Origin of the sequence: Paraburkholderia sp. Ac-20347, assembly GCF_017104805.1 — a bacterium.
GTDB classification, from domain to species: Bacteria; Pseudomonadota; Gammaproteobacteria; order Burkholderiales; family Burkholderiaceae; genus Paraburkholderia; species Paraburkholderia tropica.
Genome location: NZ_JAAGPN010000044.1, coordinates 1 through 45,757 on the forward strand (window position 1 = coordinate 1; position 45,757 = coordinate 45,757).

Below are 45,757 nucleotides of genomic sequence, written 5' to 3' on the forward strand. Positions count from 1 at the left end.
GACCGTGTCCAACGTGCTGCGCGGACGCGGCCGCGTGGGCGAGGCCACGCGCGAACGCGTGCTGGCGGCGATCGCGGCGCTCGGCTACCGTCCGCATCTGCCCGCGCGTGCGCTCGCGGAGGGACGCGCGCCCACGATGGCGCTGATGGTGCCGAGCATCGCCAATCCGTTTTATCCCGAGTTCGCGCTCGCGGTGGAAAATGCGCTGCGCAATACCGGGCAATTCCTCATCATCTGCAATACCGACGGCGATCCGGTGACGGGCCGCGCGTATCTGGAGCAGATCGCGGGCACGCTCTCTGAAGGCGTGCTCGTGACCAATGCGAACCTCGATTTCGACGATCTGCGCCGCACCGAATCGCGCGGCGCGCCGGTCGTGCTGTGCATGTGGGAACGTCCGCTCGAACCGCCGGGCCTGCCGTGCGTGGCCGTCGATTTCCGGCTCGCGGGCGAACTCGCGGCGCGACATCTGATCGAGCTGGGGCATCGGCGCGTGGGCGCGATCGTCGGCAGCAAGGCGACGGGCATTCATGCGGCGCGCTACGAAGGTTTTCTCGATGCGATGCGCGCGGCGGGGCTCGACGGCGCGGCCGCGCCGACCATCTTCACGCCCGACACCACGCAGGGCGGCTACGCGGCGGCGCGCGAACTGCTCGGCCGCCACCCCGATCTCACCGCGCTGTTCACGACCAACGATCTGCCCGCGCTGGGCGCGATGCAGGCCGCCGCCGATCTGGGCTTCGACGTGCCGCGTCAGTTGTCGGTGGTCGGCATCACCGACATTCAGCTGGCAAGCGAATCGCGGCCCGCGCTGAGCACGGTCGCGGTGCCCACGGCGGAAGCGGCGGGGCTGGCGGTGAAGCTGCTGCGCGAGCTGATCGCGCGAACGGGGCGAGCGGCGAAAGAGCGCAAGGCGCCGCGCGAGGCGACGGTGTGCGTGACCTCGGCGCCGCGGCTCGTGGTGCGGGCCTCGACGGCGCGCGCGCCTACGGCTTGAGGAGCGTCATGCGCTCGATCTGGCGCACGACTTCGTCGCGCAGTTCGGGCGACATGTCCTGATAGCCGAGCAGGTCGGAGATCCACAGACCGTCCGCCGCGAGACGGCAGATCATGAGACGCGCGGCCTGATCGAGCGGCAGCGGATCGGGCCGCGTCCACTTGCGCATCGGCGCGGAATAGCGCTCGCGAATCTCGGGGTCCGTCATCATCGCGGCGACCAGCACGCGCAGCACGTTGGTGCTGGCGGCCGGACTCGTTTCGTTGATGGTGGTGTGCAGATAGGCGCGCGACGCTGCGCCGCGCGCATCCTTGCGGTCGGCGGCGAGGCGCGTTTCCATCTGATCCTCGAAACGTTCGAGCGTCTGCTCGAACAAGGCGTCGAGGAGTCCTTGCTTGTTGACGAAGTGATATTGCAACGCGCCCTTGGTCACACCGGCGCGCTCCGCGACGGCTTCGAGCGTGACGGCCTGCACGCCGTGATCGGTGGCGATATCGGACGCGGCCTGCAGCAATTGCGCACGCACCTGCGCCGGGGCCTTCTTGCGACGCGTGCCGGAAGCGGGGGCCTCGGATTTCGTGGCGGGCTTTGATGCGGGCTTCGGAGCGGTTTTCCGGGCGGAGTCCGCTGTGGATTTCGCCGTGGATTTCGCGGCGCTTTGTCCAGGGGTTTTGGGCGCCGGCGTCTTGCGGGTGGCGCGCGGCTTCGTAGCGCTTTCGGCGCGTCCGGCAGCGCGCGCCGGTGCGTTGACGTTGAGATTCTTCATGGTTCGATCTTACCATTGCCGACGGCGGCGCAAAACATTCCGTACGGATGGTATTATTCGCGCCATGAAAAAATCCGACCTGCCATTCGCGGCGCTGCTCGACGCCGCCATCGTGCGCGGACGCGACGCGCTCGCGCGCCGCCAGGCGCCCGACGGAAGCTGGTGCTTCGAGCTGGAATCCGACGCCACGATCACCGCCGAATACATCCTCATGATGCATTTCATGGGCAAGATCGACACCGTGCGCCAGGAGAAAATGGCGCGCTATCTGCGTGCGATCCAGCGTCTCGAAACGCATGGCGCGTGGGATCTCTACGTCGACGGCGCACCCGACGTTTCGGCCAGCGTAAAGGCTTATTTCGCACTGAAAGCCGCCGGCGACGCGCCCGACGCGCCGCACATGAAGCGCGCGCGCGACGCCATTCTCAAGCTCGGCGGCGCGGCGAAGTCGAACGTCTTCACGCGCATCCTGCTCGCCACCTTCGGCCAGGTGCCGTGGCGCGCCACGCCGTTCATGCCGATCGAGTTCGTGTTGTTCCCGAAGTGGGTGCCGATCTCGATGTACAAGGTCGCGTACTGGGCGCGCACGACCATGGTGCCGCTGCTCGTGCTCTGTTCGCTGAAGGCGCGCGCGCGCAATCCGCACGCGGTCTCGATCGCCGAACTGTTCGTCACGCCGCCGGACGAGGAGCGCGACTACTTTCCGCCCGGCAAGGGCGTGCGCAAGCTGTTTCTCGCGCTCGACCGCACGATACGCCATATCGAACCGCTGATTCCGGGCGCGCTGCGCAAGCGCGCGATTCGTCACGCCGAAGCGTGGTGCGCCGAACGCATGAACGGCGAAGACGGCATGGGCGGCATCTTTCCGCCGATCGTCTACAGCTACCAGATGATGGACGTGCTCGGCTATCCCGAGGACCATGCGCTGCGCCGCGACTGCGAAAACGCACTCGAAAAATTGCTGATCGAGCGCCCGGACGGCAGCGTGTATTGCCAGCCGTGTCTCTCGCCGGTCTGGGATACCGCGTGGAGCACGATGGCGCTGGAGCAGGCGCTCGCGGTGCCTGCGGAAGAAGCCGTCGAAGCGTCGGAATCGACGGGCGAAACGCGCGCGGCCTCCACGCCGGTCGCGCTGCTCGACCAGCAGATCGCGCGCGCTTACGACTGGCTCGCCGAGCGTCAGGTCGACGACCTCAAGGGCGACTGGATCGAGAACGTGCAACCCGACGTTCCGCCCGGCGGCTGGGCGTTCCAGTACGAGAATCCGTACTATCCGGATATCGACGACAGTGCCGTGGTGGCGGCCATGCTGCATCGTCGCGGTCGTGCCGAAGCGCGTAAGACGGGACGCGATCCGTACGCGGCGCGCGTGTCGCTCGCGCTCGACTGGATGCGCGGTCTGCAGTCGCGCAACGGCGGCTTCGCGGCCTTCGACGCCGATTGCGACCGCCTGTATCTGAACGCGATTCCGTTCGCCGATCACGGCGCGCTGCTCGATCCGCCGACCGAAGACGTGTCGGGCCGCGTGCTGCTGTGTTTCGGCGTGACGGGCCGCGAAGAGGAGCGCGCCTCGCTCGCGCGTTGCATCGACTACATCAAGACGACGCAGCGCGAGGACGGCAGCTGGTGGGGCCGCTGGGGCACGAACTACATTTACGGTACGTGGAGCGTGCTGGCGGGTCTCGCGCTCGCGGGCCAGGATCCGCGCCAGCCGTATATCGCGCGCGCGCTGTCATGGCTCAAGGCGCGTCAGCATGCGGACGGCGGCTGGGGCGAAACCAACGACAGCTATATCGACGCGAAACTCGCGGGCACGAATGGCGGCGAAAGCGCGTCGAATTTCACGGCGTGGGCGTTGCTCGCGCAAATGGCATTCGGCGACTACGAGTCGGAGTCGGTGCAGCGCGGTATTGCGTATCTGCTGTCGGTGCAGGACAGCGACGGTTTCTGGTGGCATCGCTCGCATAACGCGCCGGGTTTCCCGCGCATTTATTACCTGAAGTATCACGGCTATACCGCGTATTTCCCGCTCTGGGCGCTGGCGCGTTATCGCCGTCTCGTGGAAGCGGGGCGCGCGAAAACCGCGTGATTTCAGCAGCCAGAAAACGCCACTCGAACGAGTGGCGTTTTTTTTCGTGTAATCCGTCTGGAAGCGGAATCGAATTATTTAATATCGAATATTCGAATTGCCTTTCGCGACCTTCAATTATCCTTTTGAAAGAATGAATTCGTCTGCAGAATAGCCCTGAAAAAAGCCTCTAAAACAGCCTAATTGTTCGCCGCGAAATGTCGTTATAGCGCTGGAATGCGCCGACTTCCGGTGCATCGTTGCCGGACAAGGGCGAGGACATGAACGGTTTGCTGCAGACGGTACGTTTCAAGATCATCGCGGCGATGGCCACCTGCGTGGTCATCATCGCGCTCATCGGTGCTTATAGCGCCCTGACCATTTCGCGTCTCAATCAGACTGTACTCGACGAATATTCCGGCACGGTCGTGCCAATTCGCGATCTGGGCGATGTGCGTTCGGCGGCCATCGAGGCGCGCCTGCAACTCACGCGCATTCCGCTGCGCCGCGATGCGGAGCAGACGCGCACGTCCGCCGAAGCCGTCGATCGCGATCTCACGCAAATGGCGAAAGCCTGGGGCGATTATTATCCGTCGCGTGTGAGCGGCGACGCCGAGCGCGCCATCGCCGACAAGATCGACGCGGCCATGGCGCCGTTCCGCGATACGGCCAATCAGAGCCTGCAGCGCTACAACGCGGGCGACTACGACGGCGGCCTGCAGATCGAAACGGCGCAGAAGGCGCAGGTGCAGGGTCTGCTCGACAACCTGGACAGCGACATCGCGATGAACGACGACGAGGCGAAAGACTTCGCCGCGCGCGCGGACAGCCACGCACATACGGCGCTGCTGGTGGCGGTCGTGCTGGTGATCGCGGGGCTCGCGGTGGCGGCGAGCGCCTCGGTGTTCCTGCTGCGCGTCATTATGCGTCCGCTCAACGGCGCGATTGCGGTGGCCAACACGATTGCGGGCGGTCGCCTCGAAAGCGAGATCGACGCGAGCGTGGGCGGCGAATTCGGCGAACTGCTCGGCGCACTCAAGCGCATGGACGGCCAGCTCGCGGGCATCGTGCGCGGCATTCAGGATTCGACGGAATCGGTGGCGCTGGCGGCGCGCGAAATCGCCGCGGGCAATCTGGATCTTTCGGCGCGGACCGAGGAACAGGCCGCGTCGCTCGAAGAGACGGCCGCGAGCATGACCGAAATTACCGAAACCGTGAAGCAGAACGCCGACAACGCGCGCCAGGCGAACGGCCTCGCGAGCAACGCGAACGACCTCGCGCACGGCGGCGACACGGTCGTGCAGGAAATGGTCGGCACGATTCAGGAGATCAGCGGCAGCTCGCACAAGATTTCGGAGATCACGGGCGTGATCGAAGGCATCGCGTTCCAGACGAATATTCTCGCGCTCAACGCGGCCGTCGAGGCGGCGCGCGCGGGCGAGCAGGGCCGCGGCTTCGCGGTCGTCGCGAGCGAAGTGCGCAGCCTCGCGCAGCGCTCGGCCACGGCGGCGCGCGAAATCAAGGAGCTGATCACGTCGTCGGTGACGATGATCGAGGGCGGCGCGCAGCAGGCGGGCCGTGTCAGCGACACGATGGGCCAGGTGCGCGACGCAATCCGCCGCGTGTCCGATATCGTCGCCGAGATTTCGGCGGCGTCCGAGGAGCAGAGCCGCGGCATCGAACAGGTCAATCAGGCCGTCACGCAGATGGACGAGGTGACCCAGCAGAACGCCGCGCTGGTGGAAGAAGCCGCCGCGTCCGCGCAATCGCTCGAACAGCAGGCGGCCACGCTCAAGCAGGCCGTTTCGGTGTTCCGTTTCGCGGAAGGCGGCCAGCGCGCGCACACGGCGCCGGTCCGCGCGGGCCACGGCATGTCCGGCCAGCCGAGCTTCGGCTGAATTTCGGCTGAATTTCGGCTGAATTCGGGCCGCACCAAAGCGCGTGCGCCGTGCGCGCCGGATCGGCTTGAGCGATCCGGCGCGATTTCTCGCGGCGGGCGAACGCGCCGCCGTGTTCAAGCTTCGCGGCGCGCTGCCGATATCCCGCATAGAGGGTCGTGCAGAGCGGGGGCCGCGGTTCAGGCATCCGGCGAGCGCCAGACGATACGACGCAGAAACGACGCAGAACCGACGCAATTCCTTAGATAAATTCCATGAAGACGATCCAGCCAGGCGTCGACGAACGCACCACGCTCACCAGCAACAACCGCTTAGAACTCCTGCTGTTTCGCCTCGGCGAAGCACGTCCGGGCGCCGGGCGCGGACTCTACGGCATCAACGTGTTCAAGATCCGCGAAATCGTGACGATGCCGGAAGTCACGCCGATCGCCGGTTCGCCCGCGCATCTGGTGGGCGCGGTCGACATTCGCGGCCAGATCATTCCGGTGATCGACATTGCGTCGCTGATCGGTTCGGCGTCGGACAAGCCGCCCGCGATTCTGCTCATCACCGAATTCTCGCGCGGCACCCAGGCGTTCGCGGTGGAAGAGGTCGAGGACATCATCCGCCTCGAATGGAAGGACGTGCTGAGCGCCGAATCGAGCGGCACCTCGGGCTACGTGACCGGGATCGCGCGCATCGATGCGGGCAACGGACAGACGCGTCTCGCGCAGGTGCTCGACGTCGAGCAGGTGATGCGCGACGTGTTCCCTGAACAGCACGAAGACGTGAAGCCCGAAGCGGTGGGCGACGCGCTGCGCACGGCGGGCGGCCGCATTCTCGCCGCCGACGATTCGGGCTTCGCGCGCGCGCTGATCGGTCAGGCGCTCACAGCGCTCGAAGCGCCGCACGTGATCGCGTCGAACGGCGAAATGGCGTGGCAGATGCTGCTGAAGATCGCGGACGAAGCCGCGCAGGAGAAGGTGCCGGTGCGCGAGAAGGTATCGCTCGTGATCACCGATCTGGAAATGCCCGAGATGGACGGCTTCATGCTCACGCGCAAGATCAAGGCCGACGATCGCCTCAAGCATATTCCGGTGATCATCCACTCGTCGCTCACGGGCGCGGCGAACGAAGCGCACGCGCGCAACGCGGGCGCGAACGGCTACATCACGAAGTTCGCCCCGGCCGAATTGTCCGCGGCGATCCGCAAGGCGCTTGCCGCGTGAACGCGGAACAGGCCTCGCTGCAACGAACCCCCTGTAACACATAACAACGCTTCTCTCTGGTTCCGGGCGCCGACGACAAAGCCCCGGAACCGCTCCGTGCCGACCTTCGGGTCGGCTTTTTTTTTGCGTTGTGCGGAGCGGGAGGATGGTGCGTTAGAGCGCGTGTTGCACCGTGCGCGCCGAGTCGGTGATGTCCTGGCCGAAGCCGGCAATCGTATTGCAGGCCGAAAGGCCGAGCGTCGTGGCGGCGACCAGAAGAGTCGCCAGAATGCGAATGTACATATAAACCCCGCGTGGTAATCGAACGCCGGCCGTGCGCTTTATTGCGTTCTGTGAACCGGCGTGAACGGGAGTTTATCAGCACTCGATGCGCGCGCACCTTACATTAACTTGCGGGTCGCGCGCGCGAGGTCTGGAATCAGTGCACGCGATCCGCGTGGGCATTCACGTCGATGGCCGGCACGGCATTCGCATCGTCGCGCGAGGCCGAGTGTGTGCGCCCGGTGCTCGCGGTGCGCTTCGCGCGCCAGCGTGCATAAGCAGCCGTCATCAACGGCGCGAGCAGCGACGTGACGATCGTCGAGGCCGCGATTTGAGGCGTCGCCACGGAAACGAGCGCGCCGAGTCGCGGATCGACGGCGGCGATCGCGGTCGGCGTGGCCACCGCGTTGCCGGCCGTGGTCGAGGCCGCCATGCCGCCGACGCCCGAGCCGCCCATCAGGCGCGACGCCAGCACGTTGAACACCGCGCCTGCCGCGAGCGTGATCAGGCCGAGCACGATGCCGGACAGACCCGCGCCGAGAATCGCATGCAGATTGATCTGCGCGCCGAGCCCGAACGCGAAAAACGGAATCAGCAGATCGCCGCCCGACTTGAGGAATTTGCGCATGTCGGCGTCGAGATTGCCGAGCACCATGCCGATGACGATCGGCAGGATCGTCGCCACGAGATCGAGCACGGGAATCTTCGCGAGACCGGATAGCCCGAGCGCGACCATCGTGATGAACGGGCCTTCGAGGATCGACAGCACCGCGAGCGCGCCGCGATCCATTTCGTCGCCGAATTGCCGCGTCAGTGCGGCGTAGAGTCCCATGTTCGCATTGGTGACGGCCGCGATGATCGCCATGCCGGACAAACCGAGAAACCCTTGCGCGCCAAAGAATTTGCTGACCACGAGCCCGATCAGCACGCCGCTGACGAGTTTCGCAATCGTGATCGCCGCGCCGTTTCGCAAGGCGCGCGGCGCGGTGCGAAACTGAATTTCGGCGCCCATGCAGACGAAGAACACCGCGAGAATCGGCAGCGCGCCATGCGCGAGCTGCGTCGAGAAACTGCCGATGCCGAGCACGCGCGGCGCGAACGTATTGAGTACGCTGCCCCAGAGCAGAGGGATGACCATCATCCCTCCAGGAAAGCGTTCGATGGCCTGTTTGATTTTCACCTTGAGTCTCCTGCTTATTCTGGCGCGCACGCATGCGGGCGTGCGGCCGGTTTTCATTCTTCAAAGGTCATGCGAGGCGAGGGCGCGGCAGGCAGCGAAGCGCACGGCATGCCGCGCGCGGCGTTACATCTGCGCGCCGATCATCCACGGCACGAATTCCTCGTTGCCGATACCGAGCGCTTCGCTCTTGCTCTTGCCGCCCGACGCCACCTCGACGATCATGCGGAAAATCTCTTCGCCCTTTTGCTCGACGCTCGCGGTGCCGTCCATGATGTCGCCGCAATTGATGTCCATGTCGTCGGCCATGCGGCGGTACATCGGCGAATTGGTCGCGAGCTTGATCGACGGCGCGGGCTTGGCGCCGAAGCACGAACCGCGTCCCGTCGTGAAGACCACGAGATTCGCCCCGCTGGCGATCTGGCCGGTCGCGCCCATCGGGTCGTAGCCCGGCGCATCCATGAAGACGAGGCCGTGCGTATCGACCGGTTCGGCGTAGCGATACACGCCCATCAGCGGCGAGGAACCGCTTTTGGCCACCGCGCCCAGCGACTTTTCGAGGATCGTCGTGAGACCGCCGGCCTTGTTGCCGGGCGTCGGATTATTGTCGATGCTGCCTTTCTCGCGTTCCGCGTAGGCTTCCCACCAGTGAATGCGCTCGACGATTTTTTCGCCGACTTCCTGGCTGATCGCGCGGCGCGTCAACAGATGTTCCGCACCGTAAATCTCGGGCGTTTCGGAGAGAATCGCGGTGCCGCCGTGACGCACGAGCAGATCGACAGCCGCGCCCAGCGCCGGGTTCGCCGTGATGCCCGAATAACCATCGGAGCCACCGCATTGCAGCGCGATATTGATGTGCGAAACCGGCAGCGGCTCGCGCACCGATTGATTCGCGATCGGCAGCATGGTTTTGACGGCGGCGATCGCGGCGTCCACGGTCTTTTGCGTGCCGCCTTCTTCCTGCATCACGAGCGGCACGAGCAGCGGGCCGGGCTCGACGCCCTCGGCGATAAACATCGCGCCCATCTGATTCGCTTCGCAACCGAGACCGATGATAACCACGCCCGCGAAATTCGGGTGCTTCACATAGCCGCCGATCGTGCGACGCAGTTGCGCGATGCCTTCGCCATGATGGTCGATGCAGCAGCCGAAGCTGTGCGTGATCGGCACGATGCCGTCGACGTTCGGATACGCATCGAGCGCGCCCGGCGCGCTGAAGTGCTGCGAAACCAGCTTCGTGACGGTCGCCGAGCAGTTGACCGTGCTGATCACGCCGATATAGTTGCGCGTGGCCACGCGGCCGTCGGCGCGGCGAAAGCCGTTGAAGGTCAGCGGCGCGCTCGCGGGCTCGACGGTCTTGAGGTCTTCGCCGAAAGCGTAATCGCGGTCGAATTCGCCGATCGAGAGATTGTGGACATGCACGTGGTCGCCGACGCGAATCGGCTGCGTGGCGAAGCCGATGATCTGGCCGTAGCGGCGCACCGGCGCGCCTTGCGCGACGTCGCGGCAGGCGACCTTGTGGGCGGCGGGAATGTCGGCGGCGCAAACAATATCGTCGAAATCGGCGAGAATCGTACCGGCGGCGAGTGCGCCGCGTGCGATCAGCACGTCGTCGAGGTCGTGCAGTTTGATGGCGAGCGTAGCCTGGCTCATGGTGCCTCCTGATTGTGGGGTCGGGGTGCCGGGCGTGGCTCGTCGTAGTGGCTCGCGAGCGTTGGCGACCGGCGTGAGCACATGATCGGGCGGGCGGGAGACAGGCGCAAATTGGTCAGGCCACTTCGGAGACCACGGCGTCACGCGGCATTTTTCCGCGCCATTCAGGCATAGCGAACAGAGAGTCGAAGGTGGAAAGTCGTTCGAAAAACACAGGCGCGCTGGCCCAGACGGTCCGGCGCATCGAGACAGGTATTCAGGAAGGACGCTGGCAGGCCGATGAGCGCCTGCCTTCCGAGCGCGCGCTCGCGGAGTCGTATGGCGTCTCGCGGGCGACGGTGCGTGAGGCAATTGGCCGCCTCGCGAGCAAAGGCGTGCTCGAAACGCGGCGCGGCAGCGGCGTCTATCTGCTGCGTGCGAAACCCACGGGGCTCGCGGCGCCGTGGCTGCAATTGATCGCGGATACGCCGCCCTTGCGTTCGGAAACGCTCGAATTCCGCCTGGTATTCGAATGCGCGGCGGCGCGCTTTGCGGCGCTACGCTCGTCCGCGCATGAACTCGAACGCTTCGAGACCATACTCGAACGCATGCGCGACGCGGTGACTCATGCCGACGTGGACGCCGAAGCGGCCACCGACGGCGAATTCCACACGGCGCTCACCGCGGCCTCGCACAATCGTCTTCTCGATCAGTTTTACGCGAGCGTCATCGCGATGCTGCGCGATCATATTGCGAGCAATACCTACGACGCGACGGTCAATAACGCCAACGCGGCGATGCAGGCGCGCAATCGCCTCGATCAGCACGAATCGATTTATCACGCCATTCGCGACCGCAATCCCGACGCGGCGCAGCAGGCGATGTACGTGCACATCGATTACGTGGGCAAACAGTTCAACGTCTGAGCGGCGCTGAAGCGGCATATTGGCAGTTATTACCGGTAATTCACGAGATTGATCACGTCGTTGAGGAACCACGGGGGGCTTTATTAACTATTGCGGTGGGTTGGCTCAAGCCTTTGATCCCTAGGGTTTTTGGCTGTTTTTTTTGGGGGAGGCGCATTGTGCCATCCGCAGCGGCACTCGTCCTTTCGCGTCGCGATAACGTTAGATCATCTGCCTTAGTTCGGCCATGAGCCGCCGGTCGAGATCGTCCTCCAGTTTGAATAGCCAAGGTCTCGCCCGCGCTCCCTCAATGGCTGGTTTCCGGCGAGCAAATTGCTTGTGGGGTGCTGCCTCAACCCGGCCATAAATCGCCGTTCACATACGCCTCCAGTGGGCCGCTCTGGCGTCAGCTTTGCCGTGTAACCAGCCATCCGATTCTCGACGGAGAGCCGCTATCGAGAGAGCACAGACTAGGACGGCCGCCGTGAGGCTGGAGCGCGATACCAATGGCGTCAACAATGCGCCACATTGCTGACGAAGAATCCTATCTGCGCAATTGTCGACTCACCGCTAATCTGTCATCTGAACGCTTTGGACTTCACTGTTCCTGAGGCCGAATGGCTTGCTCACGTTCGGCAAAGTCGTTGATTGACGCCTTCCCGGCGACCCGTGAGTTGAGCACATCGGTCATGGTTCGCTCGAAGGCGTCGACAACCTTGGTCGGCGTTTCGGCAAGAGTGTGTTCGAACAACAGCGCGTCGTGCATGGGCAAGACCACAGTCACGTCACCGATGGAAGCGACCGCCAACAGCGCCCGCTTAAATATCAGGGATGCCGTTCCTTGGACTACTTGGCTGACGGCCGAACGCTGTTCTTTGCCTGTGAGCGGCCCCCCGCTGGCCCGTCGGTAGTGGTTACCGAAGAATGTGGATACGCGACCGGAGCTCTGAAACTCGGCCCATACGGATTTTTTCCAATCCTCATAGCGCTGAAATAGCCGGAATGCCTCCTTCGCCTTCTGTCGGTCTACTCCGAGCGAGGAGGCCGCGTCGACTAGAGCCTGCCGATTCATTCCGTAGGCGTAGGAAAGGAACAGTTGTTTGGCGGCCTTCCGGTTGTCGACGAGACCCAAACGCGTGTTCGCAAAGAGATCGTACATATCGCCTGCAGCGTACAGTCGCTTAAGCTCCTCGTCGCCGGAGAGGGCCGCCATTATGCCGACCTCGAACTGATCAAAGTCGACGTAGCTAAGTTGGGCACCAGCGCGCGCGCGGATGATAGAGCGGTACCGTTTCGGGATATTCTGGAGACTGGGGCTGCGCAATTGGACGCGCGACGTGCGCGAGCCGAACACATCCACTACTGGTCGAGTGCTGTTGGTGTTCAACGTCAGAGAGCCGAGTACGCGCCGCGCCGTCTCGAGAGCAAGGAGTGCCTTGGTGTCCCCGCCGAAGTCGCGATCGTGTGGCACGAAGTCGAGAAGGTAATCGACCGAGACTTCGTCCAGTTCAAAGCCTTCCAAGAGCAACTTATTCTCGATGGCGCGCCTGCTCGGCGTCTCGAGTGGCATGTCGTGCTTCGCGGAATAGTTCTTGAGCATCAGGAAGTAGTCGTGCTCTGCCTGTGACCGCTTTTCCGAGAGTCCGGCTGCGTCGATTGAGATCCCGGCTGACATAGAAAGCTGCAGCAAACGGTATGCGGGCACCTCGACGGCGAAAAAACGCTCAAGCTCGCTGTCAGTAGATGCTTGCATGCAGAGGTCGAGATACATCGCCTCGATCGCCATCGCGGCCTTGGCCGCGATGCCCACATCGAGTGCTGCGCCCTTGTTGATCATCTTCTGATAAGCGTCGCAGACTTCCTTTTCCGCCCCGTATTGCTCCAAGTGTGTCGTCACGTCGCGCTTCTCTCGGAGGAGTCGGTCCTCGGGAACACCGCTGATAGAGATGCGGAATTCGTCAACGTCAACGATTGCGCCAGGCAGACTCCTCGTCTTGTCGAATAGCGCGTCCCGAATCATCCAGAAGTCGTGGCATACCACGATTCCCTCGAACCCCACGATGCTTGCAGCGTCGGTTTCCTTGACGTGGCCATCTTGGAACCAGTAAAAGGTGTCAGCGCCCCTGCCGGTGAAGTCCTTCACGAAGAGCATCAGTCTGAACGCTAGGTCAATCATAGCCGCTGACCTCGTTGACAAGGTTCAGGAGATCCGTGCTCTCGCGTACAGCGAACGGCAGGCCGTCCTTGTTGCAGTGACGCTCGGCTCTGCGGCTAGTTTCCTGCAGAGAGGTCGGCACATGGCCATGGAGGGGGCGCAACGCCTCTTTGTCAAGCACTGAGGAGGCGATCAGGAGGTAGCGGGCGTTCTGGTAAGGCAGGGTGCTGAACTCTCTAACGCATCTCTCGATGAGAGCCCGTTCTTCCACGCAGCGGAGCCAGATAAAGATTGCCGCCGCCTCCCCGGACTTCACGTCCTCCCGCAACTTACGGTCGGCCAGTGCCACTAGCTCGTCGGATCGGTGCCTCCGCACCGCGAGCAGCATCCAGATATTGTAGTTCTGCCAGTCGTGAATGGCCCCGTGTTCTTCAAGCAGGAACGCCTCTAACGCTGGCAGGCAGCGACCGTCGCGGTCTAGGGTGGCTATCAGCCGACAGTATTGGTCGGTTGAGACCGCGTGCTCGGACAACGAGCGCGATAGGGTGTTGAGGAGGTTGATTGACAGTGCTTCGCCTACGTCGAAGAGGCCGGACTCGACGATCTTCGCCACACGGTTCACTGCGAAGCGGAAGGTCCGCGTCTGCGAGTCTCCGGCTTCGATGCATCGGCTTAGAATGTCGAAGATATAAGTCACCGACTTAGTCACGATGCGCCGACTCCGGGACTGCCACATCTGGTTGATTGCGATCGTGGAGCTATCCTGTGAGGGGAAGTACTCCGCGATTTTCTCGCTCGGAACATCCGGGGCGAGAATCTCAGTCTTGTTTGCGTTGATGTTGAGACCAACTGTTCGCAGCTGTCTGATCAGATCCTGCAGCGCGCGGCGAGCGTGGAGCTCGGAGTCTGCGATGATACGAATATCGTCCACGTAGCGGTAGTAGTCGTAGCCCCTCCTCGTCATCTCTCTGTCCACGGACGACAGCAGAATGTTAGACAAGAAGGACGAGGCGTCGCGGTTCTGCGGGAGGCCGTGGTCCTGGCTGAACGTCCATTGCGTGAGTAGTCGGTCGAGAGTGGCGATCGCGTTACGGATCTGCAGTTTCTCAGGACCGGTTGCGGCGAGGTCGGGGACCGCGTTCTCGAGCGCGTCTACGATTTGCGCGCGCGACACGTTCTCAAAGAAATTGCTCAGATCGGTGACCAGCAGATGGCGCCCTGATCTGCGGAAGGTCAGCGTCACTCCCTCAAAAGTGAACCAGCGGTCAATCTTGTTTTTGAAAAGGTATTTCGCGTCCAAGGGGGCCGGGTCGTACCGGTAGCTCAGCACTCGATGGCCGAGGAGAGGGTCGTAGAACGGGATTAGGAAGCTGCAGATCGCCTGGTAGACGAAGCGATCGAAGAAGTCGGTCTCCAGCCCGTAACGCTCCCCGTATCCTTTCTTCGGTATGTTGCGGACGACGCTGCGAGTGCCTCGATACACGCCGTTCCATTCCTGCAGAAGCGAGATAATGATCCGCTTCGCCTCGGCTGGATGCTTGAAGAGGTCGTCGTACTGCAGACAATCGAAATACCAGTCGTCCCGCATATCCTGGCGGAGATGCTTCAGCACAAGGTCAAACTGCACTGGAAATCCGAGCGCTTGGCCGTTCAGCCAGAAAGCGGGATTGTTTATATAGTCAGCCTCGTCAATGCTTTCCATTCCCGAGTGTATCCTCAGTTTCACTGGGTTGAGCCCCAAACTATGGTATTTGTTTATGGCATATCGACAAAATCGTCAGCAACGGCCGTGCGATGCGACAATCCGTATTACGCACCATCGAGCGGAAGAGCCACCCTCCACGCGACCAAGGTGTCGCCGTTCCGCGAGACTTTGCTGCACTGTTCAAGCTACGGCGTGCCTGAAATCTTGCGACCACCGCATCTTCATAGGCGATACCGCATCCTTCCTGCCCGAATGCAACGCGTTGTAATTCTAGATGTAGGTCATCCATAGAAACAAGCGCATAGCCGATCCGCTGATTCATTCACACAAGCAGAATGTTGAAAAGTTGACGAGAATGATAACTGCCTCCGCTCCGGCGTCGCTTCTACTCGGGTGTCATGCGTCACGGTGTGCGAGCCATTTGGGGGCTCGAAGTTGTCCCAAAGGCGGCGAGCGTTGATTGTTCCATTGCGAAGCGTGGCTTGGGATCACAACAACGCGTGGCACGACCTTCGCGGTGAACGGGTAAGATCGCCGCGCAGTCGAGTAGAGACGTTGAGCGCCGCGACGGCCCGCTGGTTCATGTGCTTCAGCCCCAAAGCGTGTGCCCGAGCGCGCTAGAAGTGGAAGAACGGCAACCTGATGAGCTGCCTTCCGACAGTCGAAGGCGAATTGGCTCCCTGCTCCAACCCTACCCGTAAACGGACCGAACCCGGTCGCTCCGCTGTAAGTTCTTCCCAAGAGAACGTCTACTTCACTCCGGGAAGAGTCGATGCCGTATTGTGTCAAAGGCCCGCTCAGGGTCGGGAGTACGCACTCCCGAGTGGCCGCTTTGGGGCTGCAGAATCTCATTGACTGCTTTATGGCGATGAGTTTGGGGCGCGGGCCGACGCAGCCCGACCCAAGGGCGACTTTCGCTCCTGAACTCCAAAGCGGTCAGTCCAGCACCTGCGTTGCCCGGTGAGAGAGGATTGTTGCTCCGTCTGCTCTCGGCCGATTGCGTGAGGTCGCAACGACCGCTTACCGGCACTCCAATCGTAAAACCTGACTTTTGGCTGATTGCCCGGTTTGCGGAAAGTTATTTGACCGCTCCGCGGGTCGAATGAAGCCCCTTACCTCCGAGTCCCTTAGACCCGATCTGACTGTAACTGTGGGATCGAGCCCGCAGCTTCACTCCTATAACGCATGCCTTCTCGCCTACGGGAATTTTTTGACCAACGACAGAACCCTGAAGGTGATCTCCTCACCCGAACGACTGTTCGATGGCTCTCAGGCTAGCGATAATTCACCAAATTGATCACGTCGTTGAGAAACCACGGCAGGATCAATTGCGTGTCCGGATAGCTCGTGCCGACCGTGAGCCTCGGTTGTTGCGACGCCGACGGCGTGCCGTCGGATGCGCCATCCGGCGTCGAAGTGGACGCACAGCCGCTGGCGAGCGCGCTAAAACAGGCGGCGAATACGGCGGCGAAATAAAGACGCCTCATGGCGATGAACTCCTGCAACGTTGCATCGCCACATTGTCCATGAAATCTACGAAAGCGCGCGCAAATGGGTGCGTAAGCGGTCGATCTCGCCTGCGGGGAACGGCGCTTCGATTTCCTCGTGCGTGCGCTGCCAGATCGGAAAGGCTTGCGCGAGCAGCCGGTCGCCGGCGGGCGTGAGGCTCAGGCGGCGGCTGCGTTTGTCGTCTTCGTCCGGTTCGATGCGCACCAGTTCGCGCCGTTCGAGCGGCTTGAGCGCGGCCGTGAGCGTGGTGCGATCCATGGCCAGCAGCGACGACACTTCTTTCATCGTCGGCGGATGCGGGCGATTCAGCGACATCAGCAGCGAAAACTGCCCGTTGGTGAGATCGAGCGGGCGCAGGGCCTCGTCGAAAATGCGCGCGAGATTGCGCGCCGCGCGCTGCATGTGCAGGCACAGACAGCAATCGCGCACCATGAGCGTGGCGTCGAAGGGAAGTTTTTTCGGGTGGGCCATGTTGCAATTGTGTTGATATCAACCTATATTGTCAAGGCCGGTCGGGCAGTCTCCCGTTGTTCCTTTCGATAGCTGGAGGAAGCATGAGCGATCATCAACTGTTTCTCGCGGTTTTTCTCGGCGGCAAGGACACGCCGCGCATGAAGGCCTGGATGGCGATGCCCGAAGATGAGCGGCACGCCAAAGAGCATGAAGGTATTGCGGCGTGGAAGGCGTGGGTCGAGCAACACAAGACGTCGATCGTCGATATGGGCGGCCCGCTTGGCAAGACGCGGACCATCGGCGTGGATGGCGTGACGGACACCATGAACCGGCTGACGGGCTTCACGGTGGTGCGCAGCGCCTCGCACGCGGACGCGGCAAAAATGTTCGAAGGCCATCCGCATTTCACGATCTTTCCGGGCGAAACCATCGACGTGATGCCGGTGCTGCCTATTCCGGCCGGTTGAGCGGGAGTCGTCATGAAACTCTATGGATTTGCCGGGACCCGTTCGCAGCGTGCGCTATGGGGTCTCAAGGAAGTCGACGCCGATTTCGAATTCATTTCGGTCAATCTGCTCGAAGGCGAGCATAAACGGCCCGATTATCTGCGCCTGAATCCGGCGGGCAAGGTGCCCGTGCTCGTCGATGGCGACCGCGTGATTCCCGAGTCTGCCGCCATCGTGCTGTATCTGGCCGATAAATATCCCGAGAAAGGTTTGCTGCCGGACGATCTCGACGAACGCGCCCAGGTGTATCGCTGGACGATGTTTGCGGTGACCGAACTCGAGCAGCCGCTCTGGCGCATCACGCGGCACAGCTTTCTTTATCCGCCGGAGCAGCGCTCGGCAGCCGATATCGAACTCGCGCGCAACGACTTTACGACGATAGCCGCAATTCTGGAGAAGCATCTGGAAGGGCGCGAGTTTATCGTCGGCGATCGATTGACGGTGGCCGATTGCGTGACGGCCTATCTGATCGACTGGGCCGGCGAGGTGCAGTTGCTCGATGGCTTTCCGCGTTTGCGGGCGTATCTGGAAAGGCTTTACGCGCGTCCGGAAGCGCCGCAGCGTATTGCCGAAGCGCGCAAGGCGGCGTAGCGCTGCGCATGTTTGTCGAGGTAGTTATTTCGGTATGCTGATTATTCGTTAGTAAACCATCTTTGAGTGACTTTTTGTGACGGACCCGCTGAATCGGCAGACGAATCGCGTTTGCCGTGACCGGCGCGGCGGGTTCGCTCACTTCTTTTCCGACCACGCGCGTGCGCCATGCCCATATCCCAGGGTAAACATCAGGAGCTGCCGGAAATTCTTTAAAATAGTTGGTGTACGGAGTATATTTGTCTCCATCACGATACCGATACCCACGGAGACAGACACCATGCAGTTTCATCTCAACGGATTCCGCGTTGGCGACCCGACCATCGAACCCGCAGCCGTCGGCGCGCCGCGCGCCGGTTTGCCCGAGAAAGTCGACGTCCTGATCGCCGGTAGCGGTCCGGCGGGTCTCGTGCTGGCGGCGCAACTCTCGCAGTTTCCGTCGATCAAGACCTGCGTCGTCGAGCGTCGCGAGGGACCGTTGCAGATGGGGCAGGCGGATGGCGTGGCCTGCCGCACCGTCGAGATGTTCGAGGCGTTCGGGCTCAGCGACCGCCTGCTGCGCGAAGCGTATTGGGTCAACGAAACCGTGTTCTGGCGCCCGGACGCACAGGATCGCGGCGAGATTCGGCGTACCGGACGTGTTCAGGATACCGAAACAGGTTTGTCCGAGTTTCCGCATGTGATCGTCAATCAGGCGCGCGTGCAGGATTATCTGCTCGACGTGATGCGTCGTTCCGCGCAGCGTGCCGAGCCGCATTACGCTCTCGAAGTGGTCGACGTGCAGCGCGATGGCGCGGACGCCGACTATCCGGTGCTCGTCACGCTGCGTCGCACGGACGCCGCGCGTGAAGGCGAAACCGTCACCGTGCGGGCGCGCTACGTGGTGGGTTGCGACGGCGCGCGCAGCCGCGTGCGGGCGTCGATCGGCCAGACGCTGCGCGGCGACGCCGCCAATCACGCGTGGGGCGTGATGGATGCGCTCGCGGTCACCAATTTCCCGGACATCCGCCTGAAGGCCGCGATTCAATCGGCGAGCAAGGGCAATCTGCTGCTGATTCCGCGCGAGGGCGGCTATCTGGTGCGCTTTTATGTCGATCTCGGCGACGTCACGCCGGAGAATCGCGACAGCATCAAGCAGACCACGGTCGAGCGTCTGATCGAAACGGCGCGCGGCATTCTGCATCCTTACACGCTCGACGTGAAAGAGGTCGCGTGGTTCTCGGTGTACGAAGTGGGCCAGCGTCTGACCGAGCGTTTCGACGACGCCATCGCCGACGGCAGCGCGCGCGAGCCACGCGTGTTCATCGCGGGCGACGCCTGCCACACGCATAGCGCGAAGGCAGGGCAGGGCATGAACGTGTCGATGCAGGACGGCTTCAACCTGGGCTGGAAGCTCGGCGCGGTGCTCGAAGGCCGCAGCGACGCGAGCCTGCTGCGCAGCTATTCCGACGAACGCCAGCCGGTTGCGCAGGAGCTGATCGACTTCGACAAGGAGTGGTCCGCGATGATGGCCGCGCCGCCGAAGGACCCGCAGCGGCCCGAAGCGGGCGGCGTCGATCCCGCGGAATTGCAGGCGTATTTCGTGCGTGCGGGCCGCTACACGGCGGGCGTTGCCACGCGTTACCGGCCGGGTGCGCTCACGGGCGAGGCCACGCATCAGGCGCTGGCCACGGGCTTTGCGATTGGCGCGCGTTTCCATTCGTCGCCGGTCGTGCGGCTCGCCGATGCGAAGCCCGTGCATCTCGGTCACGCCGCGCGCGCCGACGGCCGCTGGCGTCTCTATGCGTTCGCCGATGCCGATGGCCACGCGCTGCGCGCGCTCTGCGAACATCTGGCTAACTCGCCCGAGTCGGTGCTGCGCCGCGCGACCGCCGCGCAAGCCGATATCGACAGCGTGCTCGATCTGCGCGCGGTCCTGCAGCAGCCGCATCGCGAAGTGCGCGTCGACGATTTGCCGGCGCTGCTGTTGCCCCGCAAGGGCCGTCACGGCCTGATCGACTACGAGAAGGCATTTACGAGCGACGCCGCGACTGATATCTTCGACGAGCGCGGCATCGACCGTGCACGCGGCGCGCTCGTCGTGGTCCGTCCGGATCAATACGTCGCCCATGTTCTTCCACTGGACGCGTACGCGGAGCTCGACGCCTTTTTCGCCCCGATCTTCCGCACGCGTTAAACACATCGACAGCGAAATTGCCGAAACAACCCGACGATCCCGCGCTTTCCAAATTCACGGGCAGCCTCGTGCGCCGCGCGCAGCAGCGCCACGCGGCAGTGTGGCTGAGCGAAGTGTCGGCCGAGATTACGAGCGTGCAGTATGCGGCGCTCGAAATCCTCCAGCAGACGCCCGGCCTCAATCAACGGCAACTCGGCGACGAGCTGGACGTGGATCGTTCGACCATCGCGGACCTCGTGGCCCGTATGGTGCGCAACGATCTGATCGAGCGCTCCGACGATCCCGCCGACAAGCGCAGCTACGTACTGTTTCTCACGGCGGCGGGCAAGAAGCAGTTGGCGAGCTTGCGCCCGCGCGTGGAGGAAGTCGAGCGCGTGCTCACGGCGCGGCTCACGCAGCGCGAATGCATGGAACTGCGCCGCTTGCTGCTGGCGTTGATGGTGCCGCGAGCGTAGTGCGCGATTAACGCGCCGCTTCGGCCGCCCACGCTTCGGCATCGACGCCCGCCGGAATGCGCAGCGGCGCGGCGGGATCGGTGGCCGCGCGCCAGACGGCGGCGGCCACATCCTTCGAGTAGGTCACGGGCGCTTCGGTATCGGCGAATTCGGCGAATACGCGCTTGACGAGATCGGCGTACGCCTCATGCTCGAAGCCGAAGATATGGCCGCGCGCGTTATCGGCGAAACGTGTTTCGGGCGAGCGTCCCGGCAGCACGAGATGCACGCGCACGCCGAAGGGCGCCACTTCCACCGCCGTCGATTCGCTGAACGCGTTCACCGCCGCCTTGCTCGCGCGGTAGGCGCTCAACAGCGGCAGCACCTTCATGGTCACGCTCGACGTGACGTTCACCACCACGCCCGCCTGGCGCTGCCGGAATTGCGGCAGCACCGCCTGCGTGAGCGCGATCGTGCCCAGCGTGTTGGTTTCGAAGATCTCGCGGACGGCGTCGATCGGCGCGAGTTCGGCGGGCGACGCCATGCCGAAACCCGCGTTGTTGACGAGCACGTCGATCGGGCCGGCGGCTTCGACGGCGCGCTGAATACTCTGCGCATCGGTGACGTCGAGCGGCAGCACGCGCAGGTGGTCCGAAGGCGGCAGCAGGTCGGTGCGCGGCGTGCGCATCGTGGCGACGACGCGCCAGTCGCGGGCGAGAAATTCGCGCGCGATTTCGAGGCCGAAGCCCGAGGAACAGCCGGTGATCAGCACGGTTTTCATATGCACTCCAGTCAGGTGGTCGGTGAGTGCACTTACGATAGAGCGCGCAAGCCGTACTTGCTACAATCAAAAATCCGAAAATCTTTCGCAGGAGTCCGGCGATGATCGATCCGCTGGCCGAGGTGGTCATGCTGTTGCAACCGGGCGCGCGCTTCTCGAAGCTCGTGCACGGCGCGAGTCCGTGGCGCATCAGCCGCTCGGATTCGGGGCAGCCGTTCTATTGCGTGATCCTCGAAGGCGGCTGCGAAATGGTCATCGACGGACACACGCCGATCGTGCTGCATGCGGGCGATTTCGTGCTGATTCCGGCGGTGTACGGCGTCGCGATGACGAGTCTCGATGCGCCGCCGGATGTCGAGTCGCGCGATCCGGTTGCGCTCGGCGACAACGAGTACAGGATCGGTGCGCCGGACCGTCCGGTGGACGCGCGCATGATGGCCGGGCATTGCTCGTTCGCCTCGCCCGACGCGGCTTTGCTGGTGTCACTGCTGCCGCGCTACGTGCATGTGCGCGGCGAGCAGCGCCTCGCCACGCTGGTCGGGCTCGTGCGCGAAGAAACGCGCGAGCAGCGACCCGCACGCGATATCGTGCTGTCGCGTTTGATGGAAGTGCTGCTGATCGAGGCGCTGCGTTCGGCGGCGGGTACGCAGGCGTCGCCGGGACTCGTGCGCGGACTCGCCGACACGCGTCTGGCCGCCGCGATTCGCGGCATGCACGAGCAGCCTACGCACGCATGGACGGTCGCTGAACTCGCGAAAGCGGCGGCGTTATCGCGCTCGACCTTCTTCGAGCGCTTCAGCCGCGCGGTGGGCGTGGCGCCGATGGAGTATCTGCTCAACTGGCGCATGGCGCTCGCGAAGGATCTGCTGCGCCGTAACGCGGGCCGTCTCGCTGAGATTGCGGAGCGCGTGGGCTATAGCTCCGCGAGTACGTTTAGCGTGGCGTTCACGCGGCATGTCGGGCGGCCGCCCGCGCAGTATGCGCGTGAGCAACAGGCGAATCCGGAGATGGTTTGATTCGTTACGCGTGACGTAAAAAATTAATCAGTAGAGCGAATAACGCGACCACGTTTCAATCGGAATCAGCGCTTGCGGTACGCTGTTTTTTCCATTCTCCGCGTCACGCAAATGCGCAATCGCGGTTTCAATCAGCAACCGCAAATCCTGTGAAAGCAAATAGTCGATCACGTCGGCGCGCAGCAGCGGCTCCGTGACGCGGTTGACTTCGTGCGTCACGTAGAGCGTTTTGCCCGCGAGTCCGCGTTCCTCCAGCGCCTGCGCGAGTCCTTCGTTGCCGCCCGCCACGTTGTAGATGCCGTCGAGCGCGCCATGCGTTTCCATGCAGCGCCGCGTGGCTTCGTAGGTGGCCGCGCCCGAATCCGCGCCCTTGATTACTTCGACGAGATTCACATGGGGAAAGCGCTGGCGCAGCAGCGAACGAAAACCAATCTCGCGATCTTCGTGACACGTATAGGAAAACGTCGCGACCACGACGGCCACCGAAGGCGAGGGCCGCGTTTCCAGATGCCGACCGATCAGATGCGCGGCCGCCTGACCCGCCGCGCGATTGTTCACGCCGACATAGGTGTGACGCGCGTCGGCGTCCACGTCGGTGATCATCGTGACGATGCGCTTGCCCACCGCCATGCACTCGCGCAACGCGGCGGTAATGACCGGCGTGTTGGTGCAGATGATGCCGATGCCGTCCGCGTGCGCAGCGGCTTCGCGCACGCGCTGCGCGACGGCGTCTTCACTCGCGCCCACGCAATCGACGATATCGAGCGTCACGCCGTGCGGGGCGAGCGCCGGTGCGAGCGTTTCGGCCGTGCGCATGAGTTCGGCGGTGAAGGCGTCGCCTGCCTGGACCACGAAGCGCGCGCGGAACGGCGCGCTCGCGTGAGGCGCGAGGGCATCGATCGTTTGCGCGGGATCGCCATTCGCCGCCGATCGCTCGATCTGGCGGATGGCGGCCTCAACGGCGTGGCGCGTGCGCGGATGCACGCCGGGCCGGTCGTTGAGCGCGCGGTCGATGGTCGCCCGGCTGAGTTGGGTGATCTCCATGAGTTGCTTGAGCGTGGGACGGCCTTTCATGGCGGCTCCTGATCGAGGCAAGTTCGTGCTTATTTTGCCTCAATATGAGTTTTATGACTCGCGCGATGACGCGTTTTCTCCGATGAGTCACAGAGATTCGCCAGGTGATTACCCTTGAGTGATCTAAATGAGGCATTTTAGGTTTTGACCGATACTCATTTAGAGCCTTCAATGGAGCTCAACGATCCCTCCCGCGCCGCCGCCCGGCAGCCGGTATTTCGCTCTGGAGACGCCTCATGTCCGCCGACGCCGCCCAATCGGGCAACCGCCCGATCACCATGGACGACTGGTACAAATGTCCGCTCGACCGCAAGACGCTCAAGGACGTCACGCGCCGTAACGACCACGTGGCGCTCGCGTATTTCGGCGGCCTGATGGCGCTCGTGATCGCGACGGGCGTGCTTGCGTGGTTCGCGCTCGGCACGCTCTGGATCGTGCCCGCGCTGCTGCTGTACGGCACGATCTACGCGTTCGCGGAAGCGATGGAGCACGAGTTGCGTCATCGCACGCCGTTTCGCAGCGAATGGCTCAATGCGGCGGTGCATTGGGTGATCTGCTTCATGACGTGGCGCGAGCAGATTTATAGCCGCTGGTCGCACGCGCAGCATCACACCTATACGCATCTCACGGCCACCGTGCCCGCCGACGCCGAGCTCGCGGTCAAGCGTCCGCCCAATTACTTCAAACTCGCTACCGATTTTCTGCGTGTTTCGCACGGCATTCATCACCTCGGCAATATCGTGCTGCATAGCTTCGGCGTGATTTCGAAGGGCGCGAAAGCGGTGGTGCCGCCTGTCGAATATCGCGCAATGTGCCGTAATTCAAGGGTGATTCTGGTGCTCTATGTGGGCGTGGGCGCGTGGGCGATCGTCGCGCAAAGCTGGCTGCCGGTGGTGTTTCTTTTGTTGCCGCGTTCGTATGGCGCGTGGCTGCATGAATTGCTGGCGATCACGCAGCACACGGGATTGCGTGAAAACGAACTCGATCATCGTTTTTCGACGCGCACGCTGCGTCTGAATCCTGTGTTGCAGTTTCTCTACTGGAATATGAATTACCACGTCGAACATCATATGTTCCCCAACGTGCCGTTTCATGCGCTGCCGAAATTGCGCCGCGCGATCGAACAGGATTTGCCGCCCGCTTACGACGGATTGTTCGCCGCGTGGGGCGAGATCGTGCACGTGTTTCGCATGCAGCGCCGCGATCCCGATTACATGATGATACCGGTAGTGCCAGGCAAGACGGCGGGCATGGCGCGCGCCGGTTCGCATCCCGATGAAGCGGTTGCGATGAATGTCGCGGAATCCCGCTAAAGACCGATAAGGATCGATAAAACGCCCCGCAATTCACGGAGGAGACGCATGAACATCCTGCAATGGCACGAGGTTGGCGCGAGCGACGATCTCGAAGAAGAAGACGTGATGGAGTTCGAGCACGAAGGCGCGCTATACGCGATCTATCACACACCCACGGGTTTTTATGCATCGGCGGGTATGTGCACGCATGAAACCGCGCGTCTCGCGCAAGGGCTGGTGTTCGGCGAAATTATCGAATGTCCCATGCATATGGGCCGATTTCATATTCCAACCGGCGCCGCGAAAGGCGCACCCGTGTGCGTGAATCTCGTCGTGCATCCGGTGAAAGTGGAAAGCGGAAGACTCTTTATCGGACTCGCCGCCGAGTGACGTTATCCATGCACGGCAACGAATAACAACGGCATCAAGGAGACAACCATGAATACAGCATTTCGCACGATGTTGCGCGCCTTGCCTGCCTGCGCGCTCGCGGTCACACTCGCGCTCGACATGAACGCCGCGGTGCAGGCGGAACCGGTCGCGCATTTCGATTTCATTTCGCACGCGCCCGATTCAGATGCGTGGTGGAACACCGTGAAAAACGGTATCAAACAGGCCGACGACGATTTCAACGTGCAAACCGATTACCGCAATCCGCCCAACGGAGACATCGCCGATATGGTGCAACTGGTGAATCAGGCGGCCGCGCGTAATTACGACGGCGTGGTCACGACCATTGCCGATTTCGATTTGCTGAAAGGCGCGCTCGGCAAACTCAAAGCGAAGGATATTCCGTTCATCACGGCCAATACCGGCACCGAACAGCAAAGCGCGCAACTCGGTGCGCTCATGCACGTGGGGCAACCCGAATATCTCGCGGGCAAGGAAGCCGGTTTGCGCGCGAAAGCGGACGGCGTAAAGACGTTTCTGTGCGTGAATCATTACGCGACGAATCCGCTGTCGTTCGAGCGCTGCCGCGGTTTTGCCGAAGCCATTGGCGCCGATATGAAAACGTCGGTGCTCGACGCGGGCACCGATCCGACTGCCATCGAATCGAAAGTGAGCGCGTATTTGCGCAATCATCCGAATACGCAGGCCGTGTTGACCTTGGGCCCGACCTCGGCGGATCCGACCATTCGCGCGGTAAAAAATCTCGGCCTCGCGGGCAAGATCTGGTTCGCGACTTTCGATATCGATACGGATGTCGCCAAGGCAATCAAGGACGGCACCGTGAAATTCTGCACCGATCAGCAGCCGTATTTGCAGGGCTATATTCCGGTCGCGATGCTCGCGATCATGCATAAAAACAAAAACACGAATATCGATCAGGCGCGCGCGGAACTCGAAAAGAATCCGAAGTTTCAGCAGCGGCTCAAGGACTACGGTTTGAAGCCGGTGTATGAGGCGCGCAATATTGCGTCGGGGCCGGGCTTTATCACGCAGCAGAATATCCAGCAGGTGTCCGCGCTGGCGGGCCAATATCGCTGAACGAGGAGGTCGACGATGAGTGCGAGCGAAGCGATGGTGGTGATCGGCGCGGGGCAGTGCGGCGCGCGTGCGGTGCAGGTGTTGCGCGACGAAGGCTGGGACGGTCCGGTGACGCTCATCGGCGAAGAGACGCACGCGCCCTATGAGCGGCCGCCGCTTTCGAAAGCGGTGCTGCTCGGCGAGCGCTCGCCCGCGCAATGCGCGGTGCACGGCGAGGCGTTTTATCGGGAGCGCGAGGTGGATTGGCGAGGCGCGTGCGGGGCGATGTCGATTGATCGCGCGGCGCGCAGGGTCGCGTTATCGAACGGCGAAACCGTTGCGTATCGGCGCTTGCTGATCGCGACGGGCGCCACGCCGCGCTGCCTGAGCTTGCCCGGTCATGCGCTCGCGGGCGTGCACGTGCTGCGTAACGCCGACGACGCCCTCGCGATTGCCGCCGAACTCGAACCGGGCCGCTGCATCGCCGTGATTGGCGCAGGTTTTATCGGGCTGGAAGTGGCGGCGTCGGCGGTGCAGCGTGGCTGCCGCGCGGTGGTGCTCGAAGCCGCGCCGCGTGCGTTGATGCGTGCCGTGCCGGCCGAAGTCGCACAACGGCTCGTCGATCTGCATCGCGAGCGTGGCGTGGAAATCCGCTTCGATGTGCGGATCGATCATCTGGAAGGCGACGATCGTATTCGCGCCGTCGTGCTCGCGGACGGCTCGCGCGTGACATGCGATGCGTTGATCGTTGGCATCGGCGTGACGCCACGTGTGGAACTGGCGCAGCAGGCGGGGCTCGATCTCGCGGAAGGCGGCATTGCGGTCGATGCCCTGTTGCGCACGAGCGATCCGCACATCTACGCGGCGGGCGATGTGTGCGCGTTCACGCATCCGCTGTATGGGCGGAGGATTCGCCTCGAATGCTGGCGCAATGCCGAGGATCAGGCGCGCACGGCGGCGCTCAACATGCTCGGCGGCGAGGAGACGCATCGCGCGGTGCCGTGGTTCTGGTCCGATCAATTCGACCGCACGATTCAGATCGCGGGCCTGCCCGCGTTCGGCACGGCCACGGCGCGGCGCGAAACCGGCGCGGCGTCGACGATCTTCTTTGCACTCGACGACGACGGCGTGCTGGTCGGCGCGAGCGGCGTGGGTCCGAACAGCGAGATCGCGCGCGAGGTCCGCATCGCGCAGGAACTGATCGCGCGCCGTGCGCGTATCGCGCCCGAGCGTCTCGCGGATCGCAGCGTCAAAATGAAATCGCTGCTGTCCGAGGAGGTGCAATGAGCCAGCGTCTGCTCGTGTTTCAGTCGATGTGGGCGATGGAGCGCCGGCATAGCGACGGCTTCGAGCGCTCGCTCGAAGAGAACGTGGCGCTGATCACCGAGGCCGGTTTCGACGGCGTGAGCGCGCATTACACCGATCGCGCGGCGGTGCGCCGTCTCGCGCAGTTGCGTGCGGCGCGCGGGCTCGATGCGGAAGGGCAGTGCTTTCCGCAAACCATCGACGACCTGCAGCCGGTGCTCGAAAACGCAGTGGAGTGCGGCGTGCATCACATCGACCTGCAGCCCGACGTGCGGCCGCGCACCGTGGCCGAAGCCGTGCGTCTGCTCGACGGCTGGCAACGTCTCGCGGAGCAGGTCACGTTTCCGGTTTATATCGAAACGCATCGTGATCGCATGACGACGGATCTGTTTTTCACGCTCGATCTGCTCGATGAGCGGCCGGGAATGAAACTGCTCGGCGATATTTCGCATTACCTGGTCGGGCGCGAATTCGCATGGCCGGTGTCCGACGAAAACCACGCGCTGATGCACCGCATCCTCGATCATTGCTGGGCGTTTCATGGCCGTGTGGCGAGCCGCGAGCAGGTGCAGATCGAATTGTCGTTCGAGCCGCATCGCATGTGGGTCGATCTGTTCATGGGCTGGTGGCGTTACGGCTTCGAGTCGTGGCGCAGGCGCGCGGGCGCGCATGACACGCTGTCGTTCACGTGCGAACTCGGGCCGAAGCCTTACGCGATTATCGGCCGCGACGGCAACGATACGACCGATCGCTGGGCCGAATCGCTGCTGTTGCGCGACTGGATACGCGCGCTGTGGCAAGAGATCGACACGCAGCAGGGCGCACGCACGGTTGGCGCAGCGGCGGGCTGAGGAGCAGGGTAGCTCGGCCGGCGTTCCACCCGCCGGCTTTTGAACGTGCCAACGCGCACGGACGAGCGATAGGGGTTGCGGCCCCTATCGCTTTCTTTTTTGCGCGGCGCGTGGTTGGGTGTCAGCGCAGCGACCGGCGCAGCGCGCCGAGTTCGTCGTGCAGCCGCAGGCAGAGCGCCGTGTGCGAGGCGTTTTGCGCGCGCAATTGCGCGTCGAGCGTGAGGACGATTTCGCCGAGTGCGTCGATTCTGTCGAGCAGCGGGTCGGACGTGGGATGCGGCGTGGTCGCGGTGTCGTTCGGTTCGTCGTGCGCTTCGTCGTGCGCTTCGTCTCGGTGCATGGCGTGCGCGGTCACGGTGGCGCATGCGCAATCGGCTGCTGCGGGTGCGCTGGCGATTTCGGCTTCGGGCTGTATGGCCGCAGTGGCTGGAGTTCCGGCAGCGACCGGCACGGCGGCAGGTTCAGGATCGAACAACGACTTCAGGAGCATCGGGATTCTCATGGCGGCAAGGAAGACGAAAGGTCGGCGAAAAACAGGGCCGTCATGGTCGCATCGTCGCGAAATTGTCTGTCCTGAAAACCGGGGCGCCGCTTTGCCGTCTGGCGCATTTTGCTCGTCTGGTTGAAGCGGATCGCCCACGCGTCATAGAATGACCACGCCGTTCATTCTGGAGCCGCCCGATGCCCCCCGTTGCGAAATCCCCTGCCAAGCCCCGCGAAGTCTGGCTGATCCGTCATGGTGAAACCGAGTGGAGCCGCACCGGCCAGCACACGGGCCGTACCGATATCGCGCTGACCGAGCACGGTCGCGAGCAGGCGCGCGCGCTTGCGAAGCCGCTCGCCGAAGTGCATTTCGACGCCGTGCTCGCGAGCCCGATGTCGCGCGCCATCGAGACCTGCAAGCTCGCCGGTCTCGGCGATCGCGTGGTCGTGTCCGCCGATCTGCTCGAATGGAATTACGGGGTCTACGAAGGCCGCACCACGCCGGAGATCCGCGAGACCGAACCGGACTGGAGCGTGTGGCGCTCGTCGATCGCGCAAGGCGAGAGCCTCGCGCAGATCGAGACGCGTGCGCGCGGCGTGGTCGAAAGCCTGCTCTCGATGGTTGGAAACGGTGGACGCGTGGCCGTGTTTTCGCATGCCCATTTCCTGCGCACGCTGGCGGGCTGCTGGGTCGGCGACTCGGCCGCGCTGGGCGCGCATTTCTACCTCGATACGGCCTCGATCAGCGTGCTTGGTTTCGACCGCGAAAGTCGCGCCGTGCGTCGCTGGAATGCGATTCCCGAAGGCTGCCGGTAAGCCTCGCGTCGGCGGGCAAAAAAAAGCCGCCCGGCAAGCAGGCGGCATAAAGTCGAAGTTAACAAGCATGAAAAAAGCGGGAATCAGCAAATTCCCTGCTCTTTCTCGTACAGCGATCCGCGATAGAAACGCCATGAAATCGCGGTAAAAAAGGCGCCTCCGTGACTGTGGAGACGCCTTTTTTTGTTGCCTGCGAATTCGGCCCGGATGAACCGGTCCGAATTCGCAGCGTGGCTTAGAAGCGGTGGCGCATGCCGACCGTTGCCGCCACCTGGCTTTGCGTCGACGAATTGCCGATCAGGCCGGCGATGTTGGCCGTGTTGCCGATCACTTCCGAACCGTTGTCGTAGACATTGCCCGAAGCGTGCTGGTAGGCGCCGGCCACGTAGACGTCGGTGCGCTTGCTCAGCGAATAGTCGAGCGCGAGGGTGGCCGAGTGCCACTTCGGATCGCTCGAGCTCGTGCCCGCGCCGGTCGTCTTGCCGTACGTGAACGTGTAGTTGCCCACGATCGCGAGTGCCGGCGTGAGGCTGTACGTGCCGTTGACTTCGATATTGTCGAAGCGTGCGTTCAGGCCGGTGACGCCGAACGAAGCACCTTGAATGCGCGTGTGCGTGTACAGCACGCCAGCCGTGCCCGGACCGAACGCGTAGGTCGCGCCGACGCCGTACGTGCGCTTCACGTCGCCGCCCAGCAGCGTCGTGGCTGCGGCGTTGGAGTTCGTGGTGCCGTTGATGTCGGTGTTGGTCTGGTCATACGCGGCAGCGACCGTGAGCGGGCCTGCCGAGTAGCCGGCGCCCACGCTCCATGCGCGGCCGTTCGAGAACTGGCCCGGGTCGTTGCTGAAGCCATAGAGGCCGCCGAAGTGGAAGCCGGCGTAGTTGGCGCTTTCATACTTGATCGAGTTGTTGATCGAGTATTGCGCACCGATGTTGTCGTTGTTGTACGGGTGGGCGGCGAGATTCACCACGCCTGCCTGGCCGGCGAGCGACAGCGGCGAGAGATAGTCGACGACCGAGTCGTATTGCTTGCCGAGCGTGACCGTACCGTACTGGTTGCTCTGAATACCGACGTACGCTTGACGATTGAACATCGAGCCGTTGCTGAAGCCGCCGTTCGACAGGCTGAAACCCGATTCCAACTTGAAGATTGCCTTCAGGCCGCCGCCGAGGTCTTCAGCGCCCTTCAAACCGAAATAGGTATTCGAGAGCAGGCTGCTCGACTGAAGCCAGTCGCTATGGCCGCCCGCGTTGTTGACATACGCGATACCTGCGTCGAGCGAGCCATACAGCGTGACGCTGCTTTGTGCGTGAGCGGCAATACCGAAAGCGCTGAGCGCCGCTGCCACGACCAATTTCTTATTGAATTTCACGTTCATTCTGCACGTTCCTGTTTCTGAGGCAATTACTCATAGACAAGCTGAATATGAGCGGGGTAAATCTGCCGGGTTGGGACGGACGAAATATATCGCTGTCGCAGGCCAATGCCGTTGCACTCATCCAACAGATCCGGTCTATACCGTCATGATTTGAGATAACGCAAATAATCTTTTACGAAATGAAATGTCCCTGCCATGTGGTGATCTCGCCAGCCTTTATGCGCTGCAGGTCGCATAATCGGCATGCTTTTAGGGCATTGGCGTCATCGCGGGTCAATCTGGCGTCCGGAATAAAAAGATAGAAAAAGGACTAACGAATCGCCGGGAGAGGCGCTGCTAGAAGGTTTGGAGCGGATCAGGGTGAAGCAGCGGGCGCGCTAATGGGTTCAATTGTTGGCTTCCGGGCGATGGGCGATCCGCGCGGAGATTGAATTGTGTGGAATTGTCAGAAAACGGCGAAACTCGGTTCATTTCCGAGCGATTCGGGGCAATGACGCCGTATTGCGGAATTTCGCGATGTCTGTATAGCGGAGCGTTGTGCGCGACCTGTTGGGCAGATAGTGCGTCATTCCGCCACAGTTTAAATATGGCATTGGCGAATTAGGGGGGATGATCGTTTTCGTTCCCGATGTCGAAAATGCGCACCGCCATAACGGCAGAAAAACCCACGATTAGATAGTGCATGCAGAAAACAGTCGAACGACACCCAGGCGACGAATTCCGGCGCGGCAGCTGGGCGTTTCGACGGCTTCCATACGCGCTCGTGAGGCGCAATCCGCTACGACAATAGAACCGACGCAATTACGCCGCGAGCCCGCTCGCACATAGCAGTCAGGCGACTTTTCATAGCACGAGAAAATCGTTCAACCGCCTGCGCAAATCCTCAAAGATGACGGAACCGCTCACTCCTCTCATCTTTCAGGAAACCGATCATGAGCCAGCGCACTGCCTCCGACGACGCCATCAAATTCGCCTACTGGGTGCCGAACGTGAGCGGCGGTCTCGTCGTGAGCAAGATCGAGCAACGCACCGACTGGAGCCTCGAATACAACCAGAAGCTCGCGCAGACCGCTGAAAAAGCGGGCTTCGACTACGCGCTCAGCCAGATCCGCTTCACGGCCGGTTACGGCGCGCAGTATCAGCATGAATCAGTGTCGTTCAGTCAGGCCCTGCTGCATGCCACCACGAAGCTCAAGGTGATCGCCGCGATCCTGCCCGGTCCGTGGCATCCGGCCGTGGTCGCCAAGCAGATCGCGACCATCGACCATATTTCGAACGGGCGCATCGCCATCAACATCGTGAGCGGCTGGTTCAAGGACGAATTCACGTCGATTGGCGAGGCGTGGCTCGAGCACGACGAGCGCTACCGGCGCTCGAACGAATTCATTCAGGCGGTGAAGGGCATCTGGACGCAGGACAACTTCACGTTCAAGGGAGACTTCTATCGCTTCAACAACTACACGCTGAGTCCGAAGCCGGTGCAGAAGCCGCATCCGGAAGTGTTTCAGGGCGGCAGTTCGCGCGCCGCGCGCGACAACGCAGCCAGTGTGTCCGACTGGTACTTCACGAACGGCAACACGGTGGAGAATCTCAAGGCGCAGATCGACGACATTCGCGCGAAAGCCGAGAAGAACCAGCACAGCGTGAAGATTGGCGTGAATGCGTTCGTGATCGCGCGCGATACGGAAGAGGAAGCCCGCGCGGTGCTCGACGACATCGTGCGCCACGCCCACGTGGAAGCGGTGGAGGCCTTCGGCAGCGCGGTGAAAGAGGCGGGCAAGGCCTCGCCCGAAGGCGAGGGCAACTGGGCGAAGTCGACCTTCGAGGACCTCGTGCAGTACAACGACGGCTTCCGCACCAACCTGATCGGCACGCCGCGCCAGATCGCGGAGCGCATCGTCGCGCTCAAGGCGATTGGCGTCGACCTCGTGCTCGCGGGTTTCCTGCACTTCATCGAAGAAGTGGAGTACTTCGGCGCGAAGGTTCTGCCGCTCGTGCGCGAACTGGAACGCGAGCGCGAATCCCAGCCGGCGTAAGCGCCGGCTATTGACGATGTCATGATTTTAATTACATTTTCATCGGATGTTTTATTGGTCTGATGAAAATGTAATCATAATGCGGCGAAAAGCGAACCCGGCCCGTAATTCAAATTAGAAATAGCATTAAAGCAGGGCCGGTATCCATCGAACATAATTTTTCGCCCGCCTCTTCAGTTCCCCTCAAGTGCGCCGTTATAGGCCTCAAGTGGTCCGAATTCGCGATCATCGCACGACGCCGTGCGCGCACCGAAGCAAAAATTTCCTGATATGGATGCGATCTCGACGGTAATAAATTTAATTATCGGCAATTCGGTTTTGTATTGCCTTATGTAACACTTTCTTACGTCGAATTGGTATATATCAGGAGAAATGCCAGGTAAGATCTGCCGCCGCGAATGATCTGATTTTAAGCAGTGAATTTGCCGCTTCGGCTCTCCGAAGGCGCATGTCCCCCAAATCCCCTTGGGAACCCGCGCAAGGCCGCAAGTCCCGACGACGCAATCGCTGCAACGGCGCGCTCACGGCGCGCCTGCGCCCAGGCGAAAAGGACAGATACGCCGGTTCGACCGGGCGCGCCAGCCGCGCCCTCGTATTGACGGACGAAGTGCGCATTCGACCGATGCGCGGCGTCCGCCGACCTCTCATACCAGACCTTCGGCCTGCAGCCGGGCGCGCGAGCGCCGCTGCCGGCTGGGCGTCGCTTTGCCTATTACAAACGATGAAGCCCATACTTATTTTGCTCTCCTCATCGCTGCTACTGGCGGCTTGCGGGGGAGGCGGGTCCGGGGGGACCGGTTCGGACGCCACGAACGCCAACTCATCGGGCGGCGCGCAGAACGCGGGCTCGAACGCCGTCAACGCCAGTGGCGGCACCAACTCGCCCGTCGTGGCGAAGGGCGCGATGACCTGCGGCGCACCTTCGGCCTCGAGCGCGACGGCCAGCAGCACGCTCGTTTCCGCCGATACGCCGAGCGCGCAAAGCGGCCGCATCTTCGCCTCGGGCGCGAGCTTTCCGGTGACGATCGTGACCAACGCCGCGTCGCCCGATACGCTGAACTGGTCGATCGCCGATCAACTCGGCAACGTGGCCGCGAGCGGCAGCACGCCGGTCACGGCCGGCGCGGTGACCACGACGGTGAACTGCTCGTCGACGCTCGCGGATTACTTCGCGATCTCCGCGTCGCTCGCCAGCGAAGGCGGCCAGATTCCCTCGGCCGGCACGCGGCCCGCGGGTAACGCGACCTTCGGCGTGCTGCCCGATCTGGGCAGCGTGATTCCCGCGGTGACGTATGCGCATCAGGACCTGCACCGCTTCGGCATGCAAGGCGAGGACGACAACGGCGCGGTGCTTTCGGCGCTCGGCATTTCGTGGCAGCTCGACCATCGCGAGCTCTACAACATGGAGCCGAACGGGCCTAACACTTTCAATCCGAACGCCAATAATCTCGATCCGTTCTTCACCTCGGGCAACGTGATGCGCCTGATCCGTCTCGACGGTATTCCGGCGTGGGCCAGCCCGACGAACGCCTTCGAGGACGAGACGCTGCCGCCCACCGATCTCTCGTACTATCAGGATTACATGAGCCGCGTGGGCACCGAGTCGAATTTGATTCGGAGTACGTATTTCAAGAATCAGTCGGCGAACTATTATCAGCTTACGTGGGAGCCGGACGCGCAGTGGGCGGGCACGAACGCGCAGTTCGTGCAGCTTTATCAGACCGTCTATCAGGGACTGCATTCGACCGATCCGCACGCCGTGCTGATGGGTCCGGCCGACACCGCGCCGTCTGGCACCGCCGACCAGTTGCGCACGCTCGCCTCGCTCGGCTTCGCGCAGTATCTCGACGGCGTGACCACGCACGGCTATTACGACATCAATGGCACGTCGCCATCGTATCCGCCCGAGCGGCTGGCGAGCGATCCGTCGACGGCGTCGGGTTCGCTGATCGGCCAGATGCGCACGCTGCGCAGCGAAATGGCCGCCGACTACAAGCCCGGCATGAAGCTGTTCCAGACCGAAGTGGGCATCAGCTACGACAACGGCTCGTCGTATGGCGCGAACTACCCGACGGCCAACGTGCTGTACGCACAGGGCGCGGTGGCGGCGCGCGCGCACCTGATCGCACTCGGCGAAGGCGCCGACCAGACGTGGGTGTTCTACGGCGCAGACTTCCCGGGTCTCGTGGGCTACGGCACGTTCTTCGATCTCGCCGATGCGCAAGGCCAGTACGGCGCGACCAACATCAGCCCGAAACCGGCGGCGATGGCTGTGGCGGCGATGACGCGCATCATCGACGGCACCAACACGCTCGGCCCGGTCAATGGCGTGCCGTCCGGCGTCTACGCCTACGCGTTCCAGCAGCTGAACAACGGCTCGGTGATCACGGCGCTCTGGACCCACAACAACACCGTGTGGAACGCGAGCGCGGGTTATAGCTCGACGTACAGCACCGCGTACAGCCTCGCGGTGGACGCGCCGGGCACGAGCGGCACGGTCACGGTGCTCGACATGATGGGCAATCCGTCGACGGTGGCTTACAGCAACGGCACGCTCACGCTGAACCTCACGGAATCGCCGGTCTACGTGGTGTCGAACAACGCGACGGTGGCCAAGGCCAACACGACGCTGCCGACGGGCTACGTGCCGAACTGAGGCACCGCGCGCGAACTTCGCGCCAGGGCTTAGTGCGGAATCGGCTGCTTGATCGCATCGTGCTCGCCGGCGACGGCGAACACGAGGATCTGCGCCGGTTCCGTCGCGCTGGCGTTGCGCGCGAGAATGTGATGCGAGCCGGGCGGCTCGTACCACGCCTCGCCGGGGCCATAGGTGCGCGCGGGCGAGCCTTCGATCTGCGATTCGATATGGCCCTGCGTGACGTAGGCAAACACCGAACCCTTGTGCATGTGCGGCTCGGACGCCTGCCCCGGCGCGAACGTCACGGTGGCGATCAGCACGTTCTTGCCGGGCGCCTCGGGAATCGCCTGCTTCATGACCGGGGCGATGGTTTCGCTCGCGCGGTCGTGCGCCTGGGATTCGTGCGCCTGCGCCACGCTCATCGACGCGAGCGCGATCATCAGCGACGCAAAAGGTGCGAGCGCGGATTGCGGAATCGTCTTCATGGCGCGCCTCTTACGCGGGCAGCTTGCGGAACGCGATCGCAAGACGGTTCCAGCTGTTGATCGCGTTGATCAGCAGGGTCAGGTCGACGATTTCGGCGTCGCTGAAATGCGGCTTGACGGCTTCCCAGACCGCGTCGGGCACGTGCTCGTGCGAGACCAGCGTGAGCGCCTCGGTCCATTCGAGCGCGGCGCGCTCGCGTTCCGTGAAGAAGGGCGTCTCGCGCCACACCACGACGGTGGCCAGACGGCGTTCGGTTTCGCCGCCCTTGCGCGCGTCGCTCACGTGCATGTCGACGCAGTAGGCGCAGCCGTTGATCTGCGAGGCGCGCAGGCGCACGAGTTCGGCGAGCGGCTTTTCGATGCCGCTCTTTTCGACGCGTTCTTCGAGTCCGAGCAGAGCCTTGATGGCATTCGGATTGGCGCGGTAGAAGTCGAGACGCTGTTGCATGATCGTTCCTTCGAGGTGGGCCGCGCCGGGGAAGGGTGGCGCGATGAACGTCATCGTAGTCGCGGCAGCGGCTATTCGATATAGCCAGTTTTTGGCTATTTCAGGTAGCCACTTTGCCGCCGCCTTTATTGCTTCCTGTGGGGCCGCACGAAGGCGGCGTCGCCTGCGCGCGAACGCCGATTCTGTTAACATGCGCGCTCCCGTCCGTCCGGACTTCGGCGCGTGCGCCTGCATGTTCTCGCGCGCTGCGCCGTAACGGGTCTCGTACGCAGGCCTGCCGGCGCACCGTCCAGGTGCATCCGGACCGAACGCGCCGCGCGTCTTGTCGCGTGGTTCGCGGCCTGTTTCAAGTCCGTTTTCAGCCCGTTTTCCCGTCTTTTTCCGGTCTACCGCCCGCACCATGGAATCCGCCCGTTCCACTCCGAGCCGTTCCACGGCGCCGTTTTCGTTCTCCGCGCTGCGCAGCGAATTGCTCGCCGGCATCACGTCCTCGTTCGCGCTGGTGCCCGAGTGCATCGCGTTCGCGCTCGTCGCGCACCTGAATCCGCTGATGGGGCTCTACGGCGCGTTCTTCATCTGCACGATCACGGCGCTGTTCGGCGGCCGACCCGGCATGATCAGCGGCGCGGCGGGCTCGATGGCCGTGGTGATCGTCGCGCTGGTGGTGCAGCACGGCCCGCAGTATCTGTTCGCGACCGTCGTGCTCGGCGGCCTGCTGATGATGCTGTTCGGCGCGCTCAAGCTCGGCAAGCTCATCCGCATGGTGCCGCACCCGGTCATGCTCGGTTTCGTGAACGGCCTCGCGATCATCATCGCGCGCGCGCAGTTCGAGCACTTCAAGATGCCGGGCGCGCACGGCATGGAATGGATGCACGGCCAGGCGCTCTGGCTGATGTGCAGCCTCGTCGCGCTGACGATGGCGATCGTTTTCGTGATGCCGCGTCTGACGAAGGCCGTGCCGCCCGCGCTGGTGGCGATCGTCGGCGTGGGCGCGGCGGCGGCGTTGCTGCATCTGCCCGCGCGCACGCTCGGCGACATGGCGCACATCGCGGGCGGCTTGCCCGTGTTTTCGATTCCGGGCGTGCCGCTGAATCTGGAGACGCTGCGCATCGTGCTGCCCTATGCGGTGCTAATGTCGCTCGTCGGCCTGCTGGAAACGCTGCTTACGCTCAATCTGACCGACGACGTGACCGCCTCGCGCGGCCAGCCCAACCGCGAATGCGTGGCGCTCGGCGCGGCCAACGTGGTGTCGGGGCTGTTCGGCGCGATGGGCGGTTGCGCGATGATCGGCCAGACCGTCATCAACCTCGGCTCGGGCGGACGCCGCCGTCTGTCCGGCGTGACGAGCGGCGTGATGATCCTGCTCTTTATTCTGTTCCTGTCGCCGCTGATCGAGCGCATTCCGCTCGCCGCGCTGGTGGGCGTGATGTTCATCGTGGCGGGTCAGACGTTCGCGTGGGGTTCGCTGCGCGTGCTGCACAAGGTGCCGCGCAACGACGCCGTGGTGATCGTCGCGGTGACGGTCATTACCGTCTGCACCGATCTGGCGACCGCCGTGATGTGCGGGATCGTGATCGCCTCGCTGAATTTCGCGTGGCAGCACGCGCGCGAATTCCGCTGCGAGATGCGCGACGAGCCGTCGGGCGAGCGCGTCTACACGCTGCGCGGGACGCTGTTCTTCGCCTCGGCGGCGCAGTTCCAGACGCTGTTCGATCCGGCGCGCGATCCGGCGCAGGTGCGCCTCGACTGCGCGCATCTGCAGGTGGCCGATCACTCGGCCATCGCCGCGCTCGAAGCGGTGCAGGCGCGCTACGAGCGTGCGGGCAAGCATCTGTCGTTCGCCCATCTCTCGCCGCGTTGCAGCGGCCTGCTCGCGCGCGCCGATGCGGACGTGCGGCTGGCGGCGGAACGCGCGTCCTGATTGTTGCGGTGAGCGGCGCGCGTCGATCTCGCGGCGCTTAAGCTTTCGGTAACGCGTCGAGCGCTCGCGCGACGCGCGCGATCACCTCATCCCAATCGCCTGGCGCGCGCTGCTGGAACAGCCGCGCGCGCGGATACCACGGCGAATCGTCGCGCTCGCGCAGCCAGCGCCAGCACGCGTCGTAGCGCGACAGAATCCACACCGGCTTGCCGAGCGCGCCCGCGAGGTGCGCCATCGACGTATCGACGGTAATCACGAGATCGAGTGCATCGACGATGGCGGCCGTATCGGCGAAATCCTGCGCCGCGTCCATCGGATCGAGCGGACGCAGTTCGGGCGGCAGCGCGTGGATCTGCGGCTGCGTCGCTTCCCCTTTTTGCAGACTCACGAAGCGCACGCCGGGCACGCGCAGGATCGGCAGCCAGTCGCGTGCGTGCGTGGAGCGGCGCTGGTCGATCGCGTTCATCCGCCGATCGTGCGAACGCGGCGCGCCCGCCCAGACGACGCCGACCTTGAACCCGCCCGCCGGCAGCCGCTCGCGCCAGCTTTGCGCGAGCGCGGCGTCCGCGCGCAGATAAGGCATGGGCGCGGGAATCGTCTCGACCGTGGTGCCGAAGCGCAGCGGCAGGCTCATCATGAAACACCAGTAGTCGTGGCGCGGGATCGTGCCCTGGCCATCGAGCACGTAGACGTCGTCCACGTGTTCTAGGCTCTTGAACAGCCGTCCGAGCACGGGTCCGCACGCGACGCTCACGCGCGCCGCGCCGCGCGCCTTCAGCAGCGTGACGTAGCGGCAGAATTGCAGGTCGTCGCCATAACCCTGCTCGGGCCAGACGATGATCGACTTGCCGGCGAGCGGTTCGCCGCTCCAGCGCGGCCACGGCACCGGTGGCAGTTTCACCGCGTGTTCGCCGACGGTTTCGTCGTGACGCGCCTCGTAGAGCGGCCAGGCTTCGGCATAGCGGCCGTTGCGCAGCAGCAGCATCGCCAGATTGCCCTTGACGACGGTGTAGTCGGGCCGCAGCGCGAGCGCCTGACGATAGGCGGCGATCGCTTCATCGGTGCGCGCCTGCTGGTTGAGCGCGTTGCCGAGATTGTTGTGCGCCTCGGGCACGCTCGGGTCGGCCGCGAGCGCGCGCCGGAACGCCGCCTCGGCCTCGGGCTGGCGGTTCAGGTCGAGCAGCAGCAGGCCGAGATTGTTGTTGGCGTGCAGATTGTCGGGCTCGCGTTCGAGTATGTGCCGATATTCGGCGTGCGCCTCGTCCAGACGCTGCGTGTGCCAGAGCAGCAGCGCGAGATTGCTGCGGGATCCTGCGTGATCGGGGGCGATGGCGAGCGCATGGCGCAGCACGGTTTCGGCTTCGGCGACGCGGTTCTGGTCGCGCAAGGCGAGTCCGAGATTGCCGAGCGCCGAAGGCCAGTCCGGCTCGATCGCGAGCGCCGCGCGCCAGGCGTGTTCGGCCTGCGCGGCCTGCTTGCGCGCGTAGAAGCGGTTGCCGAGCGCGAGCAAAGCGGTGGCGAGTGCGGGGGAGGAGGCGGGTGGCGCGTGGTCGGTATCGGCGAGATGCTCTGCGTCGGCTCGTTCGAGCGCGTGCAGGCAGCGCGCCGCGAGATGCAGCGCCTCGCGATTGGCCGGATCGTGTTCGAGCAGGGCGTCGAGCGCCGCGAGCGCCTCGGCGTGGCGGCCTGCGGCGTAAAGCGCGTGAGAGGCGAGGGGATCGATCGTGGGCGTATTCATGGCGGGACGGGGCGGACGTTGGACCTGCCCCAGCGTAGGCGCGCGCCATCTCACTATCCATCGGCCAAATCCGAATTTTCCGACAGCCGATGAGAAAGCGCGCGCGCCGCCGCGCGCCCTACCAGACGCGATAAACCCGCCCCGTCTGCACGCCTTCCACGCTGCGCTGGTACGCGAGCGCCACGCGCTGCGCAGGCACGCTTTCGAAGCCGGGGAAGAAGCCCGCGAAGCGTTCCAGCGACTCGGTCAGCACGGTCGGGCTCACCACGTTGATGCGCCGGTTGCCGCGCAATTCCGTGGCGGCGGCGCACACGAAGCCCTCGATCGCGCAGTTCACGGCAGTCGCGTTCGCGCCCTGCGCGATGGGCTCTTCGGCGATGATGCCGCTCGTCAGCGTGATCGAGCCGCCGTCGCTCAGATAGTGCTGGCCGATCAGCGCGAGCCGCACCTGGCCGAGCAGCTTGTCCTGCAAGCCGATGTCGAACTGCGCCGCGCTCATGTCCGCGAGGGGCCCGAAATGGACGTGACCGGTCGCCGAGACGATCGCGTCCACCGTCCCGACCTCGCGGAACAGCGCGGTGACGCTGGCGTCGTCGGTGAGATCGGTGCGGTATGCGCCGCTCGTGCGGCCCACGGGCACGATCGTGTGCGTTTCGCCCAGCGTCTGCGCGATCGCGCCGCCCACGGCGCCGCTTGCGCCAACCAGAAGGATCTTCATGTGCAACGCTCCATCGAAAAGAGAACGGGATGTCCACACTATCTGCCTGACACCGAAAAGAATAAATGGACGATAATTTCTCTCACTTGAAACCGGGAGTTAGTAATCATGGACCGGCTGCGCAGCATCGAAGTGTTCGTGAGCGCCGTGGACAGCGGCAGTTTCAGCGCGGCGGCGCGCGCGCTGGACCTGAGTCCGGTCATGGTGGGCAAGCACGTGCGGCAACTGGAGACGCATCTGGGCGCGCAACTGCTCCAGCGCAACACGCGCGCGCAAAGCCTGACCGATGCGGGCCGCCGCTTCTACGAGGAAAGCCGCAAGGTGCTGGAGCAACTGGCGCTGGCGGAGGCGTCGGTGGAGAGTCTGCGCGCCGAGCCGCGCGGCACGCTGCGCATCAGCGCGGCGACCACGCTGGGCGCGTGCGTGGTCGCGCCGCTGGCGGCGGCCTATCAGAACGCGCATCCTCAGGTGCGTATCGACCTCGATCTGAGCAACGGCGTGGTCGATCTCGTGGATGAAGGTTTCGATGTCGCGGTGCGCATCGGCGCGCTCGATCCGGACCTCGATCTGATCGCCCGCCCGCTCGGCCAGTACCGCATGACGATCTGCGCCGCGCCCGCGTATCTGGCGCGGCACGGCACGCCGCGCACGCTCGCCGACCTCGCCGATCATCGCTGCCTGAGCCACGCGGTCTGGGATCGCCGCAACGGCTGGCGGCTGCTCGGCGACAACCGCTGGCCCGAGCAGACGGACTTCGTCTGCAACGACGGCCACGGTCTGCGCCAGGCCGCGCTGCACGGCGCGGGGCTGCTGCTGCAACCGGCCATTCTCGTCGCCGACGATCTGGCGTCGGGCCGCCTCGTCAGCGTGCTCGACGCGTTCGCGCCCGAAGGGCGGCCGGTGTACGCGCTGTATCGGCAGGACCGGCAGCCGTTGCCGAAGATCCGCAGCTTCGTCGATTTCCTCGCGGAGCACGCGGCGGCGCAGCTCGGCTGAGCGAGTCGAACCGGACGAAAATCGCGCTTGACCTGGAGCGCGCTCGAAGTCTCACCATCGTGGCTGTCGTTGAGGGGAAGCACATGAAAATTGGCGATGTGGCCAGCCTGACGGGCTTGTCGGTCCATACGATCCGTTATTACGAGCGCATCGGCCTGATTCCGTTCGCGTTGCGCGACGGGTCCGGGCAGCGCGCGTACGACCGCTCGATTCTCGACTGGCTCGCTTTTCTCGGCCGTCTGAAGACCACCGGCATGCCGATTCAGGGCATGTTGCGCTACGCCACGTTGCGCGCCGAAGGCGCCGCGACCGAAGCCGAGCGCTGCGCCTTGCTCGTCGAGCATCGCGACGCGGTGCGCGCCCATATCGCCGAATTGCAGACGTGCCTCCTCGCGCTCGACGCCAAGATCGAAGGCTATTCGACCGCTCCTATTTCTTCGCAGAGGCACGCGCATGCAAACCGTCACGAACCCGACGAATCCGACCCTTCAACAAGCCGCGCAGGCAGCGCCCGGCGGCGCGGAGGAAAGCCGCCTCGCGCGCGGCCTGCGCATGCTGACGGCGATTGACGGCCACGCGGGCGAGCAGGTGGTGGCCTCGCTTGCCGATATCGCGCCGGACTTCGCCACGTATCTGCTGGAGTTTCCGTTCGGCGACATCTACGCGCGGCCCGGTCTCGATCTGCGCGCGCGGGAGATCGCGACCATCGCGGCGCTGACCGCGCTCGGCCACGCGCAGCCGCAGCTCAAGGTGCATATCGCGGCGGGCCTGAACGTGGGCCTGAGCGAAGCGGAGATCGTCGAGACCATCATGCAGATGGCGGTGTATGCGGGCTTTCCCGCCGCGCTCAACGGCTTGTTCGCCGCGCGCGAGGTATTCGCGGCGCGGCGTGCGCGCAACGAGGGCGCTGAAACGGCTACATCGTCTGAATCCGCCGATGCCGGCGCGCCGGCGCAAGCCGCCTGAACCCCGTGGGCGATCCGGCGGCGTGCGCGCGCATGCCGCTCAGAACAGCGTGAACGGCATGCCCACGACGAGCCGGTATTCCATGTTGCTCGCGTCGGCGTAGTACTTCGAGCCGTGATGCCACATCGCGATGAACGAGATCTTCGTGTCCTTGAAGCGGCCGCTTTGCAGCGTGTACGACGGGATGAAACCGAACTCGTGATGCGAGCCGTGCACGGGCTGGCCGTTCCTCCAGTAGAGCCCGGAATCCGGATTGGCCGCCGCGCCCGCCGACGCATTCGCGCCCCAGCCCAGCGCGTACCAGAGCATCGCCTTCGCGCCCGGCAGCCCGGCATATTTGCCGTCGAATCCATAGCGCACCTGGAACGACTTCTCGTGCGGCGCGTTGTAATCGACGTCCATCGAATTGACGAGATAGATGCCGTTGGTCTCGTTCACGTAATCGAAGAACTGATCGCCGAGAATCTGCTGGAAGCCGAACAACAGCGAATGCGCGCCGTGCTGCGCGGCCAGTGACACGCTGTACGCGTTGTTGTTGATATGGCCTTGCTTGCCGCCGCCCACGCTGTGCGTCGAGTAGATATTCGCGAAGCCGGTCCACTTGAGCGTCGACGGATCGCCGAAACTCTGCTGCACGGAACCGTAGTACTGACGCCAGACATCATCGGCCTGATTGGCGAACAGCGCGACGCTGCCGTTCGGGCTGTAATCCCACGTGCCGCCCATGTAGCTGAAGCGTTTGAACGCGACGCCGCCGTATGACGTCGTGAGGTCGGTGAGATTGGTGTGGCCGCGGGCGTTGACCTTCGTGAAGCTGCCCGCCTGCAGCACGGCGTTCGGCACGTCGCGGCTCACCAGCGAGACGCCCATGAAGGTGGGCGGCAGCGCGCGGTTGTCGTGCGGCTCGAAGAACGGGTTGTCGTCGACCATGTGCAGGCCGTATTTGACGACCGTGTCCGAGACGCGCGCCTTCACGTCGTAGACGCCCGGATAGCCCCACGCGAGTTGATTCGAGCCGCCGCCGCCTTTGGCCACGTGCACCATGTTGCCGGCGCCCGCGCCGCCGTCGAGCTTGAGCGCGCCGTACAGCGACGCATCCACGCCGAAGCCGATCGGCCCTTGCGTGAAGCCCGAGGTGTAGTCGAGCATCGCGCCCTGCACCCACGCGTGACGATGCGGACCGCCTTCCATGTCGAGCACGTCGGCGTAATTACGCAGGTTGAGCGTCAGATGACTGTCGCCGATCAAGCCCTTGCTGGCGGCCTGCTCCGATTGCGCGCGCGGCGGGTTGTCGGCACGCACGGCCTGGTTGCTGCCTTGATCGGGCGTGGGCGCGGCGAGTTGTTCGGGCGCGTTCGGTGCGAGCAGCGGTTCGACCTGCGTTTGCGCGCGTTGCTGCGTTGTTTGCTGCATTGATTTGCGTGACTGCTTGCGCTTCGCTTTACGCTTCGCCTTATGTGTCGATGTCGTGCCCGCTTTCGCCGTGGACGTGGCGGAATTCGTGCCGCTGACGGGCGCCGCTTCAGCCACGTTCGCGCCAATCGATACCGCAAGCGAAATCGCCAATACCGATGCGGCCGTCGCCAGCGTCGTGCTCCTGATGCTCTGGTCTCGTTTCATGGTGTGTCTCGGATTGTGTTGTCGTCGGTTCATGGCAATTGATAAGGATTGCCAATCTGTCTGGTTAAACATCCGCATGCGCGAGGCATGCGGATGGCTCAGGCAGCGGGAGGATCGCCGGCCATGCGCGGATGCCAGCAGGCGGCGATCGAATGGGTCGCGCCGTGCATGCGCAGCGCGGGTGTCTGGGTGGCGCACACCGCGAGCGCGCGCGAGCAGCGCGTGCGGAACGCACAGCCCGAAGGCGGATTCAGCGGCGACGGAATTTCGCCGCTCAACAGCGGCACTTCGCGTGCGCGGGCCAGCGCGGGATCGGGCAGCGGCACGGCGTCGAGCAGCGCCTGGGTGTACGGATGCCGCGCCGAGCGGTAGAGCGCGTCGCGCTCGCCCAGCTCCATCACGCGGCCCAGATACATCACCATCACGCGATGGCTGATCGTCTTCACCACGGCGAGGTCGTGCGCGACGAACAGCAGCGAAAGCGCGAGTTCGCGTTGCAGGTCGCGCAGCAGATTGACGATCTGCGCCTGGATCGACACATCGAGCGCGGAAACCGGCTCGTCGCAGATCACGAGTCCCGGTTCGCCGATCAGCGCGCGCGCGATGCCCACGCGTTGACACTGTCCGCCCGAAAATTCATGCGCGCGCCGCGCGGCGTGATGCGCGTTCAGGCCCACGCGTTCGAGCATCGTGAGCACGCGCCGCGCGATTTCCTGGCGGCCGAGTTGCGGCGCATGCGTGACGAGCGGTTCGGCGACGATCTGCGCGATCGACATGCGCGGATCGAGCGAGGCGAGCGGATCCTGAAAGATCATCTGCGCTTCGCGGCGCAGCGTGCCGAGCCGGCGGCGCGCGCCGTGCACGGTTTCTTCGCCGCGCCACGTCACGCTGCCGCCCGCAACCGGCGTGAGGCCGATCACGGCGCGCGCGAGCGTCGATTTTCCGCAGCCCGATTCGCCGACGAGCCCGAGCGTTTCGCCGCGCCGCACGTCGAACGACACGCCGTCCACGGCGCGCAGCGTCGCCTGTTGCCACGGCCAGTGGCCGCGCTTCACGCGAAAGTGCACGGCGAGATCGCGCACGCTCAGCAGCGTGTCGGCGGCGGCGATGTCGGATGTTCTGATGAGCGAGGCGTTCATGCGTGCGCTCCTCGCGCGACGGGAGCGGGCAAGTGGCAAGCGCGTTCGCGCGCACCGGATGCGCGCAGCAGCGGTGTTTCCTGGTGACAGCGTTCGAACGCTTGCGCGCAGCGCGGCGCGAAGGCGCAGCCCTGGCCGCCGCTGC

At 63.8% G+C, this 45,757-nt stretch carries 40 protein-coding genes; 22 read left to right on the plus strand and 18 right to left on the minus strand.

Features of this window, described 5'->3' with window-relative positions:
* Positions 1–997, plus strand: a 997-nt coding sequence (locus G3N97_RS11350; RefSeq protein WP_205993296.1) for a LacI family DNA-binding transcriptional regulator, incomplete at its 5' end; no start/stop codon positions are given.
* Here the strand turns inward: G3N97_RS11350 and G3N97_RS11355 are convergent.
* Entirely contained in the window at positions 987–1,523 is a 537-nt protein-coding gene (locus tag G3N97_RS11355; protein ID WP_346778054.1) for a TetR/AcrR family transcriptional regulator, read from the minus strand. The two genes, G3N97_RS11350 and G3N97_RS11355, sit on opposite strands and share 11 nt — an antisense overlap.
* Before the next feature lie 292 nt (positions 1,524–1,815).
* Between G3N97_RS11355 and shc the strand changes: the two genes are divergently transcribed.
* The 3 genes from shc to G3N97_RS11370 all read left to right on the plus strand — a co-directional run bounded on the left by shc (position 1,816) and on the right by G3N97_RS11370 (position 6,937).
* Positions 1,816–3,852, plus strand: a complete 2,037-nt coding sequence (shc, locus tag G3N97_RS11360) for a squalene--hopene cyclase (RefSeq protein WP_205993331.1) — start codon at positions 1,816–1,818, stop codon at positions 3,850–3,852.
* Positions 3,853–4,112: 260 nt separating this feature from the next.
* On the plus strand, positions 4,113–5,729 hold the full coding sequence (locus G3N97_RS11365; RefSeq protein WP_205993298.1) for a methyl-accepting chemotaxis protein: 1,617 nt from the start codon (positions 4,113–4,115) through the stop codon (positions 5,727–5,729).
* A 254-nt stretch (positions 5,730–5,983) separates the two neighbouring features.
* Entirely contained in the window at positions 5,984–6,937 is a 954-nt protein-coding gene (locus tag G3N97_RS11370; RefSeq protein WP_205993299.1) for a chemotaxis protein, read from the plus strand.
* A gap of 153 nt (positions 6,938–7,090) precedes the next feature.
* Here G3N97_RS11370 and G3N97_RS39955 read toward each other — a convergent pair whose 3' ends face one another.
* The 3 genes from G3N97_RS39955 to G3N97_RS11380 form a co-directional block, all read right to left on the minus strand.
* A complete protein-coding gene (locus G3N97_RS39955) occupies positions 7,091–7,219 on the minus strand; it encodes a hypothetical protein (RefSeq protein ID WP_260183653.1) in 129 nt (42 codons plus the stop codon).
* Between the two features lie 136 nt (positions 7,220–7,355).
* The gene (locus G3N97_RS11375) at positions 7,356–8,378 is read right to left on the minus strand and encodes a 2-keto-3-deoxygluconate permease (protein ID WP_346778055.1); all 1,023 of its coding nucleotides are present in this window, start codon (positions 8,376–8,378) and stop codon (positions 7,356–7,358) included.
* A 123-nt stretch (positions 8,379–8,501) separates the two neighbouring features.
* The gene (locus tag G3N97_RS11380) at positions 8,502–10,028 is read right to left on the minus strand and encodes an altronate dehydratase family protein (RefSeq protein WP_205993300.1); all 1,527 of its coding nucleotides are present in this window, start codon (positions 10,026–10,028) and stop codon (positions 8,502–8,504) included.
* 191 nt (positions 10,029–10,219) lie between these two features.
* Between G3N97_RS11380 and G3N97_RS11385 the strand changes: the two genes are divergently transcribed.
* On the plus strand, positions 10,220–10,933 hold the full coding sequence (locus tag G3N97_RS11385; RefSeq protein WP_110326424.1) for a FadR/GntR family transcriptional regulator: 714 nt from the start codon (positions 10,220–10,222) through the stop codon (positions 10,931–10,933).
* A gap of 577 nt (positions 10,934–11,510) precedes the next feature.
* Here the strand turns inward: G3N97_RS11385 and G3N97_RS40160 are convergent.
* From G3N97_RS40160 to G3N97_RS11405, 4 genes are all read right to left on the minus strand, one after another.
* Positions 11,511–13,055 carry a DNA polymerase gene (locus tag G3N97_RS40160; protein ID WP_205993301.1) on the minus strand — a complete coding sequence of 515 codons (1,545 nt, stop codon included), beginning with the start codon at positions 13,053–13,055 and terminating at the stop codon, positions 11,511–11,513.
* A gap of 25 nt (positions 13,056–13,080) precedes the next feature.
* Positions 13,081–14,769, minus strand: a complete 1,689-nt coding sequence (locus tag G3N97_RS11395) for an RNA-directed DNA polymerase (RefSeq protein WP_205993302.1) — start codon at positions 14,767–14,769, stop codon at positions 13,081–13,083.
* Positions 14,770–16,046: 1,277 nt separating this feature from the next.
* A complete protein-coding gene (locus G3N97_RS11400) occupies positions 16,047–16,259 on the minus strand; it encodes a hypothetical protein (protein WP_205993303.1) in 213 nt (70 codons plus the stop codon).
* A 46-nt stretch (positions 16,260–16,305) separates the two neighbouring features.
* Positions 16,306–16,752, minus strand: a complete 447-nt coding sequence (locus tag G3N97_RS11405) for a MarR family transcriptional regulator (protein ID WP_205993304.1) — start codon at positions 16,750–16,752, stop codon at positions 16,306–16,308.
* A gap of 83 nt (positions 16,753–16,835) precedes the next feature.
* Here G3N97_RS11405 and G3N97_RS11410 point away from each other — a divergent pair, with 83 nt between their 5' ends.
* The 4 genes from G3N97_RS11410 (at position 16,836) to G3N97_RS11425 (ending at position 20,462) form a co-directional block, all read left to right on the plus strand.
* Positions 16,836–17,201 (plus strand): hypothetical protein, encoded by a 366-nt coding sequence (locus tag G3N97_RS11410; protein ID WP_205993305.1) that lies wholly within the window; start codon positions 16,836–16,838, stop codon positions 17,199–17,201.
* A gap of 12 nt (positions 17,202–17,213) precedes the next feature.
* The gene (locus G3N97_RS11415; protein WP_205993306.1) at positions 17,214–17,831 is read left to right on the plus strand and encodes a glutathione S-transferase family protein; all 618 of its coding nucleotides are present in this window, start codon (positions 17,214–17,216) and stop codon (positions 17,829–17,831) included.
* A gap of 280 nt (positions 17,832–18,111) precedes the next feature.
* Entirely contained in the window at positions 18,112–20,007 is a 1,896-nt protein-coding gene (locus G3N97_RS11420) for an FAD-binding monooxygenase (RefSeq protein ID WP_205993307.1), read from the plus strand.
* Between the two features lie 17 nt (positions 20,008–20,024).
* A complete protein-coding gene (locus G3N97_RS11425; RefSeq protein WP_205993308.1) occupies positions 20,025–20,462 on the plus strand; it encodes a MarR family transcriptional regulator in 438 nt (145 codons plus the stop codon).
* Positions 20,463–20,469: 7 nt separating this feature from the next.
* Here G3N97_RS11425 and G3N97_RS11430 read toward each other — a convergent pair whose 3' ends face one another.
* Positions 20,470–21,222, minus strand: coding sequence for an SDR family oxidoreductase (locus G3N97_RS11430; RefSeq protein ID WP_205993309.1), 753 nt, complete (start codon positions 21,220–21,222; stop codon positions 20,470–20,472).
* A 101-nt stretch (positions 21,223–21,323) separates the two neighbouring features.
* On the opposite strand from G3N97_RS11430, the gene G3N97_RS11435 reads away from it, so the two are divergent.
* Positions 21,324–22,238, plus strand: a complete 915-nt coding sequence (locus G3N97_RS11435; protein WP_205993310.1) for an AraC family transcriptional regulator — start codon at positions 21,324–21,326, stop codon at positions 22,236–22,238.
* 27 nt (positions 22,239–22,265) lie between these two features.
* Here G3N97_RS11435 and G3N97_RS11440 read toward each other — a convergent pair whose 3' ends face one another.
* The gene (locus G3N97_RS11440) at positions 22,266–23,312 is read right to left on the minus strand and encodes a LacI family DNA-binding transcriptional regulator (protein ID WP_205993311.1); all 1,047 of its coding nucleotides are present in this window, start codon (positions 23,310–23,312) and stop codon (positions 22,266–22,268) included.
* A 236-nt stretch (positions 23,313–23,548) separates the two neighbouring features.
* Here G3N97_RS11440 and G3N97_RS11445 point away from each other — a divergent pair, with 236 nt between their 5' ends.
* The 5 genes from G3N97_RS11445 (at position 23,549) to G3N97_RS11465 (ending at position 28,230) form a co-directional block, all read left to right on the plus strand.
* Positions 23,549–24,625 carry a fatty acid desaturase gene (locus G3N97_RS11445; protein ID WP_205993312.1) on the plus strand — a complete coding sequence of 359 codons (1,077 nt, stop codon included), beginning with the start codon at positions 23,549–23,551 and terminating at the stop codon, positions 24,623–24,625.
* A 48-nt stretch (positions 24,626–24,673) separates the two neighbouring features.
* Positions 24,674–24,997 (plus strand): non-heme iron oxygenase ferredoxin subunit, encoded by a 324-nt coding sequence (locus G3N97_RS11450; protein WP_205993313.1) that lies wholly within the window; start codon positions 24,674–24,676, stop codon positions 24,995–24,997.
* A 120-nt stretch (positions 24,998–25,117) separates the two neighbouring features.
* Positions 25,118–26,095: a sugar ABC transporter substrate-binding protein gene (locus G3N97_RS11455; protein WP_241030530.1), complete on the plus strand. Its 978-nt coding sequence runs from the start codon at positions 25,118–25,120 to the stop codon at positions 26,093–26,095.
* A gap of 15 nt (positions 26,096–26,110) precedes the next feature.
* Positions 26,111–27,361 carry an FAD-dependent oxidoreductase gene (locus tag G3N97_RS11460; RefSeq protein WP_205993314.1) on the plus strand — a complete coding sequence of 417 codons (1,251 nt, stop codon included), beginning with the start codon at positions 26,111–26,113 and terminating at the stop codon, positions 27,359–27,361.
* Positions 27,358–28,230, plus strand: a complete 873-nt coding sequence (locus G3N97_RS11465) for a sugar phosphate isomerase/epimerase (protein WP_205993315.1) — start codon at positions 27,358–27,360, stop codon at positions 28,228–28,230. Before G3N97_RS11460 ends, G3N97_RS11465 begins: the two co-directional genes overlap by 4 nt.
* Positions 28,231–28,351: 121 nt before the next feature.
* Here G3N97_RS11465 and G3N97_RS11470 read toward each other — a convergent pair whose 3' ends face one another.
* Positions 28,352–28,720, minus strand: a complete 369-nt coding sequence (locus G3N97_RS11470; RefSeq protein WP_205993316.1) for a hypothetical protein — start codon at positions 28,718–28,720, stop codon at positions 28,352–28,354.
* Positions 28,721–28,911: 191 nt separating this feature from the next.
* On the opposite strand from G3N97_RS11470, the gene G3N97_RS11475 reads away from it, so the two are divergent.
* Positions 28,912–29,529 carry a histidine phosphatase family protein gene (locus tag G3N97_RS11475; RefSeq protein ID WP_205993317.1) on the plus strand — a complete coding sequence of 206 codons (618 nt, stop codon included), beginning with the start codon at positions 28,912–28,914 and terminating at the stop codon, positions 29,527–29,529.
* A gap of 235 nt (positions 29,530–29,764) precedes the next feature.
* Here the strand turns inward: G3N97_RS11475 and G3N97_RS11480 are convergent, their stop codons facing one another.
* Entirely contained in the window at positions 29,765–30,907 is a 1,143-nt protein-coding gene (locus tag G3N97_RS11480) for a porin (RefSeq protein ID WP_205993318.1), read from the minus strand.
* 932 nt (positions 30,908–31,839) lie between these two features.
* Between G3N97_RS11480 and sfnG the strand changes: the two genes are divergently transcribed.
* A complete protein-coding gene (gene sfnG / locus G3N97_RS11485; protein WP_205993319.1) occupies positions 31,840–32,943 on the plus strand; it encodes a dimethylsulfone monooxygenase SfnG in 1,104 nt (367 codons plus the stop codon).
* 721 nt (positions 32,944–33,664) lie between these two features.
* Positions 33,665–35,599, plus strand: coding sequence for a hypothetical protein (locus tag G3N97_RS11490; protein ID WP_205993320.1), 1,935 nt, complete (start codon positions 33,665–33,667; stop codon positions 35,597–35,599).
* A gap of 29 nt (positions 35,600–35,628) precedes the next feature.
* Here G3N97_RS11490 and G3N97_RS11495 read toward each other — a convergent pair whose 3' ends face one another.
* Together G3N97_RS11495 and G3N97_RS11500 are read right to left on the minus strand one after the other, a co-directional pair.
* Positions 35,629–36,003, minus strand: a complete 375-nt coding sequence (locus G3N97_RS11495; RefSeq protein WP_241030531.1) for a cupin domain-containing protein — start codon at positions 36,001–36,003, stop codon at positions 35,629–35,631.
* A 73-nt stretch (positions 36,004–36,076) separates the two neighbouring features.
* Complete coding sequence (locus G3N97_RS11500) at positions 36,077–36,514, minus strand: carboxymuconolactone decarboxylase family protein (RefSeq protein ID WP_205993322.1); 438 nt, start codon at positions 36,512–36,514, stop codon at positions 36,077–36,079.
* Between the two features lie 400 nt (positions 36,515–36,914).
* Here G3N97_RS11500 and G3N97_RS11505 point away from each other — a divergent pair, with 400 nt between their 5' ends.
* Positions 36,915–38,435 carry a SulP family inorganic anion transporter gene (locus tag G3N97_RS11505; protein WP_205993323.1) on the plus strand — a complete coding sequence of 507 codons (1,521 nt, stop codon included), beginning with the start codon at positions 36,915–36,917 and terminating at the stop codon, positions 38,433–38,435.
* A 37-nt stretch (positions 38,436–38,472) separates the two neighbouring features.
* Here the strand turns inward: G3N97_RS11505 and G3N97_RS11510 are convergent, their stop codons facing one another.
* The gene (locus G3N97_RS11510; protein WP_205993324.1) at positions 38,473–40,173 is read right to left on the minus strand and encodes a tetratricopeptide repeat-containing glycosyltransferase family protein; all 1,701 of its coding nucleotides are present in this window, start codon (positions 40,171–40,173) and stop codon (positions 38,473–38,475) included.
* Between the two features lie 118 nt (positions 40,174–40,291).
* Entirely contained in the window at positions 40,292–40,891 is a 600-nt protein-coding gene (locus tag G3N97_RS11515; protein WP_205993325.1) for a short chain dehydrogenase, read from the minus strand.
* Between the two features lie 108 nt (positions 40,892–40,999).
* Between G3N97_RS11515 and G3N97_RS11520 the strand changes: the two genes are divergently transcribed.
* From G3N97_RS11520 to G3N97_RS11530, 3 genes are all read left to right on the plus strand, one after another.
* Positions 41,000–41,887 carry a LysR family transcriptional regulator gene (locus G3N97_RS11520; RefSeq protein WP_205993326.1) on the plus strand — a complete coding sequence of 296 codons (888 nt, stop codon included), beginning with the start codon at positions 41,000–41,002 and terminating at the stop codon, positions 41,885–41,887.
* Positions 41,888–41,970: 83 nt separating this feature from the next.
* Positions 41,971–42,456, plus strand: coding sequence for a MerR family transcriptional regulator (locus tag G3N97_RS11525; RefSeq protein ID WP_205993327.1), 486 nt, complete (start codon positions 41,971–41,973; stop codon positions 42,454–42,456).
* Positions 42,440–42,853 (plus strand): carboxymuconolactone decarboxylase family protein, encoded by a 414-nt coding sequence (locus G3N97_RS11530; RefSeq protein WP_205993328.1) that lies wholly within the window; start codon positions 42,440–42,442, stop codon positions 42,851–42,853. Before G3N97_RS11525 ends, G3N97_RS11530 begins: the two co-directional genes overlap by 17 nt.
* A 39-nt stretch (positions 42,854–42,892) precedes the next feature.
* Here the strand turns inward: G3N97_RS11530 and G3N97_RS11535 are convergent, their stop codons facing one another.
* A complete protein-coding gene (locus tag G3N97_RS11535) occupies positions 42,893–44,473 on the minus strand; it encodes an OprD family outer membrane porin (protein WP_205993329.1) in 1,581 nt (526 codons plus the stop codon).
* A gap of 98 nt (positions 44,474–44,571) precedes the next feature.
* Positions 44,572–45,612: an oligopeptide/dipeptide ABC transporter ATP-binding protein gene (locus tag G3N97_RS11540; RefSeq protein WP_205993330.1), complete on the minus strand. Its 1,041-nt coding sequence runs from the start codon at positions 45,610–45,612 to the stop codon at positions 44,572–44,574.
* Positions 45,613–45,757 lie beyond the last annotated feature (145 nt).

Coding starts and splice junctions, on each gene's coding strand:
- G3N97_RS11475 (WP_205993317.1), top strand. CDS start 28,912: ATGCCCCCCGTTGCGAAATCCCCTGCCAAGCCCCGCGAAGTCTGGCTG.
- G3N97_RS11495 (WP_241030531.1), bottom strand. CDS start 36,003: ATGAGCGTGGCGCAGGCGCACGAATCCCAGGCGCACGACCGCGCGAGC.
- G3N97_RS11420 (WP_205993307.1), top strand. CDS start 18,112: ATGCAGTTTCATCTCAACGGATTCCGCGTTGGCGACCCGACCATCGAA.
- G3N97_RS11540 (WP_205993330.1), bottom strand. CDS start 45,612: ATGAACGCCTCGCTCATCAGAACATCCGACATCGCCGCCGCCGACACG.
- sfnG (WP_205993319.1), top strand. CDS start 31,840: ATGAGCCAGCGCACTGCCTCCGACGACGCCATCAAATTCGCCTACTGG.
- G3N97_RS11400 (WP_205993303.1), bottom strand. CDS start 16,259: ATGAGGCGTCTTTATTTCGCCGCCGTATTCGCCGCCTGTTTTAGCGCG.
- G3N97_RS11365 (WP_205993298.1), top strand. CDS start 4,113: ATGAACGGTTTGCTGCAGACGGTACGTTTCAAGATCATCGCGGCGATG.
- G3N97_RS11505 (WP_205993323.1), top strand. CDS start 36,915: ATGGAATCCGCCCGTTCCACTCCGAGCCGTTCCACGGCGCCGTTTTCG.
- G3N97_RS11515 (WP_205993325.1), bottom strand. CDS start 40,891: ATGAAGATCCTTCTGGTTGGCGCAAGCGGCGCCGTGGGCGGCGCGATC.
- G3N97_RS11380 (WP_205993300.1), bottom strand. CDS start 10,028: ATGAGCCAGGCTACGCTCGCCATCAAACTGCACGACCTCGACGACGTG.
- G3N97_RS11535 (WP_205993329.1), bottom strand. CDS start 44,473: ATGAAACGAGACCAGAGCATCAGGAGCACGACGCTGGCGACGGCCGCA.
- G3N97_RS11470 (WP_205993316.1), bottom strand. CDS start 28,720: ATGCTCCTGAAGTCGTTGTTCGATCCTGAACCTGCCGCCGTGCCGGTC.
- G3N97_RS11430 (WP_205993309.1), bottom strand. CDS start 21,222: ATGAAAACCGTGCTGATCACCGGCTGTTCCTCGGGCTTCGGCCTCGAA.
- G3N97_RS11410 (WP_205993305.1), top strand. CDS start 16,836: ATGAGCGATCATCAACTGTTTCTCGCGGTTTTTCTCGGCGGCAAGGAC.
- G3N97_RS11480 (WP_205993318.1), bottom strand. CDS start 30,907: ATGAACGTGAAATTCAATAAGAAATTGGTCGTGGCAGCGGCGCTCAGC.
- G3N97_RS11415 (WP_205993306.1), top strand. CDS start 17,214: ATGAAACTCTATGGATTTGCCGGGACCCGTTCGCAGCGTGCGCTATGG.
- G3N97_RS11405 (WP_205993304.1), bottom strand. CDS start 16,752: ATGGCCCACCCGAAAAAACTTCCCTTCGACGCCACGCTCATGGTGCGC.
- G3N97_RS11500 (WP_205993322.1), bottom strand. CDS start 36,514: ATGCAACAGCGTCTCGACTTCTACCGCGCCAATCCGAATGCCATCAAG.
- G3N97_RS39955 (WP_260183653.1), bottom strand. CDS start 7,219: ATGTACATTCGCATTCTGGCGACTCTTCTGGTCGCCGCCACGACGCTC.
- G3N97_RS11465 (WP_205993315.1), top strand. CDS start 27,358: ATGAGCCAGCGTCTGCTCGTGTTTCAGTCGATGTGGGCGATGGAGCGC.
- G3N97_RS11530 (WP_205993328.1), top strand. CDS start 42,440: ATGCTGACGGCGATTGACGGCCACGCGGGCGAGCAGGTGGTGGCCTCG.
- G3N97_RS11510 (WP_205993324.1), bottom strand. CDS start 40,173: ATGAATACGCCCACGATCGATCCCCTCGCCTCTCACGCGCTTTACGCC.
- G3N97_RS11435 (WP_205993310.1), top strand. CDS start 21,324: ATGATCGATCCGCTGGCCGAGGTGGTCATGCTGTTGCAACCGGGCGCG.
- G3N97_RS11525 (WP_205993327.1), top strand. CDS start 41,971: ATGAAAATTGGCGATGTGGCCAGCCTGACGGGCTTGTCGGTCCATACG.
- G3N97_RS11490 (WP_205993320.1), top strand. CDS start 33,665: ATGAAGCCCATACTTATTTTGCTCTCCTCATCGCTGCTACTGGCGGCT.
- G3N97_RS11440 (WP_205993311.1), bottom strand. CDS start 23,312: ATGAAAGGCCGTCCCACGCTCAAGCAACTCATGGAGATCACCCAACTC.
- G3N97_RS11445 (WP_205993312.1), top strand. CDS start 23,549: ATGTCCGCCGACGCCGCCCAATCGGGCAACCGCCCGATCACCATGGAC.
- G3N97_RS11455 (WP_241030530.1), top strand. CDS start 25,118: ATGAACGCCGCGGTGCAGGCGGAACCGGTCGCGCATTTCGATTTCATT.
- G3N97_RS11395 (WP_205993302.1), bottom strand. CDS start 14,769: ATGGAAAGCATTGACGAGGCTGACTATATAAACAATCCCGCTTTCTGG.
- G3N97_RS11450 (WP_205993313.1), top strand. CDS start 24,674: ATGAACATCCTGCAATGGCACGAGGTTGGCGCGAGCGACGATCTCGAA.
- G3N97_RS11460 (WP_205993314.1), top strand. CDS start 26,111: ATGAGTGCGAGCGAAGCGATGGTGGTGATCGGCGCGGGGCAGTGCGGC.
- G3N97_RS11520 (WP_205993326.1), top strand. CDS start 41,000: ATGGACCGGCTGCGCAGCATCGAAGTGTTCGTGAGCGCCGTGGACAGC.
- G3N97_RS11370 (WP_205993299.1), top strand. CDS start 5,984: ATGAAGACGATCCAGCCAGGCGTCGACGAACGCACCACGCTCACCAGC.